Here is a 49160-nt window from a genome sequence, read left to right on the forward strand (position 1 = left end):
CGGAAGAGGTTTCCGTTACCTTTTCGTGATTCTTTGCTGACGCATCGATGACGCCCAGGCGACGGCCGGGTCAGCGCTCGCGGACGGGGGTGATCAGCACCCCGCCGAAGCGCGCCTCGGAGTACTCCCACTCGCGTCCGTCGACCCACACCCGTGCCGAGGCGCACGGGAGGGACTCGTGTTCGCCGTCCGGCCAGTGCAAGACGAACCCGCCGCCGAAGGAGGCGTTCGATCCGGTGACGCGGGCGCCGTCCGCATCCACCGCGCGCGCTTCGCACTCGTCGCAGAGATACGCGGGATACCGGTCGGACTGCGCGACCTGGGCGCCGCAGTTGGGGCACGGTTGCGTGCCGCGGGAACCGGGGAGGAAGGCACTCATGGCACGAGTGTAGGTCGGGTGCTCATGCCGCCGGCGGGAGCCAGATCGTGAGCCGCACGGCGTCGTCTGGCAGGTGCAGGATCTCGTAACTCCGCTCGACGACGACCCCGTCCATCCCGCGGATGCGGGTGGTCGCCCCCCGACGCCGCTCCACGATGTGCCCGCTCCACCACGCCGCGAACTGCGGGCTCTGGGCCCCGAGTTCGCGCACGAGATCGCTCAGCCGAGGATCGTCGAGGCGGTCGACGTTCGCCGCGCGGAGGTGCGCGACGGCGCCGCGGGCGAGCTCTTCCCAGTCGAGGAACGTCTCGCGGGCGCGCGGGTCGGTCAGCAGGTACCGGCAGGTGTTGCGCTGCTCCGGCGGAAGCTCGGCGAGCCCGGCGTACAGCGACATGCCTTCCTCGTTCGCCGCGACGACCGTGCTGAGTCTGTCGAGCACGTACGCGGGCTGCGGGCGCACCGCCGCGACGAGAGCCGACATCCGTGGGACGAGATCGGCGTCGGAGGTCGGCTCCGTCGGCGCCGCGTCCGCATCGCGAAGTCGCAGGAGATGCCGCGCTGCATCCGGTGAGAGCTCGAGCGCGTGGGCGAGGGCGGCGATCACGGCGTCGCTCGGGTGGGACTCCCGTCCTTGCTCCAGGCGGATGTAGTAGTCGACGCTGATCCCGGCGCGGGTCGCGACCTCTTCACGGCGTAGGCCCGGCGTCCGCCGGGCGCCGGGGGAGTCGTGTTCGGGTGCGAGCGCCCTGTCCTGACGGCGAGCGCGGAGGAAGTCGCCGAGTTCGTTCGAGATGACCGGCTCCTCTCGGCTGGGTGGGTGGATCGCTCCTATGAACAGTACGGTCTTCCGCGGCAGCGCCTCGAAGCCGGAATGTGGAGGCATGTCCACGTACACGCACGGTCACCACGAATCCGTCCTGCGATCGCACCGCTGGCGCACAGCCGAGAACTCCGCCGCCTACCTCCTGCCTTTCCTCGGCCATGACGACCGGCTGCTGGATGTGGGAGCTGGCCCCGGCACGATCACGGTCGATCTCGCGGAGCGCGTGGCCCACGTCACTGCCACCGAGATCGGAGAAGACGAGGCGGCATTGACGCGCGCGACGGTGGACGAGCGCGGAGTGTCGAACGTCGACGTGAGGATCGCCGACGTGCACGCCCTGCCGTTCGACGACGACTCGTTCGACGTGACGCACGCCCATCAGGTGCTCCAGCACATCGCGGATCCGGTGCAGGCGCTGCGGGAACTCGCGCGAGTCACCCGTTCCGGCGGGATCATCGCGGTGCGCGACGCCGACTTCGCCGGGTTCGCCTGGTGGCCGCAGCTACCTGAGCTGGACCGCTGGCTGGAGCTCTATCAGGCGACGGCGCGTGCCAACGGAGGCGAGCCGGACTGCGGGCGACGCCTGCTCTCCTGGGCGCGAGCGGCGGGGCTCACCGACATCAGCGCGTCGTCGAGCACGTGGTGCTACGCGAGCGCGGACGAGCGGATGTGGTGGGGCAATCTCTGGGCGGACCGCATCCGTCAGTCCGCGCTCGCGCGCCAGCTGGAGGCGAGACCGGACACCGACGCCGAAGAGCTCGATCGGATCGCCGCCGGGTGGCGGGAGTGGGCTGCATCCGAGGACGGCTGGTTCTCCCTGCTCCACGGGGAGATCATCTGTCGCGTGTCCTGACCGCAACGAGGCCGGTACGGTGACAGTTCCGAGTCCACCGATGCCGAAGGACGACATGAGCTCGCTGCTGGCGATCTTCGCGCTCGCGCGCGCCGCGCGATACGGCCAGAACGCGCACGCGCTCGTGGTGTCGCTCGCGGCGCTTCTGGTCGTCGTGCTCGGGCTGGTCTTCATGCTGCCTCGCTAGTTGTGACGGCTAGGCTTTCGCGAGCTACGGCGGAGGAGGCCACATGGCGGGCAAGACGATCGTGATCACCGGTGCGAGCGACGGCATCGGGCGAGAGGCGGCGCGGGTGCTGCACGCGCAGGGGCACACCGTCATCCCCGTCGGGCGCAATCCCGAGCGCACCGCGCAGATCGCCCGAGAGGTCGGATCGCGTGTGCACGTCGCGGACTTCGCTGACCTCGCCAGCGTCCGAGAGCTCGCAGACGATCTGCTCGCGCAGTACGACCGCATCGACGTGCTCGCCAACAACGCCGGCGGCATCTTCGGCAAGGTGCGCGAGAGCACGATCGACGGGCACGAGATGACCTTCCAAGTGAACTATCTCGCCCCGTTCCTCCTGACCCAGCTGCTCATGGAACGACTGATCGCCTCCACGGCCACGATCATCAACACCTCGAGCGTCGGCGCGCGTCTGTTCGGTCAGCTGGATATCGACGACCTCGACAACGAACGCTCCTTCAGCGCGACGCGCGCCTACGGTACCGCCAAGCTCGAGCAGATTCTGCACGTGAAGGAGCTCGATCGCCGCTATCGCTCGCAAGGCGTGGGTGCCGTCGCCTTCCACCCGGGCAACATCGCCACGAGCTTCTCGAACGCCCCCAGCTCACCCATGCGCCTGATCTACCAGACGCCCCTCAAGAAGCTCTTCCTCACGAGCATCCCGAAGGGTGCGGACACCCTCGTGTACCTCGCCGAGGGCGAGCCGGGCCGCGACTACGCGACGGGCGAGTACTACGTGAAGCGCAAGCCGGCGCGCACGCACGCGCAGGCGAGCGATGCCGCCCTGGCGCGCGAGCTCTGGGAGCGCAGCGAACGGATGCTGGGACTCTGAGGCATCGGCTCCGCTCTTGCCTTCGCAGACTACTTTGCAGTACAAAGTGAATATGACTTCTGCGAACGCTGCCTCCTCCGACGCCCCAGCCGTCATGCTCCAGGTGATCGAGCATGAGAAACGCGCGCTCGCGCGACAGCAGGCGCGGGGTGTGCCGTGGATCCTGCTTGCATGGGGCCTCGCGCTCCTGATCGGGTTCGGAGCGCTCTGGCTTGTGGAGCGTGCCGCGGTGCCCGCCCCCGTCTCCCTCATAGTCTGCGGTGTCGCGATGGCTGGAGCGCTGACCGTCAGCTCGATCTTCGGGGCGCGGATGGGGCGTGGTCTGCGACACCGTGGGCCGATCGAGTGGGTCGGCCCCGTCTTCGGTCTCACGTGGCCAGTCGGACTGCTCGGGATGTTCCTCGTCGGTCTCGGGCTCGTGCGCAACGGAATGGACCCTGCCCTACTGTGGGTCTTCCTTCCGGTGGCCGGCGTGCTCTTCGTCGGAGTCATGTACATGATCGCGGGTGGTATCTGGCCCAACTGGCCGACGATCGCGATGGGGGCTTGGCTCGTGCTCGTCGCCGTCGTCGCGCCGTTCACGGGTGCGTCTCTGCTCGTGCTCGCTGTCGCCGGCGGGGGAGGGTTCCTGCTGGCCGCCGTCTATGTCGCGCTGTGGATCGGACGTCGACCGGGTGCTTCGGTGGCGCAGTGATGGAGCTCGACCCTGTCATCCACGCCGCGGCTCGCTTGCGCATCACCGCCGCTCTGGCGGCTCTCGACCCCGGCACAAGCGTGTCGTTCCCGCGACTGCAGGAGCTGCTCGACATGACAGCCGGCAACCTCTCCACTCATGTGCGCAAGCTCGAGGAGGCCTCCTACCTCACGGTCGAGAAGACCCATCGGGGGCGGACGCCGGTCACTTACCTGTCTCTGACGAAAGAGGGACGCCGCGCGTTCGAGGATTACACGGAGGCTCTGCACAGCATCCTCGGTGCCTCATAGCGCGTGCGCGTTCAGCGCCCCGGCCCAGTCACCCTCGTGCTCTCGCACGTAGCGGGATGCGGCGAGCCAGTGATCGCCGTGGCCGGAGGTGTACATGGAGCCCCAGGGCTCACGACCCTCGGCATGGGAAGAACGCAGGAGTTCGTGCATCGCCTCCGTCCGTGCGGCCATGGTGGCGGGAAGCGCGGCACGCAGGTCGGCATCCGCGCCGTAGCCGTCGATGAAGGCGGCCAGATCCGCTGCGGCGTCGGCGGGGGAACGCCGCGGGTCGTTGAGCGTGAACGCCTGCGCGGCATACGAGAGATCCCAGAGCCGGGTGCTGGGAGCCGCCGCATCCCAGTCGATGAAGACCCATCTCTCGCCGGTCACGAGGTTCCACGGGGCGAGGTCGTTGTGGCAGACCAGATCGTCCCCGGGCGCCGGGATCGCGGAATCCCAGGTGGCGCCCGATGGGACCTCGAACCCCGCGCTCGCATCGTGGATGGCGCGCACGATCGCGCCCACGCGATGAAGCTCCGGCCGCGTCAGGCCCCTCTCCGCCAGCGCGCCGGGAACGAACTCCCACACCTGACGACCCTGCTCGTCGCGGCCGAGCGGGGCGGGCGCGTCGACGCCGGCCTCGCGCAGGGAGGTGACATACGCGTGCACGTGCGGAGACGCCGGCGTCCAAGCCTTGCGGACGGTGTTCCCCGCGCGGAAGACGGGACCCGCCGAGTTGCCTCCCGAAAGACCCTGCTCCTGCTGCATCCTTCGAGGCTATCGGCGAGAGGCGGCTCCCTGCGCGGGGGCGCTCGTCTCGCCCCCGCGCACTTCGTGGTGCCAGCTCTCGCCCTGCCGCTCGTACATGATGCGTGTGTGGCGTCGGTCGGGCGAGCCCTGCCAGAACTCGACATGCGTAGGCGCGAGCCACCAGAGCATCCAATCCGCGGACGTCAGTCCGACGCGTGCGGACTCCGGACGCGCCTCGAAGTCCCCGGCGATCTCACCAGCGGTGGCGGGCTGCATCCCGCCGCGCAGCCGTACCGCCCGGACGATCGGCTGCCACCAGAAGCTGAGCGAGGCCACCGGGCGCACGGCGAGCTGCTCGGCCTTCGCGGACGACCGCGGACCGGCGATCGCCCATCCGCGGGGGCCGGCGTCCTTGAGGATCAGCGCGCGGGCGTCCGGGAGTCCGTTCGCGTCGACGGTCGAGAGCGTGGTCACGTGCGGTTCGGCGACACCGGCGGCCGCCGCGCCCCTCAGCCACTGTTCGAACAGCACGTGGGGTTCGTCGGGCAGGTTCGCCGTGTCGAGATCCGGTGCCGACCCGGTGAGCGACGGCTGCGCCCGCAGCCACGCGGAGAAGGAGGAGGACGACACCCTCTCATCCTCCTCCTGCGCTCGCCGAGTGAGCATTGATTGAGCGAGCGAGCACCCGATCGGATGCTCGCTCGCTCAATGGATGCTCGTTCGCGCTCAGCCGTTGTCGCGGAGGGTCACGTCACCCGCGGAGACGCGGACCTCGACGGGGATGCGGGGGCCGCTGCCGGCGGAGAGCCGGTTGTCGACGCCGCCCGCCTCCACGTTGGAGCGGATGTCGTAGTTGCCGCGCGGCACGGTGACATCCGCGGATCCGGCGCTGACGCCGATGTCGATGCTGCGGGGAGCGCTGCCGGTCAACTCGGCGGTCAGGTCACCCGCCGAGAGCTCGAACTCGGCCTCGGTGACACCCGACAGGCGGATGTCGGAGCTTCCTGCGCTCATGGACGAGTCGATCGTGCGGGCCTCACCGGAGACGATGAGGCTGCCCGCGGAGAGGTGCGTCTCGAGGTCGCCGAAGGTGCCCGTGGCGCGAAGCTCTCCCGCGGAGAGTGTGAGCGACGCATCCACGCCCTCGAGCGACTGCGGGAGGGTCAGCAGGACCCGCGGCTGCTGGCCGATCCAGCCGATGCCGAAGAATCCATCGGGAGCGCTGATCCTCAGCTCGTCGCCGTCACGTTCCATCCGCCAGGCGGACCGGCCGGAGGTGACCTGGAGCGTGGCCTCGTCGACGTCGTCGAATCGCAGCTCGAACAGCGCCGCACTCGCATCCACGTCGACCTCGGTGACGCCGGCGGTCGACGCGGTGAGCGTCTGCGAGGAGGTCGGCAGCGAGGAGGTGACGGCGTTGGCGGCGCCCGAGACCACGGTCCCGCCCAGGATGACGGCGCCGATGACGATCGCGGTGATCGCGACGGCCTTGCCGGCGGGATGCCGGGGCGGCGTCGCCGTGCTGGAGGGTGCGGCCTCGTCGGGGGCCGCGGGGGGAGGGGTGAGCGTGCTCATCGTGTTGCTCCTGTCTGAGGTGTCTGAGGGCCGGCGTCGCCGGCGCCGTGCTCGACGTGCGCGAGGGCGGCGAGGACGCGGCGGTTGCCCGACTCGCCGGGCTCGAGCTCGAGCTTCTGGAAGATGGCGGTGATGTGCTTCTCGACCGAGGCCTCCGAGAGGAAGAGAGTCGCGGCGATCGACTGGTTCGACCGCCCCTCGGCGATGAGTGCCAGCACCGTCGACTCGCGCTCGGTGAGCCGCCGCATCCGCTCGTCGCGGGTGCGACGGTTCAGCAGCTGCGCGATGACCTCGGGATCGAGCACGGTCGCTCCGCCGCCGATGCGGCGCACGGTGTCGAGGAAGTCCGCCACATCCGCGACGCGATCCTTCAACAGATAGCCGAGCGCCCCGCCGTTCGCGGCGATCAGCTCGCTCGCGTACCGCTCCTCGACGTACTGCGAGAGCACCAGGACCGGCAGCTGCGGGTGCGCCGCGCGCAGGCGCAGCGCTGCACGGATGCCTTCGTCGGTGTAGGCCGGGGGCAGGCGCACATCGAGGATGCAGAGCTCCGGGTCGGTGGCGACGACGCTGTCATCGAGCTCGCTCGCGTCCGGGAGGGCGGCGACCACGTCGTGCCCGGCGTCTGCCAGGAGTCGGACGAGTCCTTCGCGCAGGAGGACCGAGTCCTCGCAGATCAGGATGCGCACGGCACACTCACCTCCAGAGCGGTCGGCCCGCCCTGCGGGCTGTCAAGGCGGACGTTGCCGCCGGCGGCGAGGATGCGGTTGGAGATCCCGTCGAGGCCGCCCCCGGGCAGCACCCGCGCTCCGCCGATGCCGTTGTCTTCGATGCGTGCCCAGAGTGTGCCGCCGTCGCGGACGCGCACGACCACGCGGCATTCGGCGGCGCGGGAGTGCTTGGCCGCGTTGGTGAGCGACTCGGCGATCGCGAAGTAGACCGCGGTCTCGGCCTCGCGCGAGCAGCGGCCGTCCAGGCGCACGTCCAGCGCCACCGGTACGTGCGAGCGGGCTGCGAGGGCCGACAGCGCCGCATCCAGTCCACGGTCGTCGAGGACGGAGGCGTGGATGCCGCGGGCCAGCTGACGCAGCTCGGTGATCGCCGCCTTCGTGGAGGTGTGCGCCTCCTCGAGCAGCGCCTTGGCCGTGGCCGGGTCGTCGTCGATCTTCTGCTGCGCGAGCCCCAGGGTCATGCCCACCGAGACGAGACGCGGTTGGACGCCGTCATGCAGATCCCGTTCGATGCGGGTGCGTTCGACATCGGCGGCGCGGATGGCGCCGGCCCGCTGTGCGTCGGAGGTGCGTGCGGCCTGCGCCAGCATGGCAGCCCGGGAGCGACCGAGGATGGCGCGGCTGATCACGCCGTGCAACACGCCGAGCCCGACGGTCGCGGCCAGGGCGAGCAGCGCCGCCAGAATGCCCACCACCGGTGCCCAGCCGGCGGGGACCATGCCCACGCCGATCCACACCTCGTCGACTCCCGACAGCGGCGCGAAGGCGACGCCGATCGCGCCGGTGACGATCGAGACGAGACTGATGACCGTGACGCCCATGACGGTGGCGATCGCCGTGTTGGCCAGCGCGCGCCACATCGAGGGATCGATGAACTGGTGCCAGAGCGAGAGCAGGTAGCCGCCGAAGCCCGGTCGGGGTCGGGGGCTGAAGCGCGGTGCCGGGAGGCCGAGTCCGTAGAGCCCGTCGATCCGCGCGATCTCCAGCCACCCGATCGCGTACATGACGTAGACGAGTCCGACGAGGACGACCAGGCCTACGCCGAGGGCGGGGACGAGCCCGACTCCGGTGCCGAGCAGGCCCAGCAGGGTGCTCAGGATGAAGGGGCCGATGAGGCCGAGCGCGGCGAGCTGGGCGACCGCCCCGGCGGTCTGCGCCGGGGCGAAGCGCCGCGCGGGTCGCACGGTGGGAGCTGCGGAAGTCATGTCTCCAACGTAGGGGCGCACCGCGCGGGCCACATCGGAGCAATCCCGACGACCGGGTTCGGGAAAACCCGAACCCTCGCGGATGTCGGCCCCCGCCGTCATGATGGAGCCACCATCCAGCGAAGCGGAGCCCGTCATGCTCGAACGTCCCGCCACGGCCGAGCCCACCCGCGCCTCGCGCATGCGCAGCTTCTATCAGGTACTGGCGAACACGCTCGTGGCCAACGTGACCACCAGCTACCTCTGGTTCGCGCTCACGTTCTGGGCGTATCTCGAGACGCGGAACGTGCTCGCGACCTCCATCATCGGCGGCAGCTACATGCTGCTGGTGGCCGTCTTCGGCATCGTCTTCGGAGCGATCGTCGACCACATGAAGAAGAAGGCCGTGATGGTGCTCTCCAGCCTCATCACCCTGGCCGCGTATCTGCTGGCGGGCGCCCTGTTTCTCGCGATCCCCGCATCCGCGCTCATCGACTGGGGCGGCCCCTGGTTCTGGCTGTTCGCGGGCGTGATCCTGATCGGCGGGGTCGTCGAGAACCTCCGCAACATCGCCCTGTCGACGACGGTCACCCTCCTCGTGCCCGCCGAGCGTCGCGACCGCGCGAACGGACTGGTGGGCACCGTCCAAGGCGTCGCGTTCATGGTCACGAGCGTGTTCTCAGGGCTGTCGGTGGGCTTGCTCGGGATGGGGCCGACGGTGTTCATCGCGATCGTCGCGACCGCCGTCGCCTTCGCTCACCTGCTGTTCGTGCCGATCCCCGAGCGGGGCGTGGCTCACGACCCGGACGCGCCGCCTCGCCGGCTCACCTTCCGCGGCGTGCTTCCCGCCATCCGTTCGGTGCCCGGGCTCATGCCGCTCCTGCTGTTCACGACGTTCAACAACCTCGTGGGCGGCGTCTTCATGGCGCTCATGGACCCGTACGGTCTGACGCTCTTCAGCGTCGAGGTGTGGGGCATCGTGCTCGGTATCACCAGCGTCGGCTTCATCATCGGCGGCGGTCTCGTCGCCAAGTTCGGTCTGGGCAAGAACCCGGTGCGAACGCTCCTGTGGGTGAACGTCGGCGTCTCGGTGCTGGGGCTCACCTTCGCCCTCCGCGAATGGTGGTGGTTGTACGCGGTGGGGATGCTGGTGTTCATGGCACTCATGCCGGTGGCAGAGGCCGCCGAGCAGACGATCATCCAGCGGGTGGTGCCCTACGAGACGCAGGGGCGCGTCTTCGGGTTTGCGGCGAGCATCGAGTCCGCGGCCGCTCCGATCTCCGCCTTCCTCATTGGCCCGCTCGCCGAGTTCTGGCTCATCCCGTACATGCGCACCGACGAGGGCCGCGACGGGTGGCGCTGGTTGCTGGGCGACGGTGAGGCGCGGGGGATCGCTCTCATGTTCGTGGCGGCGAGCCTGGTCATGCTGCTGATCGTCGTCGTCGCGTTCCTATCGCCGCAGTACCGGCGTCTGTCGCGCAGTTACGCCGAGACGCCGGCCCCGCTCGCCGACCAGGCTGCGGCGACCGCCTGAGCGCGGACGTCCCCACGGATCGGGGAGGATGGAGGGATGAGTGAGCCCGCATCCGACATCCGCCTGGTCGCCGTCGACATGGACGGGACGCTCCTCGACGGCGATGGCCGCGTCCCCGACGGGCTGTGGCCGATCCTCGAGCGGATGCGGCGCGTCGGAGCCCTCTTCGCGCCGGCCAGCGGCCGGCAGTATGCGACCCTGCGGCGGGAGTTCGAGGACCACGCCGAGGGGATGGTCTTCATCGCCGAGAACGGCACCTACGTCGTGCGCGACGGCGAGGAGCTGGCCTCCGATACCCTCGACCGCGATCTCGTGGCCGACGTCCTCCGACGTGCGCGGGGGATGGGCCAGGATGTTGGCGTCGTGCTCTGCGGCAAGCGTTCCGCGTACATCGAGCGCGACGACGATGCGTTCCGCGCGGAGGCGGAGAAGTACTACGCCCTGCTCGAGCGCGTGCCCGACCTCGAGCGGGTCGACGACGACATCCTGAAGATCGCCGTCTACGACTTCGGCGACGCCGAGACGGGCGCAGCTCCCGAGCTGTCGGACATCGCCCGCACCCACCAGGTCGTCGTCTCCGGGGCGCACTGGGTCGATGTCATGAACCGCGGTATCAACAAGGGGGTCGCGCTGCGGCGACTGCAGGACGTGCTGGGCGTCTCGGCCGAGCAGACGGCCGTGTTCGGCGACTACCTGAACGATCTCGAGATGATGGATGCGGCGTACCACTCGTACGCGATGGCCAACGCGCACCCGGATGTGGCGGCCCGCGCGCGCTTGCGTGCGCCCTCGCACCTGGAGCACGGCGTCATCCGGGTGCTGGAGGAGCTCTTTCCCGCCTGATGCCACCCCGCGATGAGGGCCCCGGGAGCGTGCGCTCCCGGGGCCCTCATCGCGGCGCGGTCAGGCGCCCTTGAAACTCTGCAACTGCGCGAGGAGGGCGGGCGCATTGCGGTCGAAGACGCGGCCGCCCACGAGCACCCCGACGATCGCGAACACGACGCCGAGAACGAGGCCCGCCGCGAGCGCCACGAATCCCCACATCGCGTCGCCCGTCACGCCGGCGAGGATCGCGGGGATCAGGGATGGCAGCGAGAGCACCGCGATGCCGATCCAGATCACGAACATGAGCAGCGCCGTCACGACGCTCGCTCCCGGAACGCGCTTGAACGGGCTGTCACCCGGGGCGGGTACGGGCTGCACGATGGAGGCGGAGCTGATCGCGCACACGCCGTATCCGGTCAGCAGGAGGCCGAGGCTGGCCCCGAGCACCGGGGTCAGCAACGACCACTCGGTGGACAGGCCCACCGTGATGATCGCGATCGCGATGGTCAGCGGCACCCCGAGACCCGCCGCGGCGAGGAGGCGGCCGGCGCGGTCCTGGCGGCCGCGCACGCCGGTGGCGAGCACCGTCGCGAAGGCGGTCCCGTCGTAGGACACATCCGCATAGGAGACGATGCTGAGCACGAAGGCGACGAGCACGGCGGAGTACGCGAACAGCGGGCTGCGCACGTCGCCGCCCGAGTAGAACAGCATGAGCACCGGGAAGATGGGCACCACCAGGAGCTGACGAAGGTAGCGCGGGTCGTGCAGCCAGTACGTCAGCGCACGAGCCCACGTCGCGCCCGTGCCGCCGGTGGGCATGCGCCCGAACCAGCCGATCTTGCCCGCCTTGACGGTCGCGGTGCGCGCCCGCGGCGGTGAGACCAGCGCCGCGGCAAGCGAACGTCGCCACAGCCACCAGAGGAGGACCAGGGTCGCGGCCCCGATCAACAGCTTCAGGATGCCCCCGAGGATGTCGCCCGAGGCGAGCGTCGCCGGCGCCGCCCACGCGGCGGCGATCGGGGTCCACGAGGCCGCGGAGATGATGCCGCCGATGCGGTCGGCGGGATCGCCCGCGGCGCTGACTCCCGCATCCAGCAGGTTCATGATGCCGATCGTGATGGGGCCGGCGAGCATGATGAGAAGGAACGCGAGACCGCCGAGGAGCTCTCGCGTGCGGCGGTTGCCGCCGGCGCTGCTGCTGAGCGCGGCGATGAGCCGCGACACGACGACGCACGTGAGGATGCCGAGCGGGATGCACACGAGCGCGGCGACGAGGGCGATCGGCCAGCGCCACAGGGCCAGAAAGAGGCCCAGTGCGCCCGCGATCGAGGCGATGCCGGGGATGCCGGTGAGTCCGGCGGCTGTGAGGGCGACCATCATCTTGTTGGTCGTCAGGGGGAACGGGGCGAGTTTGACGGGATCGAGCGTCGTGTCCACCCCGGCGATGAACAACGGACCGAGCGCCCACCCGAGCACGAGGATGCCGCCGCCCGCCGTGACGACCGTCGACACGACGTCGAGCCCGGCGAAGCCCGCCGCGAACAGTCCGATCCACACGCCGATCAGGAGCCCGACGGCCCACAGTCCGCCGAGGATGAACCCGACGAGTTGCCAGGGGTTGGCGGCGAGGGTGTTGCCGAGGACGCGGAAGCGCAGCTTCAGGAGAGTCGCAACCACTGCGGTCCCTCCGAGTGATGGCGGCCGCCGACCAGATCGACGAAACGGTCCTGCAGGCTCTGGCCCGCGCGCACCTCGTCGATCGTGCCCGCCGCGAGAACACGTCCGCTGGCGATGACCGCGACGTGGTCGCACATGCGTTGCACGAGGTCCATCGAGTGGCTCGAGACGATCACGGTGCCGCCGCTGCCCGCGTAGCTGCGTAAGACGTCCTCGATGTTCGCGGCGGAAACGGGGTCCACTGACTCGAACGGTTCATCGAGCACGAGGATGCGGGGCGCGTGCACCAGGGCGCACGCGAGCGCGACCTTCTTGGTCATGCCGGCGGAGTAGTCGACGACGGCGGTGCCGGCGGCTTCCGTGAGGTCCATGAGGGACAGCAGATCAGCGGTGCGAGCGGCCACCTCGTCGCGCGCCAGGCCGAACATCATCCCCGTGTAGGTGATGAGCTGCTCACCGGTGAGTCGGTCGAACAGACGCACGCCGTCGGCGAGGTTGCCGATCATCGCCTTCGCGGCGACCGGGTCGCGCCACACGTCGACCCCGTGCAGGACGGCGGTTCCCGCATCCGGTCGCAGCAGACCCGTGGCCATCGACAGCGTGGTCGTCTTTCCCGCTCCATTGGGGCCGACGAGCCCGTAGAAGGAGCCGGTGGGCACATCGAGATCGATGCCCGCGACGGCCACCTTGTCACCGAAGCGCTTGGTCAGGCCGCGAAGCTGCAGAGCAGGCCCGGATGCGGCGGGCGGATCGATCGGTGGCAGGGCAGGATCTGTGGTGGTCACGCGCCCCATCCTAGGAGTGCGCTATGCGCGCCCTCCACGGGTGGCGCGCTATTCGGCCTGCGTGCGGAGCCAGCCGCGGATGCGGGTGCGGGCGTTCGCATACGGGGAAGACGTGTTCAGCGAGATCATGCGCCCCATGGTCCACTTGCCGTACCAGCCGGCGCCGTACAGCTCTTCGTCGGTGTGGCGTTCGACGAGCTCGACGATGCGCCGGTTCGCGTCCTGCAGCTGGGCGCGCAACTCGACCTTGGTCGAAGGTACGGCCATGCCTCAGAGCTGGGCGCCGTCGTCGTCCCGGTCGTAGATGCCGACGTTGCGACCCCGCCACGACTCGTAGGCGATGAGCCATCCGATCGACACGATCAGAGCGAGCAGCAGGCCGATCCACACCGATCCCAGGGCGATGCCGACAATGACCCCCGCAGCGAACAGGGCCAGCGTGCCGAGGATCCACATGGTGCGACCGCGGGGCCAGCCCGTGCGCGAGTTCGTCATGGCCCCAGCGTAGGGGTTGCACGCTTCAGCGCGAGCGGTGATCCTCGGGCGCCAGACGCGCACCGCGGCGCTGCTCGTGGACGCCGCTGGCTGCCAGCAGCCGGATCACCCGCTGTCGCTGTCCCGCCCACGGGGCGAGCAACTCGAGCATGGCGTCGTCGTCGACACGGTGGCCGATGAGGGCATGCCCGACCTCGTGCGCGAGATGGTAGTCGCCGATGCTCACCGCGTCCGCATCGCCCCACGCGCGGATGCGCGTCTCGGCCGACGTCCAGGGGCCGATGCCCGCAAGGCTCGTCAGGATGCGGTCGCGCTCGGTGTTGTCGGAGGCCTCCGCCATGGCGCGCACGATGCTGTCGCCATGGGACGCCGCCTTGACGACGGTGCGTGACTGCGGTGGTTCGAGTCCTGCGCGGTGCCACGCCCAAGAGGGGATGCGTCGCCATTCGTCGATGGTGGGGGGTGCGAACATCGGGCGCGGGGTGGGGCCGGGCGCGCGCTCGCCGAACCAGGTGACGATGCGTCGCCAGGCGCCGAATGCCTGCAGGCCCGTGACCTTCTGCTCGAAGATCGCGCTCGCGAGGGCGTCGAAGGCGAGGTCGGTGCGGCCCAGGCGTAGCCCCGGGTGGCGGTGGTGCGTCGCGGCGATGAGCGGATGGTGGGATGCGTCGAAGTCGCCGCGGTCGTCATCCGCGCCGCAGAGGGCGGGTGCCTGGTCGAGTGCCCAGCTGGCGCCGGGGCCCCAAGCCGCTAGGCGGATCCCGACGCCGCTCGCGCGAAGAGCGAGGGTGGCGATCCCCTCGGGGGTCCTGCTCGCGCGCCAGACGACGTGGCCGTCCACGACGAGGGTGGGGTCGTGCGCCCCGCGCCGCTGGAAGACGACGGTTCGATGGAGATCCACCTCGTCGCGAGGGCGGTAGACGCTTTCGCGAGGTCGCGAATGCGTCGGCGCAGCGGACCGAGGCGGGCGTCGCCCGATCGTCGAGGCGCCCGCATCCATGTGCACACCCTACGTCGGCCCGCCGACAGCGGACCGACCGACTCAGAACCGGTCGGGGGAGGGGGTGCCGTGGCCGTAGCGGATGGCGACGTCGGCGTGCCGGTCGAAGCGGTAGCCGACTCCGCGCACCGTGCGCACGATGTCCTCGAAGCGCCCCAGCTTGGCGCGCAGGCGACGCACGTGCACGTCGATCGTGCGCTCGCCCGGCGCGTCCGCGTCGCCCTGCTGCCAGAGGGAGCCGACCAGCTCGGCGCGCTCGATCGTGCGTCCCTCGCGCAGCACGAGGTACTGCAGCAGCTCGAACTCCTTGAACGTGAAGGCGGCGGACTCGCCGTCGATCAACACGCGCTTGCGGGAGATGTCGACGACGACGCCGGCCTCGGCGCGCTCCTCGACCTCGATCTCGGGCTTCGTGCGGGCCACCGCCGAGGGCTCGTGCAGTGCCAGGCGCACGACGTCGACGTCACGGCCGCCGGCGCCGACGGGGGCGAGGGCGACGGTCGCGTAGGTCTCTGCGGCGGGAGCGAGATCGTGCAGTGTGCGGCGAAGGGCCTCGACGATCGTTCCGAGAGAGACGCCGGAGGCGGCAGCCTTCGCCTCGTCGAAGCCGACGTAGAGCGCGAAGCCGCGCGGCGCGGTGCCGGCGGGAAGACTGCGCTCGGCGGCGGGCGCCGCAGCGGGAGCTGCGGGAGCGTCGGTGACCAGACGCAGGGCGGGGCGGGCGGAGGTGCGGTTATCGAGAGCAACGGGAGTGGACATGTGCGGATTCCTTGCCGGAAGAGGAACCGGGACTCGTGCCCGATTCAGGTGTTGTCAGTCGCGGCCCAGGGTCAGGGCCGGGTGCGCAGCATCACAGAGCGGATGCAGAGGACGCGCGGCGCTTCAGATGCGCGGCGGCGTCGGACGGGGTGACCGAGTCAGCGGCACATTCGACAACACATGACAATGCGGCCGGCCATCATGGAGCCGGCAGTCCCGTTCGCCTCCCAGGCGGACAGAGAACGTGCATTGTCAGTCATGTGGCCGATTATGACGTGCCGGGCGTGTCTGCGTCAAACGCGCGATGGGACCCCTGATTTGTTGTTTTCTCCGCGAAACGTGTTGCGCTGGCATCCGATCGTGTTCTACAGTCCTGGACGAAGCAGCGTCGAAGCGCTTCGACCAACCCGGCGAAGAGGATGAGATGGTCACGATCAACGAGGTGGCGCAGGCCGCCGGCGTGTCGATCTCGACCGTGTCCTATGCGCTCAGTGGCAAGCGGCCCGTGGCCGTGGACACTCGTCGGCGTATCGAGAAGGCGGTCGCGGAGCTCGGCTACAGCCCGAACGCCGGCGCGCGCATGCTCGCCGGGAGGCGCACGCAGATCTTCGCGCTCACCGAGCCGCTACGCATCGACACGCACGCGCCGACGCACATGGCGTTCGTGCTGGCCACAGCGGTCGCGGCTCGGCGCAACGACTACGACATCCTGCTGCTGACCGACGAGGACGCGCAGGCGGGGATGCGGCGGGTGGCCGCCAGTGGCCTGGTCGACGCGATCCTGGTGCTCGACGTCGCCCCCGACGATGCCCGAGTGGCGCTGTCCCGAGAGATCGCCCTGCCGAGCATCTTCATCGGAGTGCCGAACGACCGGGACGGTCTCGTGTGCGTCGACCTCGACTTCGAGCGCGCTGCCGCCCTCGCCGCCGACCGGCTCATCGATCTGGGCCATCGTTCGATCGGCATGCTGGGCCATCCCGAGATCTCCTACGAGCGCTCGAACTTCCCGCCGCGCGTGCGTGTCGGCTTCGAGCGCGCGGCAGAACGCCGCGGCGTGCCCACAGGGTTCCGCTACGCCGGGCAGTCGCGGCCCACGACCGCGACCATCCGCGACGGAGTCCGGGGCCTGCTGGCCGAGGGGGTGAGCGCGATCGTGCTGCACTGCGCGGAGGACGTCCACCAGGGCGTGCTCGACGCGCTCGCGGATGCGGGGCTCAGCGTTCCGGGGGACATCTCGATCGTCTCCGTCGGCTCCTCCTTCGACACCGCCGCCCTCAGCACGCCGCTCGACTCGATTCCTCTCGTTCCCGCCGAAAGCTGCGAGCTCGCCGTCGAGCTCGCCGTCGCCGCTCTGGCCGGATCCGCTCCGGAACCGGGCGTGCACCTCATCGCCCCCCACTACCTCGACGTCGGCTCCGTCGCCGCCCGGTCGAGATGACCCTCCTTCCCCCGTCCCTTCTCCTGCGCGTTATCGAAGCGCTTCGATAACGCGCTTCGCCCGTCCCGCAACACCCGACCACTGACGGTCACCATGAAAGGAGTGCCGAAGATGGCACGCATCACATCACGCACCACACACCGCTCCCTCATCCTGCTCGGCGGCGTCGCCGTGGCCGCCCTCGCCCTGAGCGCGTGCTCGGGCGGCGGCGGCAGCCCGGAGGACTCCAACACCCTGACGCTCTGGCACTACGAGGGCGAAGACAGCGCCATGGGCAAGGCGTGGGACGAGGCGATCAAGGTCTTCGAGGAGGAGACCGGTGCGAAGGTGGACTTCGAGGCCAAGGGCTTCGAGCAGATCCGCTCCACCGCCAGCCAGGTCCTGAACTCCGACGAGGCGCCGGACATCATGGAGTACAACAAGGGCAACGCGACGGCGGGCCTGTTGGCCAGCCAGGGTCTGCTCACCGACATCACCTCGGCGGTCGAGGAGAACGGCTGGGCCGACAAGCTCGCTCCGTCGCTGCAGACGACCGCCCGCTACAGCGAGGACGGCGTCATGGGTGGAGACGCCTGGTACGGCATCCCCAACTACGGCGAGTTCGTCACGGTCTACTACAACAAGCAGGCCTTCGCGGATGCGGGCCTCGAAGTGCCGACGACCTACGACGAGTTCGTGAAGGTGCTCGACGCGTTCGTCGCCAAGGGCATCACACCGCTCGCCGAGGCGGGTGCGGAGTACCCGCTCGGCCAGCTCTGGTATCAGCTGGCACTGAGCAAGGCAGACCGCTCGTGGGTCGACGACTACCAGCTCTACAAGAACCCGGTGGACTGGAACGACGAGCCCATCACCTACGCGACCGACACCCTCAAGGAGTACGTCGACGCCGGCTACATCTCCCCGGACGTGGCGGGCATGAAGGCGGAGGATGCGGGCACCGCGTTCATCGCCGGCAACTACCCGATCTTCGTGTCGGGCAGCTGGTGGTACGGCCGCTTCACCGAGGAGATCAGCGGGTACGACTGGGGCATCTTCAACTTCCCCGGCAGCAAGCTGAGCCTCGGCTCCTCGGGCAACCTGTGGGTCGTTCCGGAGAACGCGAAGAACAAGGACCTGGCCTACAAGTTCATCGACATCACGCTGCGCCCCGAGATCCAGGCGATCATCGGCAACAACGGCGGCGTTCCGGTGGCGGCGAACGAGTCCGACATCACGGATGAGAAGAGCAAGGAGCTCATCACCGCGTTCAACTCGATCCTCGACTCCGACGGCCTCTCGTTCTACCCGGACTGGCCCACGCCGACGTTCTACGACACCCTCGTCGCCCAGCTGCAGAACCTCGCCAACGGCAGCTCGACGCCCGAGCAGGTGCAGACCGGACTCGGCGACGAGTACGAGTCGTACGTCTCGAGTCTGCGCGGCTGATCCCCGGTGGCGGAGGGGTGCCCGCCCCTCCGCCACCCCCATTCCTTCGACCAAGTGAGGAGACGGTCATGTCCGCCGTCCCGTTCGTGCGGCCGCCCAGAGCGCGGCGTGCCAAGCCCCTTCCCGAGGAGCCGCTGATCCCGCAGCGCGGGCGCGGATCCGCCGGCTACTGGCTCTACCTCATCCCCGGCCTGATCCTGCTGAGCGTCGTGATCCTGATCCCGCTCGTGTGGAACGTCTACCTCTCCTTCACGAGCTGGCGCGGTATCAAGCCGCCGGAGTGGATCGGTGTCGAGAACTGGGTGCGCCTGTTCGGCGACACGAAGTTCTGGACGTCTTTCGGCAACAGCATCTGGATGATCGTCGCCATGGTGATCCTGCCCACGGTGCTCGGCCTCATCATCGCCGCCCTCCTGTTCGACGTCGTCGGGCGCAAGTACGGCGGGCGGCTCGCGAGCTTCCTGCGCGCGACGTACTACCTGCCGCAGATCCTTCCTGCGGCCATCGCCGGCATCGTCATCGGCTGGGTGCTGCGCCCCGACGACGGCGCCCTGAACACGATCCTCGAGAGCATCGGTCTCGGATCCCTCGCGCACAACTGGCTCGGCAGCCCCGACACCGCCCTCGGCGCGATCATGGTCGTGCTCGTCTGGGTGCAGCTCGGCTATCCGATCGTCGTCTTCATGGCGGCGCTGCAGCGCGTCGACCCCGAACTCTACGAAGCCGCCGAACTCGACGGCGCGAACTGGTTCCAGCGCTTCCGCTCGATCACGATGAGCATCATCCGCCCGGAGATCTTCGTCGTCACCCTCACCTGCACGATCGCGGCCCTCAAGGTGTTCGGCCCCGTGTACGTGCTGACCCGCGGGGGCCCCGGGACGTCGACCATCGTGCCCGCCTACTACGCCTACAGCGAGTTCTTCCAGGCCCAGCAGGTCGGGTACGGCGCCACCATCGCCACCGCACTCACCATCGTCATCGCGATCGTCGCCGTGCTCTTCATCCGTGCGCAGAACGCGGTGGAGCGCAACGAAAGGGAGGGCCGCTGATGGCCGCCACCATGGCTGTGACCACCACCAAGGACGGGCGGCGCCCGTCGCCGCGCGTGCCGCGGCGCGGTCGCGGGGGCATGACCCGCCCGCGCGGCATCGACTGGCTGATGCTCGCCTTCGTCATCGTCGGTGCGATCGTCGTGATCGCGCCGTTCTACCTGATCCTCGTGAACTCGTTCAAGTCGCCCGCCGACTACTCGAACGGGGGACCTCTCGCCCTCCCCAGCCAGATCGACGTCACGGGTCTCGCCGCGTTCTGGGAGCGTGTCAACTTCCCCGAGAAGGTGTGGAACTCGTTCTTCATCTCCGGAATGGTGGCGCTGCTGGCGGTGCTCATCTCGGTGCTGAACGCGTTCGCGATCGGCATCGGACGGGTGCGGGGGCGCAGCTGGATCGTGCTGCTGTTCCTGCTGGCGAACCTCCTGCCGCAGGAGGCGCTGCTGTACCCGCTCTACTACCTCTCCAAGGCGGTCGGGCTCTACAACAACGTGTGGTCGGTGATCATCATCTTCACGGTGATCCAGGCCGCCTTCGGTACATACCTGCTCGCCTCGGTCTACGGCACCTTCCCGAAGGAGGTCCTGGAGGCCGCGGCGATGGACGGAGCCAGCCGCTGGCAGATCCTGTGGCGCGTCGTCTTCCCGATCAGCCGCCCGACACTGTCGGTGCTCGTCATCTTCTTCTTCATCTGGACGTGGAACGAGTTCCTCATCCCGCTGACGTTCCTGGTGTCGAACGCCAACCAGACCGTGCCGGTCGCGATCAGCGTCCTGCAGGGCGACCGACTCATGGACGTCACCACGACCAGCGCCTCCGCCCTGCTGGGGCTCATCCCCACCCTTCTCTTCTTCCTCATCTTCCAGCGCACCCTCACGCGCGGCATCACCGCAGGAGCAGTCAAGTAATGAAGTTCACCGATGGTTTCTGGCAGCTGCGTCCCGGGGTCACCGCGCTGTATGCGCAGGAGGCGTACGACATCTGGGAGACCGACACGCTCGACGGTCCGGGGCTGGTGATCACCGCACCGACCAAGGTCATCGAGCGCCGGGGCGACACCCTGAACCGGGCGACGCTGACGGTGACGCTCTCCTCGCCCGCCGAGGGTGTGGTGCGCGTGCGCATCGTCCACCACGACGGCGGCACCGCGCCGCTCTCGTTCGGTGTCGCATCCGCGCCCGGCGCCACCGAGGTCGCGGCGGATGCGGCGGGCGCGCACCTGCGCACCGGATCGCTCACCGCGCGCATCGCCGCGGGGGCACCGTGGTCGCTGGAGTTCTTCTCCGGCGAGAGGCGGCTCACCGGCAGCGGACACAAGGCGCAGGGCTACATCACCCTCGCCCACGACGCCCAGGTCGACCCCGGCATCGTCGACAACGCCCGGGCGGGCGGCAGCGGCGTCCGCGCGCACACGTTCGTCCACGAGCAGCTCGACCTCGGAGTCGGAGAGCTGATCTACGGGCTCGGCGAGCGCTTCGGCCCCGTCATCAAGAACGGGCAGAGCGTCGAGATCTGGAACGCCGACGGCGGCACCTCCAGTGAGCAGGCCTACAAGAACGTCCCGTTCTACGTGTCGAGCCGTGGCTACGGCGTGCTGGTCAACGATCCCGGACACGTCTCCTACGAGATCGGCTCCGAGACCGTCGAGCGGGTGCAGTTCTCCGTGCCCGGCGAGGTGCTCGAGTACTTCGTGATCGACGGCCCGACCCCCAAGGACGTGCTGACCCGCTACACCGCGCTCACGGGCCGTCCGCCGATCGTGCCCGCCTGGTCGTACGGTCTGTGGCTGTCGACCAGCTTCACGACCGACTACGACGAGGCGACCATCACCTCCTTCATCGACGAGATGGCCGCGCGCCAGCTGCCGGTGTCGGTCTTCCACTTCGACTGCTTCTGGATGCGCGAGTTCAACTGGTCCGACTTCGAGTGGGACCCGCGGGTGTTCCCCGATCCCGACGGGATGCTGCGGCGACTGCACGAGCGCGACCTCCGCGTGTGCGTGTGGATCAACCCCTACATCGCCCAGCGCTCGCCGCTGTTCGCCGAGGCGGCGGCACAGGGGTTCCTCGTGCGCCGCCCGGACGGTTCGGTCTGGCAGTGGGATCTCTGGCAGGCGGGCATGGGGCTCGTGGACTTCACGAACCCCGACGCGACCCGCTGGTACCAGGACAAGCTCCGCGCTCTCGTCGCCCAGGGCGTGGACTGCTTCAAGACCGACTTCGGCGAGCGCATCCCGCTCGAGGTCGTCTACGCCGACGGCAGCGCTCCCGACCGGATGCACAATCTCTACACGCACCTGTACAACAAAGCCGTGCACGAGGTGCTCGTCGAGGCGCGCGGAGCGGACGACGCGGTGCTGTTCGCGCGGTCGGCGACGGTCGGCGGGCAGAGCATGCCCGTGCACTGGGGCGGGGACAGCACGTCGACCTTCGTATCGATGGCGGAGACGCTCCGCGGCGGCCTCTCGCTCGCGTGGAGCGGGTTCGCCCACTGGAGCCACGACATCGGCGGATTCGAGGGCACCCCCGATCCCGAGGTCTTCAAGCGCTGGACCGCCTTCGGTCTGCTGAGCTCCCACAGCCGCTTCCACGGCTCGGAGTCGTACCGCGTGCCGTGGAACTTCGACGACGAGGCCGTCGAGGTCACCCGCATCTTCACCCAGCTGAAGATGCGGCTCATGCCGTACCTGTTCCAGCGCGGCGTGGAGGCCGCATCCGATGGCGTGCCGCTGCTTCGCCCGATGGCGATGGAGTTTCCCGACGACCCGACCTGCGCCCACCTCGATCGGCAGTACATGCTCGGCGGCGACCTGCTCGTTGCGCCGGTGTTCTCGGCGGACGGCGAGGTGGAGTTCTATCTGCCGGAGGGTGAGTGGACTCACCTGTTGACCGGGGAGCGCGCCGACGGCGGGTGGCGCCGCGACCGTCACGGCGTCGATTCGCTGCCGCTGTACGTGCGCCCGGGCGCCGTCCTGCCGTGGGGCGCCCGCGACGACCGGCCTGACTACGATTACCTGGAAGGGCTGACGCTGCGGGTGTTCCCCGGCGGAGAAGGCATCGCCGAGGTGATCGTGACCACGCCCGACGGACGCAGCGAAACGTTGCGCGCAGACCTTGCGGAGGTGACCCGATGAGCACCGGTAACGCGGATTTCCGAGACAGCGGGCTGGTGTTCCCTCCCGGATTCACGTTCGGGTCGGCGACGGCGTCGTATCAGGTGGAGGGGGCGGCCGCGGAAGACGGTCGCGGGTCTTCGATCTGGGACACCTTCAGCCACACGCCCGGACGGGTCTGGAACGGCGATACGGGCGACGTGGCGTGCGACCACTACCACCGTTGGGAGAGCGACCTCGACCTGATGGCCGAGCTGGGACTGGACGCCTACCGGTTCTCGATCGCGTGGCCGCGGATCATGCCCACCGGCACGGGCGAGGTCAACCGCGCCGGCATTGACTTCTATTCGCGCCTCGTCGACGGGCTGCTCGAGCGCGGTATCCGTCCCGTGGCGACCCTCTACCACTGGGATCTTCCTCAGCCGTTGGAGGATGCGGGCGGGTGGCCCGTGCGGGCGACCGCGGATGCCTTCGAGCGCTACGCCGAGGTCATGGGTGCAGCGCTCGGCGACCGGGTGCACACCTGGACGACGCTGAACGAGCCGTGGTGCTCGGCCTACCTCGGCTACGGCCAGGGTGGTCACGCCCCCGGCCGCCACGAGCCCGCGGCGGCGCTCGCGGCCGTGCACCATCTGAACCTCGCGCACGGCCGCGCCGTCCAGGCGCTGCGGGCGACATCGACGGGAGACCCGCAGTACTCCGTCACCCTGAACTTCCACGTTCTGCGCGGCGTGGGGGAGAACGCGGGCGAGGCGATGCGTCGGATCGATGCGCTCGCGAACCGCGCGTTCACGCATCCGATGCTGAAGGGCGCGTACCCCGCCGATCTGCTTGCGGACACCGCATCCATCACGGACTGGTCGTTCGTCGAGGACGGCGACCTGGCTCAGATCAACCAGCCGATCGACGTGCTCGGCGTCAACTACTACTCGACGGCGACCGTTCGCCTCTGGGACGGCTCCTCGCCCCGCCAGCAGAACGACGGGCACAAGGCGAGCGCCGGAGGCACCGCCTGGCCCGGCAGCGACCAGCTCGTCGAGTTCGTCGAGCAGCCGGGGCCGTACACCGAGATGGGCTGGAACATCGCGCCGGAAGGACTCGAAGAGCTGCTGCTGGCGCTGCGCGACGAGTTCCCCGCGCAGCCGCTCATGATCACGGAGAACGGCGCCGCCTTCGCAGACGATGTCGCCCCGGACGGCGCGGTGCACGACGCCGAGCGCGTCGACTACCTGCAGCGCCACCTCACGGCCGCGCACCGTGCGCTGGAGCAGGGCGTGGATCTGCGCGGATACTTCGTGTGGTCGCTGCTGGACAACTTCGAGTGGGGCTACGGCTACGCCAAGCGCTTCGGCGTGGTGCGGGTCGACTTCGACACCCTCGAGCGCACCGTCAAGGACTCCGGACTCTGGTACCGGCGTCTCGCGCGCACCCGCGCGATCCCGGCCGCCGACGAGCTCGGTTGAGACGGCCTCGGTAGCCCCGCCGACGGCGTAGCCTGGCGGGGTGACCGAGTTCCGCTTCGAAGACCAGACGGATGCGTCCCGTTACGCGCTGTACCTCGGCGACGACCTCGTGAGCGTCCTGGACTACCGCGACGACGGACGAAGCGTCTCGATGACGCGCGCCTTCACCGTGCCCAGCTTCCGCGGCCACGGTTACGCGGGCGAGATCGTCGAGCGGGCGGTGAGCCTGCTCGAGAAGGCGGGCGATCGTCAGATCGTGCCGATGTGCTGGTACGTCGCCGACTGGTTCGCCGCTCATCCCGAGCGTGCGGGCATCCTGCAGCAGCGCGTCTGACCGCTCTACCGTCGCCGTCCACGGGCGTCAATCCCCTGAACCTGCGCCTGCGCGTTCCGGGATGCTGAGACCCGAGGAAAGGGAGTGCGGCATGGACGATCGTGATCTGCCCGAGGGCGTGATCAACGCCGACCCGCCCGGCGGCTGGGAGGGCACCTCCGACGAGGAGGCCGCAGAGCAGAACGAGCGCGCCGAGGCGTCGCCCGAACTGGTGGAGTCCGACGAGCCGTCGCAGGGCGCCGACCCCGACCTGACGAGCGGAGACAGCGAATGAGCACCGGATCGTTCCCCGAGGGCACGCAGGACGAGCCCGTCATGGACCAGCACCTCGCCACGCGACAGGACAAGGTCGACGGGATCATCGCCCAGACGCGTGTCGATGTCAGGGGTCTGCCTCTCGAACGCGTCGCGGAGGTGCTGCGTCAGCGGTTCGCGGACGCAGCCATCGAGACCGATGACGACGAGCTCACGCGCCTCGCGGAGCAGGTCAACGCCTGATCCTCACGCGGCGGGCGTTCCCGGCATCTCGGCCACGACCGTCGCGAGGTCGTCCCCGAACGTGTAGCCGCCGTACGCCGTGCCGCCGCGAAGCACCGCGGGTAGCCACCGGCGAGCGTCGTCCCACATCCGGTCGTACGGCACCTGGTCGAGGCCGAACCAGGCCGGCACGATCTCGTCCGTCTCGACGGGCTCCGCCACCGTTGCTCGGTAGACGAAGACGTGCGAGCGCTGCGACCAGCTGTCGCGTGAGGGGAATCGGTAGACGAGTCGGCCCACCGGCTCCAGGAGCGCGGGGTCAATCTCGAGCCCTGTCTCTTCCCGCACCTCCCGCACGGCCGCGTCGACGACGCTCTCGCCCGGTTCGGTGTTGCCGCCGATGCCCACGACACGACCCAGTCCCGTGCCCGTGCGCTTGTAGCCGAGCAGCACCTGCGCATCCTGCGCATGACCGCGCAGGATGTAGACGACGCAGACGTCGCGGATGGCCATGTCCGTCACCTTACGGCGGCAATGTTTCGGAACTGTGGCGAGCATCCGACGCCGTGTCCGAGGCCGACCGTACCGTGAACACATGCGGATCCTGCACACCTCCGACTGGCACATCGGGCGTACCTTCCACGGCTACACCACGATCGACGCCCTGCGCGGTGTGCTGGCCGAGATGGTGTCGATCGTGCGAGACGAATCGGTCGACCTCGTCATCGTGGCCGGCGATGTCTTCGACTCGGCAGCCCCTGCGCCCGAGTGCTACACGGTGCTGACAGACGCCCTCGTCGGGCTGCGCGAGGCCGGGGCGCAGGTGATCGTCACCAGCGGCAACCACGACTCGGCCGCACGCCTCGGGTTCCAGGCCCGGCTGCTGCGCGACGGCATCCACGTTCTCACCGATCCCACCCGCCTCGCCGCGCCCATCACGGTGCACGACGCGCACGGCCCCGTGCACGTCTACGGCATCCCCTACCTCGCCCCCGCGCAGGTACGTCATCTGTGGCCGGAGGCCGAGCTGCGCACCCAGGCGCAGACCCTTCAGCACGCGATGGATCTGGTGCGCGCCGACCGCGGTGAGCGCGGGGGCCGCTCCGTCGTCATCTCACACTGCTTCGCGGCGGGGATCGAGGCAACGCCGGGGCTCGAACGCGAGATCCGGCAGGGCTCCCTCGATGTCGTGCCGCTGTCGGTGTTCGACGGGCCCGACTACGTCGCGCTCGGCCACATCCACGGGCGTCAGCAGCTCAGCGACCGGGTGCGCTACGCCGGGGCGCCGCTGCACTACGGCTTCGGCGAGAAGGGGCGCCGCCGGGGCGTCTGGATCGTCGACCTCGACGAGACGGGGCTCGCGTCGGTCGCCTGGCGCGATGTGAGCATCCCGCGCCGTCTCGAGGTGCTGCGTGCGCCGCTCGACGACCTGCTCACCGATCCGCGCTTCGCCGACGCCGAGTCGTCATGGGTGAGCGCCGAGTACACCGACGCGCTGCCGCAGCGCGACGTCATGCGTCGGCTGCAGCAGCGGTTCCCGTTCTGCGCGAACGTGGCGCACGTCCCCGACCGCGCGGATGTCGGAGTTCTCGCCAGCTACGCGCAGCGCGTCCGTCAGGCACGCAGCGACCGCGAGCTCATCGACGCGTTCCTCGGGCACGTCCGCGAGGGCGAAGCCGCATCGCCCGCCGAAGCGGAGCTGCTGCGCACCACGCTCGCCGAGAAGCAGGACGCCCTCGCCGAGGCCGGGGCGTGAGGCTTCACCGGCTCGAACTGGCGGGTTTCGGTCCGTTCCGCGATCGGCAGATCGTCGACTTCGACGCGTTCGCCGACGACGGCATCTTCCTCATCACCGGCCGCACGGGCGCCGGGAAGTCGAGCGTTCTCGACGGTGTCGCATTCGCGCTCTACGGCAACGTCCCGCGTTACGACGGTCCCGACAAGCGTCTGCGCAGCGACCATGCGTCGCCCGACGACCCCACCGAGGTGAGCCTCGAGTTCACGGTGGGCGAGGTGCGCTGGAGGGTCGTCCGCTCGCCCGAGTATGCGCGCCCGAAGCTGCGCGGCGGCGGGATGACGACAGAGCCCGCGCGCGCCGAGCTGTTCGAACTCGTCGACGAGGCCTGGATCGGTCGCGCCTCCCGACCGCGGGATGTCGCCGAGATCCTCGATCGGGTGCTGGGGCTCAATCTGCAGCAGTTCCAACAGGTCATCCTGCTCGCGCAGAACAAGTTCTCCCGTTTCCTGCTGGCACGAAACGACGAGCGCCAGGCACTGCTGCGCACCCTGTTCGGCACTCGACGCTACGAGGACTACGCCCGCGAGCTCGACGACCGGCGGCGCGAGACGCAGCAGAAGCTGAGTGAGCGAGGCGTGCACGCCGAGGCGCTGCTGACCGAAGCCGAACTGCTGATCGACGACGAGACCGAGCTTCCCGCATCCGACGATCTCGCCGCGCGGCGAGAGGCGGTGCGCACCGCGGCAGAGCGGGCGCGCTACCGGGTCGAAACGGCAGAGATCGCGCGGGCGAAGGCCGACGAGGTGTGGACCGCGGCCGCCGCCGACCTCGCGCTGCGCGAGCGCCAGCTTCAGGCGCAACGCGCCCGCGACGAGGCGGATGCCCGGCTCGCGGCGCTCGAGTCCGAGGCCGACAGCGTCGCGCAAGCACGCCTCGAACGTGATCGCGCGGTCGCCGCCGAGGCGCTGCGCGGTGCCATCGAACGTGCCGCCCGGACGGGCCTCGCCGCCCGGGCCGCCGAGACCGAGGCCGCGGCAGCCGATGAAGAGTGGCTCGCTGCCGGTGAGGACCCGGACGCGGATCTCGACACGGCCGAGGAAGAGCTGACGGGCGAGCTCGCCCGGGTCGACGCCGCGGCCGAGAACGAGCGTCAACTCGAGAGGCTGGATGCGGAGCTCGTGCTCGCACACGGTGCCCTCGCGGATGCCGGGGAGGCGCTGCGACGCCTGACCGCCGAGACGACCGAAGCGCCGGTCCGCCGCGAGGCTCTGCTCGCCGCCCGCGCCGAAGCCGCCGCCCAGGCAAGCCGGATCGTCGAGGGGGAGAGGGCCGTCGAGGCCGCTCGGCTCCGGCAGGAGGCGGGCAAGCGGGCATCGGATGCGGACGCACGACTCACCGCCGCCGAGGCCGCCTACACCGCCGCGCTCGACGCGTCGGCTGCGGCATCCGCGGCGCTCGCGCGCCTGATGCGTCGACGCGTCGCGGAGCGTGCGGGCGAACTCGCGGCGGCACTGGTGCCAGGCGAGCCCTGTGCCGTCTGCGGTTCGACCGAGCACCCGCATCCCGCGCCGCGCGCCCACGACGCCGTGACCGACGAGACGATCGCCGAAGCCGAAGCGACTGTCGTGCGAGCGCGCGCAGAGGAGACACGTGCGGCGGACGAGGCCCGTGGTCTGCGCGACGAGCTCACCGACGCTCGCTCCGTGGCGGGAGGCGCCGACGCCGAAGAGCTCGACCGGGCGCTCGCCGACGCGCAGGAGGCGTTGCAGCGGGCCCGTGACGCCGAGGCGCGTCTCGATGTGATCGAACGCGACCTCGCACTGATCGACACGCAGCAGGTCGAACTCGCCGCGGCGGTCGAGAGCGCGACGGCCGAGGAACGGGAAGCAGCGACGCGCGTCACCGCGCTGGCGGCGCGCCGGGAGGAGATCGCGCAGACCGTCGAGCGCGCGCGCGAGGAGTTCGAGAGCGTGGCCGACCGCCGCGCGGCGCTCATCGCACGACGAGAGCGCGCACGTCGTCGGCGCAGCGCGCGGGCGGCGCTCGGCATCGCCCAGGAAGCGGCGGATGTCGCGGTGGCCGAGGTCGCCGAGGGAGCCGAGCGGGCAGGATTCGCCGACCCGTTGGACGCTGCCGATGCCCTGCGCTCGCGCACCGACACGGCGGCGCTCGTCGACCGGGTCCAGACGCACGAGCGCGATCTCGCGCTGGTACGAGCGCGCCTGCTCGAACTGCAGCTCGAGCTGGCCGGCGTGCCGGAGGCGCCCGTCGAGGTCGGTCTGGCGCGGCAGAAGGCCGACGAGGCGGACCGGGCGCGCGGGCACGCGATCGCGGAACTCAGCCGGGCCCAATCGACGGCGGATCGGCTGTCCGATCTCGTCGTGCGCATCGACGACGCCTACGCGTCGGTGGCCGAACTCGCCCACGAGACGGCAGTGGTCACGCGTCTGGCCGACACCCTGCTCGGGCGCGCACCGAACACGCGGCGCATGACCCTCGAGACGTTCGTGCTGGCCGCTGAGCTGGAGGAGATCGTGATCGCGGCCAACGTACGACTGGCTGAGATGTCGGCGGGCCGGTACAGCCTCCACCACTCGGATGCGCTGGCCGCTCGCGGCGCCGCATCCGGACTCGGGATCGAGGTCATGGACGCGTTCACCGGCCAGCTGCGCCCGCCGCAGTCGCTCTCGGGCGGCGAGACGTTCCTCGCATCGCTGTCACTCGCGTTGGGGTTGGCCGAGGTCGTCACCGCTCGCGCCGGCGGGATGCGGCTCGACACGCTCTTCATCGACGAGGGGTTCGGGTCGCTCGACGCCGAGACGCTCGAACTCGCGATGAGCGTCCTCGACGAGCTCCGCGCGGGGGGTCGGACGGTGGGAGTGATCAGCCACGTCGAGGCGATGAAGGACCAGTTGCCCGCTCAGCTGACGATCGAGGCGACGCCGCAGGGACCGAGCGTCATCCGGCAGTGATGACGACGATCGACGAATCGTCGTGCGACGCAAGCCGGGACCCCGAGTCGGCACGCGCGCCTAAGGTGGAGGGGTGAGCAAGAACACCCTGTGGACGGTGCTGGCCGTCATCGCATCGATCGTGATCGGCTGGTTCCTCGTCAACCTGCTCTTCTCGGTGATCGCCTTCGTCTTCAAGCTCGTCATCGTCGCCGCCGTCGCGCTCGTCGTCTTCCTCGTGCTGCGCTCGGCCCTCAGCCGCAGCGGGGACTGAGCGTGGCGGCCGACGGCGCATCCGAGGCGCACCCGGTCACGACCGACATCCCGCTGAGCTCCGCCGCGCGCTGGCGCGCCTTCTGGGTGTGCGTCGCCGTCGCCGGTCTCACGATCCTCGATCTGTCCAAGGTCAATGTGGCGTTGCCCTCGATCGAGACGGCCTTCTCCGCCGGCGCGACCGAGCTGCAGCTCATCGTCTCCGGCTACGTGCTCACCTTCGGGCTGTTCCTCGTGCCGATGGGACGCATCGGCGACCAGCGCTCCCGCCGTGCCCTGTTCCTGATCGGGCTCACGCTGTTCACCGCCATGAGCGTGGTCTGCGCGCTCGCGCCGAACTCCACGGTGCTCCTGGTTGCACGCCTCCTGCAGGGCGCGGCCGCCGGCATCCAGATGCCGCAGGTGCTCGGTCTCATCCAGCAGCTCTTCCAGGGCAAGGAGCGCGGCCGCGCGTTCGGGCTGTTCGGCGCCACGATCGGTGTGGCGACCGCGTTCGGACCGACGCTCGGCGGTCTGCTCATCGCCGTGGGCGGCGCTCAGGACGGGTGGCGGTGGATCTTCTGGATGAACCTGCCGCTCGGGCTGATCGCCATCCTGCTGGCGGCGCTCCTCCTCCCGGCCACCCGCACCCGCTCGCACCGCAAGCTCGCCCTCGACCCGGTCGGCGTGCTCCTGTTCGCCCTCACGGTGATCTCGCTCATGTGGCCGTTCCTGTTCACCACGGGGGCGCCCGGGGACGACCCGCGACGGTGGTGGCTGCTCGTGCTGTTCGTGCTCTTCGCCGCCGCGTTCGTGGCGTGGGAGCAGCGCTACACCCGCATCGGCAAGCAGCCGCTCATCCCGCTGAAGCTCTTCCGGATCGGCTCGTACCGCAACGGCACGCTCCTGCAGACGACGTACTTCGCCGCCGTGCCGTCGATGTTCCTCATGACCACGCTCTATCTGCAGAGCGGTCTGCACATCGAACCCGTCTTCGCGGGAATGGTCACGATCGGATTCGCGCTCGCGAGCGCCGTCTCCTCCTACATCGGAGGGTCGCTCGTCGTGCGGTTCGGCAGGCCCGTCGTCGTCGTGGGGCTCGGCGTGATGCTGGCCTGCGTCGCGGGCCTGGTCGCCACCGCGCTCTACGTGCCCGACGCCGTCACGCCGTTCGTCATGGCCGGCGCGATGCTTCTCGGAGGCATCGGCGGCGGCCTCGTGGTCTCGCCCAACCAGACCCTCACCCTCGCCGATATCCCCGTGCGCGAGGGCGGGCTCGCGGGCTCGGTCGGCCAGCTCGGCCAGCGGATCGGCACGGCGGTGGGCACGGCGGTGGCGCTCGCGCTCTTCTACGCGACGGTCTATCGCGAAGACGGCGCCACCGCGGACGACGCGGTGGTGTTCCACGACGCGTACGGATTCGGGATGGTGACTGTCGCGCTGTTCCTCGCGGTGGCGTTCGTCATCGCCGTGGCAGACCTCGGCGCCAGGCGTCGCTCCCAGAAGGTGGCCGACGCCGCATCCTGATCCGGGATCAGACCCCGTAGTCGGAGCGGATGCGCTCGCGCAGGGTGTGGCTGCAGGCGGTCACGGCCGCGTCCCAGTCGGTCATCGCATCGTCCTGGGCATTGTCGGAGACCGCCTTGAGCACACGGATCGCCACACCGAACTCGGCGGCGACCCAGAAGTACGCGTACGTCTCCATGTCGACGAGGCCGGCGCCCAGCGACCGGATGAGCTTCACGGTCTCGGCGTCGTCGACGAACGAATCGCCCGTCGCGATGACGACACCCTCACGATCGTGACCGACCCTCGCGGGGAGCGAGAGGTGCTGACCGACGACGCCGTCGGGGTCTGTCACGTCGTGCTGGATCGCGCCGGCGATCTCGTGCAGGTCGCCCTGCAGCAGCGGATCGATGCAGCCGGCGGTGCCGACGACGACGATCTCCTCGTAGTCGGCGGCGCTGAGCGCGCGCGTGAGGTTGACGGCGGCCGGCAGCTTGCCGGGCCCGGTGATGAGCCGGTCGAAGCCCTCGAGCTCTGCGGGGAAGGCGACGACTTCGCTCTCGAGCGCCGCGACGAGCAGGCGCATCAGTTGCCGCCTCCGCTGACGATGCCGATGATCCCCGAGATGAGGAAGAAGAGGCCGACGCCGGCGACGGCGATCCAGATGCCGATGCGGGTGGCGGAGGGCTTGCCCTGGTCGTCGCTGGGACCGGAACCGAAAAGACTCACCCTGCGAGCGTAGACGAGCCCGCGACGATCGTGGTCGTCGCGGGCTCGTCCGGCGTGCTCAGGAGGCGGGTTACCAGGCGGAGAGGCGGTCGAGCTCCGCGATCTGCTCGCTGGTCAGCACGACGCCGACGCTCGTGAGCAGGTCGGGGACCTGCGATGCGCGGGAGGCGCTCGCGATGGGGGCCACGACAGTGGGCCGCTGGCGGAGCCAGGCCAATGCCGTCGCTGCGATCGACGCGCCGTGCTCGGCGCCGATGCGCTCGAGGGCGTCGATGATCGCGAGCCCCTGCGGCGTCGCGTACTTGGCGGCGCCCTCCGCGCGCGGGGAACCCGCACCCGCCGCATCCGCCGACCGGTACTTGCCCGTCAGGAATCCCGAGGCCAGTCCGTAGTAGGGCACGAGCGCGAGGTCGAACTCCTCGGCGACGGGGATGATGTGCTCCTCCACGTCGTTGCGGTGCACGAGGTTGTAGTGCGGCTGCACGGCGATCGGGAGCGGCCCGCCGGCCGCCTGCGCGAGCTCGATCCACTCGCGGATGCGGTCGCCCGAGTAGTTGGAGACGGCGGTGTAGCGGATGAGGCCGTCGTTGACCAGGTCGGTGAACGCGGCGACGGTCTCCTCGAGAGGCGTCCCCGGATCGTCGAAGTGGGCGTAGTAGAGGTCGATCGTGTCGACGCCGAGTCGCTTCAGCGACGCCTCCGCGGCCGCACGGATGTTCTTCGCGGACAGGCCGCGGAACTCCGGGTGCTGGCTCACCTTGGTAGCGATGACGATGTCGCGGGGCTTGCGCGCGGCCAACCACTCGCCGATGAGCGTCTCGCTCTCACCTCCGCTGTTGCCCGGCACCCACGCGCTGTAGGCGTCGGCGGTGTCGATGAAGTTGCCGCCGCCGTCGTGGAACGTGTCGAGGATCTCGAAGGAGGCGTCGCGGTCGGCCGTCCAGCCGAACACATTGCCGCCGAGAGAGAGGCCGAAGACGTCGAGGTCGCTGCGTCCGATGCGGGTCATGATGTCCTTTCGTCGCTGCTGCGCACGTCCAGTGTGCGCGCACTCCCTATGGACAAGACGGGGATACCGCCGTCCATTCCCATTACTTCCGGGATCGGCCGATCGCCGCGTGGCGGGCCCGGGCTAGGGTCGAAGACAGGGCGCAGACGGCTGTGCCCGCGATCTCGGGAGGCAGCGATGGAATCGGTCGTTCTCGACACCCCGGCGGGAATCGACGCTCGACTCGGGTGGGACCCCTCGGTCACCGCGCACGACCGCAAACGTCTGCTCGCCCGGGCGATCATCGGTGCGCGACTCGGCGTCGACCCGGCCTCCGTGCGCATCGAACGCGAAGCGCCCACGACGTTCGGCCACCACACGCGCCTGATCGCCTCGCTCGACGGCGAGGAGCTCGACCTGGTCGTGACGGTCGCCGAGTACCGCGCGGCCAACGTCGTCGCGGTCAGTGAACCCGGCGTCCGCGTGGGCATCGACCTGCGCGACCTGCACCCCGACACGCACACCCGCGCCGTGATGCGGGCGCAGAGCCAGATGTGGGAGGGCGCGACCGATCTCGACCTGCTCACCCACTGGAGCCGCGCGCAGGCGGTGCTGGCCGCGGACGGGCGCGGGCCGCGCCTGTCGGCCACTGCCGTGAAGCTCGACCAGGGCGGCCACCGCGGGTGGGTGCGGGATCGGCCGACGAGCTACACGATCCAGGATCTGTCCCGGAATGCCTTCGTGATCACGCTCGCCTGGGCTCCCGAAGAGGACTGATCCGCCTCAGGCCTCGAGGGCCGCGTCCAGCTCGTTGAGCCACGTGGCGGCGTTCCCGTCGCTCGGTGCCCGCCAGTCCCCGCGCGGCGACAGCGATCCCGCAGGGGAGACTTTCGGGCCGTTGGGGATCGCGGTGCGCTTGAACTGCGCGAAGCCGAAGTAGCGCGTGAGGAAGACCCGCAGCCACTGCACGATCGTCTCGCGGTCGTAGGCGTAGCGCTCGTCGTCGGGGAAGCCCGCCGGCCAGAGCCCGGCCTCCGCGTCGGCGAAGGCGACTTCGGCGAGATACGCGATCTTGGACGGCCGCATCCCGAACCGCAGGATGTGGAACAGCGTGAAGTCGTGGAGGGCGTACGGGCCGATGGTGTCCTCGGTCGACTGCACCTTGCCGTCCTCGCCGGCGGGGACGAGCTCAGGGCTGATCTCGGTGTCCAGGACCGCCTGCAGCACGGTGGCCGTGCGCTCGTCGATCCCGACGCCGTCGGCGATGACCCAGCGGATGAGGTGCTGAATGAGCGTCTTGGGGACGCCGGCGTTGACGGCGTAGTGGCTCATCTGATCGCCGACGCCGTACGTGGCCCAGCCGAGCGCCAGCTCGGACAGGTCCGAGGTTCCGATCACGATGCCGCCGTGGCGGTTCGCGAGCCGGAACAGCAGGTCGGTGCGGACCCCCGCCTGGACGTTCTCGTAGGTGACGTCGTAGAGAGGCTCGCCGTCCGCGGCCGGGTGGCCGATCCCGCGCAGGATCTCGGTGGCGGCGGGACGGATGTCGATCGTCTCGATCGTTGCACCGATCGCCTCGGCGAGCTCGATCGCGTTCGACTTGGTGCCGTCGCCGGTTGCGAAGCCGGGCATCGTGTACGCGAGGATCTCGCTGCGCGGGCGCCCCATCCGATCCATCGCGCGGGCGACGACCAGGAGCGCGTGGGTGGAGTCGAGCCCTCCCGAGACGCCGATGACGGGGCGCGGGGAGCCGATCGCCCGCATCCGCTGCTCGAGTCCGGAGACCTGGATGCTGAAGGCCTCGTAGCAGTCCTGCGCGAGGCGCGCGGGGTCGGCCGGCACGAACGGGAACCGTGCGACGGGCCGACGCAGCCCCGTGAGGTCGGCGGGCGGGTCCAGGCGGAAGTGGATCGTGCGGAATGCTCCCACGCGCTCGGCGAGGGAGCGGCGGTTGTCGTCGAAGGTGCCCTGGCGCAGGCGGTCCTGGCGCAGGCGGTCCAGATCGACGTCGGCGACGCTGCGGCGCGCCGCGTCCGGGAACCGATCCGTCTCGACGAGCAGCTGGCCGCCCTCGTAGATCATGGTCTGGCCGTCCCAGGAGACATCGTTCGTCGACTCGCCCTGACCCGCCGCGGCGTAGGCGTAGGCGGCAAGGCAACGCAGCGACTGGGACTGCGAGAGCAGCTTGCGGTCGTCGGCACGGGCGATCGTGATCGGGCTGCCGCTGAGGTTCAGCAGCACCGTGGCACCCGCGAGGGCGGCCTCGGACGAAGGCGGCACGGGAACCCACATGTCCTCGCAGACCTCGGCGTGCACGACGAGCCCGTCGACATCCAGCGCCTCGAACAGCAGGTCGGGCCCGAAGGGTGCGTAGCGATCGCCGACGCGGATGTCGCCACCGCGCTGGTCGTCGCCTGGGGCGTACCAGCGGCGCTCGTAGAACTCGCGGTAGGTCGGCAGCATCGACTTCGGGGCGACGCCGAGGATCTCGCCGCGGTGGATGACGACCGCGCAGTTGTACAGCCGGTTGCCGTGGACGAGCGGTGCGCCGACGACCAGGACGGGGCGCAGATCCACGGATGCGGCCACGAGCCGCTCGATGGCCACCACCACAGCATCCAGCAGCGGGTCCTGCAGGACGAGATCCTCGATCGCGTAGCCGCTCAGGCTCAGCTCGGGAAAGAGTGCGACCGCGACGCCGTCGTCGTGGCAGGCACGTGCCTGGGCGAGCACGGCCTCCGCGTTCGTCGCGGGATCGGCCACGCTGACCGGGATCGTGACGGCGGCGACGCGGGCGAAGCCGTGGCGGTAGGGGTTCGTGAAGGGCAGGTGCGTGCTCACGGGTCCAGTCTGGCACCCGTGCGGGGGCGCGGAACGGGGTTGCGTCACCGGGAGGCGCTGTCGGGGGCCGCAACTAGGGTCGATGAAGGAAAGGGAGCGAATGCGATACATCGAGCCTGCGGGGTCCGACAGTGGGCGCGTGGTGTGGAGCGCGAGCGACCTCAAGGCCGCGGCGGAGTGCGAGTTCGCGTGGTTACGCCAGCTCGATGCGCGGCTGGGTCGCATCCCCGCCGTCATCGAACCCGAAGACCTCATGCTCGAGCGGGCCGCGCGACTCGGCACGCGGCACGAGCTGGCCGTGCTGCAGCGCTATCGCGACGAGTTCGGCGATGCGGTCGTCGAGATCCCCGAGACGCGTTCGGGCGATGAGGCGGCGATGACGGACGCGGTCGCCGCGACCGTCTCCGCCCTCGCCGATCCGGGCGCCCACGTCGTCTACCAGGCGGCGTTCCGAACCGACGAGTTCGTCGGCTTCGCCGACTTCCTGGTGCGCACAGACGACGGCGCGTGGATCGTGCAGGACACCAAACTCGCCCGCCACGCGCGCGTGACGGCCTTGATGCAGCTGGCGGCATACGTCGATCAGCTGGATGCGGCGGGCGTGGCCCGTGCCGATCGCGTGGAGCTGCTGCTGGGCGACGGCTCGGTCAGCACCCATCGGGTGCGCGACCTCATGCCGGTGTACCGGCAGCGTCGTGCACGACTGCGTGCGCTGATCGCCGACCGCGACCTCGCCGCGGGTGCCGCCGACGCGCCGCTCGCGTGGGGAGACACCCGCGGGGCGCTGCGTGTCGTGGCGTGCGGGCGCTGTGCGACGTGCGAGACGGAGGTGGCAGCGCACCGCGACCTGCTGCTCGTCGCCGGGATGCGCCCCGTGCAGCGTGAGCGTCTGCGCGCCGCCGGCATCACGACGATCGACGAGCTGGCGGCAGCGGCGGGGGCGCCGGAGCGCATGAGCGACGAGGTCTTCACGTCGCTGCGGACGCAGGCCCGCCTCCAGTTGGAGAGTCCGGCGGGCGTTCCCGGACCCGACGGCACGGTGCCGGTCGACGCCGTGCCCCGCTACGAGGTCGTGCTGCCGCAGGCGCTCGCCGCCTTGCCGCGACGCGATGCGGGCGATCTTTTCTTCGATTTCGAGGGCGACCCGCTGTACACCGAGGGCGGCGGCGACTGGGGGATCGACTACCTCTTCGGATGGATCGATCCCGAGCAGCAGTACTCGGCGCTGTGGGCGCATTCGTTCGCCGACGAGAAGGCGGCGCTCGAGACGTTCATCGACTTCGTCGATCTGCGTCGGCGCGCCCATCCGGGCATGCACATCTACCACTACGCGCCCTACGAGCCGACGCACCTGCTGGCGATGGCCGCGCGCCACGGCACCCGCGAGGCCGAGGTCGATCGTCTGTTGCGCGACGGCGTCTTCGTCGACCTGTATCCGATCGTCCGCCGGGCGCTGCGGGTCGGGTCCCGGTCGTACTCCATCAAGAAGCTCGAGCCGCTGTACATGGGGGCCCAGCGCCGTACGAGCGGCGTGCAGCGCGGCGACGACTCGATCGTGCGATACGTCGAGGCGCGCACGCTGCTCGAGGCGGGGCAGGACGACCAGGCTCAGGCCGTGCTCGACGATCTGGCCGAGTACAACCGCGACGACTGCGTCTCGACGCTGCGCCTGCGCGACTGGCTCGTCGACCGTGCACGCGAGGCCCGGCTCTTCCCGTCGGCCGATCCCGTCGTGGGCGAGGCCGTCTACGAGCCGTCCTTCCGCTCCGTCGCTCTTCAGCGCCGTGCGGCCGTCACCGACGACGAAGCGGATGCGGCCGCCCTCCGCCTCGGCGCCGCGGCGATCGACTACTACCCGCGCGAGGCGAAGACCTTCTGGGCCTCGCACTTCCTCCGGCTCCGCGAGCCGGTGTCGCTGTGGGAGGACACCCGCGACGTCGTCGTGCTCGACGGTACGCGCACGCGTGTCGTCGACGACTGGCAGCCGGGTCAGGGGCGTCAGCGTGCGCTGCGTCGCCGCCTCGAGCTCCGGGGGGATCCCGCGCCGGGCACTCGGCTGAGCGTCGGCACCCAGCCCTTCCTCGTGTACGCGACCCCGGCGCCCTTCGGCGAGGCTTCCCCGCGGTGGATCCATGCGGCGCGTGCGGTGCGCATCGTCGAGGCGCTCGATGACGGCGCCGTCGTGGAAGAGCTCGCCGCCGACGGCGAGACCTGGTCGGATCTGCCGATCGCCCTCGCGCCCGCGGCTCCCCCCGCAGCAGGCAATCAGCAGGCGGCGATCGACGCCTGGGCGGACGCGCTGATCGACGCCGATCCGCACTTCCCGCTGGACGCGGCCACCGACATCCTGCGTCGCGTCGCTCCGCGTACCACGACGGACGCGCTCACACCCTCGGCCGGCGACGACGTCGCCGCCATCGTCCGCAGCGTCGTCGACCTCGATGACAGCTATCTGGCGGTGCAGGGCCCTCCCGGTACGGGCAAGACCTACGTCGGCTCCCACGTGGTCGCACGCCTCGTGGCCGAGCGCGGCTTCCGGGTGGGTGTCGTCGCGCAGTCGCACGCCGTCGTGGAACACATGCTGGATCGGATCGTTTCCGCGGGGCTCCCCGCGAACCTCGTTGGCAAGGCGCTGAAAGATCCGAGCCAGGCGGATGCCGTGTCGTTCACGGTGTTCGAGAAGAATGCACTTGCGGCGTTCACCGCGGACCGGCCGGGCGGCTTCGTCGTCGGTGGAACCGCGTGGGACTTCAGCCACGCCGGCCGCGTTCCGCGCCGCAGTCTCGATCTGCTCGTCATCGACGAGGCCGGCCAGTTCTCCCTCGCCTCCACGATCGCCGTGTCGCGGGCAGCGCGCCGTCTGCTGCTGCTGGGCGACCCGCAGCAGCTGCCGCAGGTCAGCCAGGGCACGCATCCCGAGCCCGTCGACGAGTCGGCGCTGGGGTGGGTCATGGATGGGCAGGCGGTACTGCCCGCATCCCACGGCTACTTCCTCTCGCACACATGGCGGATGCACCCGGCGCTCGCGAGTGCCGTGTCGGAGCTCTCCTACGACGGCGAGCTCGCCTCCGCCCCGGTGACGGCCACTCGCTCGCTCGACGGCGTCGAGCCGGGCGTGCACCCGGTGCCGGTGGTGCACACGGGCAACGCGGTCGCCTCTCCCGAGGAGGCTGCGGAGGTCGTGCGCATCGTCCGCGACTCGATCGGCCGCACCTGGACGTGCGATGACGACGGCCAGGCGGTCGCGCGGCCGCTCACCGCCGCAGACATCATCGTCGTGACGCCCTATAACGGTCAGCAGGTCGAGGTGGAGAGCGCGCTGGAGGCGGCGGGGCTCACCGGCATCCGGGTGGGGACCGTGGACAAGTTCCAGGGGCAGGAGGCGGTCGTCGCGATCGTGTCGCTCGCCGCGTCCTCGGGCCGCGAGGCCCCGCGCGGGCTCGAGTTCCTGCTGCTGCAGAACCGACTGAATGTCGCCGCGTCCCGGGCGCAGTTCGCCGCATACGTCGTCTTCTCACCCGATCTGCTCGACGACCTGCCGCGTACCCCCGAGGGCGTGGCGCGGCTGAGCGCGTTCGCCCGGCTGGTCGGCGAGGACGAGCGGTCACCGGCCCCGGCGACAGGGATGCGAACCGGTCACCCGAGAGAGGTATGATCGCCCGGGCCCGCTGAGCGGGCGGAGCGCGCGCACGTCCCGCGCACGAGAGAGAGCTCACCCGAGAAGACCGAGAGGCGGTGATGGCCATGGCCGGCGATAGTTCGTGCGCCACGGCGCACACCGCCGCGTCCCTCCGGTAGAGACGGGATCCGGTGGCCGCGCCCTGGCGGAGAGCGCAACCACATCCTCTGGCGCCGTGTCGCGCCCGCAACACCGGAGAACCTCATGACCCTGATCGACAACGCCATCTACGTCCAGGGACACCGCGTGGAGACCCCGCGCAGCCTCGACGAGACATACGAACTCCTCGACGCCCACGACGGCTTCGCCTGGATCGGGATGTATCGGCCCGGGCCGGCAGAACTCGCGAGCGTCGCGGGCGAGTTCGGTCTGCACCCTCTGGCCGTCGAGGACGCCCTCCAGGGGCACCAGCGCTCCAAGGTGGAACGGTACGGCGACACCCTGTTCGTGGTGCTGCGTCCGGCCCACTACGACGACGAGCTCGAGCACGTCGACTTCGGCGAGCTTCACCTGTTCGTGGGCCCCCGCTTCGTGGTGACCATCCGTCACGCGGAGTCGCCGAACCTCGCGGCCGTCCGGCAGCGGCTCGAGCACCAGCCGGAGCTGCTGGAGCTGGGTCCGGAGGCCGTGCTCTACGCGATCCTCGACCGTGTGGTCGACGAGTACGAGCCCGTCGTCGCCGGTATCGAGAACGACATCGACGAGATCGAGGATCAGCTCTTCGGTGACAGCGACGACGACGCGCTCTCACGCCGCATCTACGAGCTCTTCGGTGAGGTCATCAGCTTCGGGCGTGCCGTGCAGCCGATGGCCGGGATGCTGGAGTGGCTGCGTCGCGGCTACGAGAAGTACGACGTCGACCTCGAGGTGCAGCGCAACCTCCGTGACGTGCTCGACCACGTCATCCGCATCGCGGACCGCATCGACGGGTTCCGTGCGCTGCTCGACAAGGCGCTGACGGTGCACTCCGCTCTCGTCGCCCGCCGGCAGACCGAGGCCAACCTCGCGCAGAACGACGAGATCAAGAAGATCTCGTCGTGGGCGGCGATCATCTTCGCGCCCGGACTCATCGCGGGTATCTACGGCATGAACTTCGAGAACATGCCCGAGCTGCACTGGGAGTACGGCTACCCCCTCGCCGTCGGCGGCATGGGGGTGTTCGCGGTCGCCCTGTGGGTGATCTTCCGGAAGAAGAAGTGGCTCTGAGCGGGGGTCAGACCGTGCCGTACAGGCGGTCGCCGGCGTCGCCGAGACCGGGCACGATGTAGCCCTTCTCGTTCAGGCGTTCGTCGAGAGCGCCGAGCACGAGGGTGACGTCGCGATCGCCGACGAGCTCCTCGATCTTGGCGACGCCCTCCGGCGCGCCGAGGATGCAGATCGCGGTGACGTCCTGCGCGCCGCGGGCGAAGAGGAAGTCGATCGCCGCGCCCAGCGATCCGCCGGTGGCGAGCATCGGGTCGAGCACGAAGCACTGGCGGTCGCTGAGGTCGTCGGGCAGACGCTCCGCGTACGTGTACGGCTGCAGGGTCTCCTCGTTGCGCGCCATGCCGAGGAAGCCGATCTCGGCCGTGGGCAGCAGCTTCACCATGCCGTCGAGCATGCCGAGACCGGCGCGCAGGATCGGGACGACCAGGGGGCGCGGTTCGGAGATCCGCACGCCCGTCGTCGAGGTGACCGGCGTCTCGATCTCGAGCTCTTCGACCCGCACGTTGCGCGTCGCCTCGTATGCGAGCAGGGTCAGCAGCTCTTCCGTGAGCTGACGGAACACCGGGGAGGGGGTGTTCTTGTCGCGCAGCACCGTGAGCTTGTGCGTGATGAGCGGGTGGTCGGCGACGTGCAGGCGCATGGGTCCAGATTACGTCACGCGGATGCGGGCCGCGGAGCTAGTCTGGCCGGGTGAATCTGCCCACCCGACCCGCGGACGAGGCCGCCATGGCGCGTGCGCTGGAGCTGGCGCAGCACGCCTCGGCGGACGGTGACGTCCCCGTCGGCGCAGTGGTTCTCGATGCCGATGGTCGCACGATCGCCGAGGGACGCAACGAGCGCGAGCTGACGGGGGACCCCACGGGCCACGCCGAGGTCGTCGCGTTGCGGCGGGCGGCCGCATCCACGGGGTCCTGGAACCTCAGCGGCTGCACGCTCGTGGTGACGCTCGAGCCATGCGTCATGTGCGCGGGCGCGATCCTGCAGGCACGCATCGACCGCGTCGTGTTCGCCGCGTGGGACGACAAAGCGGGAGCCGCGGGATCCATGTACGACCTGCTGCGCGATCGCCGGCTGCCCTATCGCGTCGAGGTCATCGGCGGAGTGGCCGAGCAGGCGGCATCCGCGCAGTTGCAGGCGTTCTTCACAGCCCGCCGCTGAAGCGATCTCGCACCGCACTACGGCAGGTGGGGGAGCGCCTCGGTGCCGAGCAGCTCGAGGTGCTCGAGGTCGCGCATGTCCATGAGCTGGAAGTAGACGCGATCGGCGCCGAGGGCCTGCAGCCGCTCGACCCGCTCGAGCACGGCGGCCGGCTCGCCGATGATGTTGGCTCCGTTGTCGAAGCTCGCCGCATCCGTCCCGATGGCGGCCGCGCGTCGTTCACGCTCGGCGGCGGTGCGTCCGACGATGGTCGGCAGTGCCACCGAGAGCTTGAGGCTCCCGGGATCGCGTCCGATGCTCTCGCAGGCGACTCGCACGGTGCGGAACTTCTCCGCGATCACCTCATCGGTCGCGAACCCGATGTTGAACTCGCTCGCGAAGCGCGCCGCGATGGCAGGCGTGCGCCGCGGCCCGCCGCCGCCCACGATGACCGGCACGCGCTCCTGCACCGGCTTCGGGAGCGCCGGGCTCTCATCGAGCCGGTAGTGCTCGCCGTGGAAGGAGAACGTCTCGCCGACAGGGGTCTGCCACATCCCGGTGAGGATCTCCAACTGCTCCTCGAGCAGCCCGAAGCGCTTCTCGGGGAACGGGATGCCGTACGCGGCATGCTCCTGGGCGAACCAGCCGGTTCCGAGTCCCAGCTCCGCCCGGCCGTCGCTCATGTCGTCGACCTGCGCGACCTGGACGGCGAGGACGCCCGGCACGCGGTAGGTGACGGAAGACACGAGCGTGCCGAGCCGGATGCGGGAGGTCTCGCGCGCCAGACCCGCGAGGGTCGTCCAAGCGTCCGTGGGCCCGGGCAGCGGATCGCCGGGGGCCATCCGCAGATAGTGGTCGGAGCGGAAGAACCCGTCGAAGCCGAGCGCTTCCGCGCGCTGCGCGAATGCCAGCTGGTCGCGGTAGCCGAACCCCTCTTGCGGTTCCGTGAAGACGCAATACTCCATGGAGTCAGTCTGCCCCGTGACGGTTCTCAGTCCGAGGACTTCAGCACGATCGTCTCGGTGGGAGGAGCCGGATTCGGGGCGTGCCCGATGTATCCGATGACCTCCAACAGCGCCTGCCGCACAGCGGCGGGACGCTCGAGGTGAACGAGGTGGCCGGCGCCCTCGACGATGAGCTCGCGCACGTCCGCCCCGGTCGCGGCGTCCGCATCCAGCACGGCACGCGTCTGCGAGACCATCGGCTGGGACGGCGCCTCATCCGCACCCGGCCAGTCGGGCAGGATGCCGAGCGAGCCGAGGTGGGCCGGGTCCAGGAACGAGGCGTCCGAGACGATCGCATCGAGTTCGCCGTGGATCCACAGGACCGGGGTGCGCGCACCGAGGTGCGCGAGCGCGGACTGGTCGAAGTGGGTGGGGGCGAGTGCGTTGAGCACCCCCAGATCGCCGGGGGCTGCTCCGGGCCAGTTCGGGCTCGTCACGGTATCGCCCGGGTAGTTGCCGCCGGCGGTGGAGGTGGAGAGCATCGCGTCGACCCAGACGTCTTCGCGCGCGCTCCGATACGCCTCCGAGACGAACTCGGCGCGGAAGACGCTCCGCGGCGACGCGGGCGATTCGTCGCTCTTGTCGCGGGCGGTCAGCCGACGCACGAACTCCGCGTTCGCGGTCGCGGCCCCGGTTCCGGCGCCGTCGTCGGTGAGGCGGGTGCCATCGAGGCGGGTGCCGCCCAGGCCGTAGGGGGAGAAGGGGGCCTGCAGCGTCAGCGACAGGACGCCGTGGCCGTCGAGTGCGTACTGCGCCGCGATCGATGCGCCGAGGTCGGTGCCGACGAGGTGCGCCGCACGGATCTCGAGGGCGTCCAGGACGGCGCGCAGGTCGTCGGCGAAATCGCCGAGTCCGCGGGTGGCATCGACCGGCAGGGACTCCGTGCCGCCGAATCCGCGCAGATCGATCGCCACGACGCGCAGGTCGCTCGGGAGCTCCTCCATGAACTCCTGCCAGATCAGCGACGACGACAGCAGCCCGTGCAGGAGCACCACAGTGCGCTCGGCGGGGGTGTCGCTACGGTCGCCGTCGCGCAGCAGGACGCGCGCGGAGATACGTGCAGTGTCCACCTGTCGGGCGGTGATGCCGTCGAACAGGGGGCTGGTGGGTTCGATCATGGACGCCTCCAGGAGGGGGCACATCGCGGCCCCGGCCGTTCCGATGATAGTCGGGGCACCTGAAGTCGCCCCGGGTCGTAGGGTGGAAAAATGAGTCAGCTCCCCCCTCTCGCGATCCTCGGCGCCGGCTCCATGGGCGGCGCGATCGCCCAGGGAGTCGCAGCCTCCGGGCGTGCCGGCGAGGTCGTCGTCACCAATCGCAGCCGCGCCAAGGCCGACCTGCTGACACACCCCGGCATCCGCTCGCTCGCGCTCGAGCACGACGCGGCCGCGAACGTGGCCGCGGCCGCATCCGCCGAGGTCGTACTGATCGGCGTCAAGCCCGGCATGGTCCCGGATCTGCTCGCCGAGATCGGCCCGCACCTGCGCCCGGGCACGATCGTGGTGAGCCTCGCGGCGGGCGTGACGATCGCCACGTTCGAGCGGATTCTCGGTCCGGATGCGGTCGTCGTCCGCTCCATGCCCAACACGCCGGCCGTGGTCGGCAAGGCCGTCACGGGTGTCGCTGCAGGCTCGCTCGCGGACGAGCGCGTGATGGGCGTCGTGCGGGCGGTGTTCGAGACCGTGGGCGCCGTCGTGGAGGTGGCGGAGGAGCAGATCGACGCCTTGTCGACCATCTCCGGCTCCGGGCCCGCCTACGTGTTCCTGCTCATCGAGAAGCTCACCGAGGCCGCGGTGGAGAAGGGCTTCGACGCCGCGACGGCGCGGCTGATGGCGGAGCACACCTTCATCGGCGCCGCGGCGCTGCTCGATGCCACCGGCGAAGACCCGGCGGAGCTGCGTCGGCGTGTCACGAGCCCGAAGGGCACGACAGAACGTGCGGTCGCGGTGCTGCAGGACGCCCACCTCGAACGGGTGTTCGCCGAGGCGACCGATGCCGCCCTCGAGCGCGCGAAGGAGCTCGCCGCCGGCGGTTGAGGCTCAGCGGTCGAGGGAGGCGAAGCGCTCGATGTCGCTGTTGGTTCCCGAGACGATGATGAGGTCGTGGTTGGTGACGACCGTGTTCGCCTCGGCGTAGCGGAACGGCTTGCCGGGGCTCTTCACGCCGACGACCGTCACCTTGTACTTGGTGCGAACGCCCGACTCGTTGAGACCGACGCCGCGGATGAAGCGCGGCGGGTACATCTTCGCGAGCACGAAGTCGTCGTCGAAGCGGATGAAGTCCAGCATCCGACCGCTCACGAGGTGCGCGACCCGCTCGCCGGCCTCGCGCTCGGGGTAGATGACGTGGTTGGCGCCGACGCGGGCAAGGATCTTGCCGTGAGACTGCGAGACGGCCTTCGCCCAGATCTGCGGGACCTTCAGGTCGACGAGGTTCGCGGTGATGAGCACGGACGCCTCGATGGACGAGCCGACGGCCACGACCGCTACCTGGAAGTCCGCGGCCCCCACCTGCGTGAGCGCCTCGATGTTGCGGGCATCCGCCTGCACCGTGTGGGTGACCCGCTCCGACCACTTCTGCACCAGATCGAGGTTGTCGTCGATCGCCAGCACCTCGCGATCCAGGCGGTCGAGCTCGCCCGCACAGGCGGCGCCGAAGCGACCGAGGCCGATCACGAGCACAGGGGCGTCGTTGCGGAGCTTCTCAACCATGGGCAACAGATTACGGCGATCGCTCCGCTCCCATCGACCGTGATCTCGATTCAGATCGCCCCGGGCCGGATGACACCTCGCTCGTAGGCGTAGACGATCAGCTCGCTCCGCGAGGTCAGCCCGAGCTTTGAGAGTGCGGCGCTGAGGTGCGACTTCACCGTGGCTTCGGAGACCACGAGCTGTGCGGCCACGGCACTGTTGGAGAGCCCGCGGGCGACCAGGCGGAACACCTCGCGCTCGCGCGCCGAGAGACCTTCGAGGCCCTCGTGGCGAATGTCGCCAGCCGCGGGTTGCGGCACCGACGCGCGTCTGTCGCGGCGGCGTCCCGCACGCCAGAGCGCCGCGGTCGCGGCGAGGACCAGTGCGGACCACCAACCCATGTGCTGCGCCGCCTCTACTGAGGGCCAGGACTTGCCGTGGATCGTCCCCTCCACGCCGGAGAACGACAGTGCGGGCACGGTCAGGAGCGCGACGACGACGAGAGCTCCGGTGAGCAGGGCGCCCAGGAGCAGGCGGCGTCGTTCGACGATGCGTGACGCCACCACGTATGTGACGGGAAGCAGCAGCAGGTACGCCGTCCATCCCGTCTGGCTGAAGCGTGCCGGCCAGAAGAAGAGCTGGGCGGCGAGGATGAGGCTGATCAGCGTCAGGCTCCACGCCGGGCGCCACCGGGTCAGCGCGAGCGCGAGGGCGAGGCCGATCGCGCACAGCAGTGCGTACGGGCTCGTTGTGAACGTCTCATCGCGCATCGGAACGGCAGAGGTGAGAAGCCGGGGGCTCTCCACTGCGAGCCACGCGCCGAACGCCACGGCGGCGACGATCGGCATGAGCAGGTGCGCAAGCAGCTTCGTCATGCCCTCACGGTAGGCGACGGCGCGCGCGTGAAGACGGCGATCGGGGCGGTTTCGATCCTTCGTCGGGGCGGTTCATCCGAAATGATGAGCCGCGCCGTTCAGCCGACGATGGGGCGCTCGACCGGCAGTGAATAGAGCTGGGAGCGGGAGGATGCGGCCACCGCGGCCGCCAGGGTCACGGTGCCGACACGACCCATGAACATCGTGGCCGCCAGGACGTATACCGCCGGGTCCGGCAGGTCGCTGGTGAGTCCCGTCGACAGCCCGACCGTAGCGAAGCCGGACACGACATCGAACAGGACCTTGTCCACATCCGCCTTCGTGATCTGCGCGATGGTGACCGTGGAGATCGCGACGATCGTCGCGCCCCACGCCACGACCGAGAGAGCGACGCGCTGCACGTCGCTCGGGATGCGGCGGCCGAACGCCTGCACCGACGGGCGTCCCTTGGCCTCCGACCAGACGCTGAGCGCGAGCACCGCGAGCGTCGTGACCTTGATGCCGCCCGCCGTCGACGCCGACCCGCCGCCCACGAACATGAGCATGGAGCCGACCAGCAGCGAGGAGCCGTGCAGATCGCCGATCTCGACCACGGAGAAGCCGCCTGAGCGGGTCATCGCCGACAGGAAGAAGGACTGGAAAGTCGTATCCCACGCATCCATCCCGCCGAAGGTCAGGGGGTTGTCGTATTCCAGACTCACGAAGACGACGGCGCCGGCGAAGAAGAGGATGACGGTCGTGATGAGGGTGAGCTTCGTGTGCAGCGACCAGTGGCGCACGTGCCACTGGTGCCGCCACAGGGTGAAGATCACCGGGAAGCCGATGGACCCGAGGAACACGCCGATCATCAGCACCGTCATGAACAGGTAGTCGTGCGAGAACGGTGCGAGACCGTCGGCGTTGGGGGTGAAGCCGGTGTTCGTGAACGACATCGCGGCGAAGTAGGGCGCCTCCCACAGCGCCGTGATCGGGTCCACTCCGCCGGCGAGCAGCGACGGGTACAGCAGGACGGCGAGCCCCGCCTCGATGACGAGCGTGGAGAGGGCGACGGTGCGAAGAAGCGCACCGACCTCGCCGAGGCGCACGGTCTGTCCCTCGTTGACGGGGCCGCCGTGCACGCGCATGGGATTGCTGTCGCCGGCAGCGATGAGCTTCGCGCGCAGTCCCAGCCTGCGCGAGATGATGAGCCCGAGGATCGAGGCGAGGGTCAGCACACCCAGCGCACCGACGTTGACGCCGATGTAGATGACGACCTGCCCCAGCGGTGACCAATGCGATCCCATGTTGACCGTCGACAGACCCGTGACGCAGATCGTGGACACGGCGGTGAACAGGGCGTCCGCGAGCGGGGTGACCCGGCCGTCCGCCGCCATCGCGGGCAGCGACAGGAGCGCCGTGAACAGCAGGATGAGGGCGGAGAAGATCAGAACCGCGAAGCGCGCCGGCGACGAGGTCGTGAAGGTCTTGGCCGCGTCGCTGATGCGCTCCCACAGGGCGCTGAGCCGACGCCGCGTCGCAGAGCTCGCCGAGTCGGACGTCATCCGTGGGACCCTTCGGAGATGCGGAGCGGTCAGCGACCGGAACGCGTGTCATGGTACTCCGCTCGGAGCCCGACTAACCTAAGGCGCATGGCGGACATCTTCGGCGTGATCGCGGACGCGACCCGGCGCGACATCCTGCGTCTTCTGCTGGATCGTTCGGCATCCGGCGAAGACGGCACGAGCGTCTCGCACATCGTGAGCGAGCTGGGGGTTAGCCAGCCGACGGTGTCGAAGCACCTCAAGGTGCTCCGTGAGAGCGACCTCGTCTCGGTGCGCGAAGAGGGACAGCACCGCTACTACAGCTTGTCGCGCGAACCTCTCGACGAGATCGACGCGTGGCTCATGCCCTTCCTCACGGAGGACGAGGATGCCACGGCCGCGTTCGTCTCGACGCTGCCGGAGCCGGCCGCGAACGCGGCTGCAGCCGTCGGTCGCGCGGCCGCATCCGTCAACCGCGCGGTGGCGGCCGCGTTCGGCAAGCGCGGTCGCTGAGCTCAGGACCCGCTGCCGGAATCCTCGTCGGGGCTCGTCGAGTCCTCGTCCGGTCGGGTCGGCATCGTGCCGTCCTGCTGAGGGCCACCCGGACCGCCTTGACCGAACTCCGGGCGCTCGCCGTCGCCCGCCGATCCGCCCGGACCGAACCCGCCGTCCTGGAACTGAGAAGTCGAAGCGGTCCCCGACAGCGCCCAACCGGTCGCGATCCCACCGCCGAAGCTGGCGCCGAGGGCAAGCACGGCGCCGGCGGCGATGGCGCCGATCACGAGACCGCGCGGCCGCCGGGGCTGCGCCCGAGTCGGCGTTGCCTCCGGCGCCGTAGGGGGCATGTGGGAGGCGGCGGCATCCGCGGCGGCCATCGTGGGAGGCGCGGGTGCGGCTACCGGTACGGCCGGGGAAGGGGTCGTGGGGGTGGGGTCGTCCGTGGTCATGAGAAGAGGTTCTCGTGCACGATGAGGCGTTCCGTCGGTGCCGACTATGTCGTCGCTATGCGCGTCACACGCGTCACCCCGGTTTACACGCGTCTCTGTATCGCCCTAGAGTGTGCTGAACCGCGGGGGAGGATGGGACATGGCTGAGCTGCCCGATGTGCGCTTTCTCACCGTCGCCGAAGTCGCGCAGATCATGCGCGTATCGAAGATGACGGTGTACCGCCTCGTGCACGCGGGTGAACTGCCCGCGGTGCGCTTCGGGCGCAGCTATCGGGTGCCCGAATCCGCCGTCTCAGAGGCCGTGCAGCGGCCGATCGCCGACGTCGGCTAGACTTATCCGAGGCATTTTTTCGGTGCCTCGTTCCCGGGAGCAGGTCATCCTGCGCCCAGACCGCCAACCAGTGAGGT

52 protein-coding genes are annotated in these 49160 nt (G+C 69.9%); 27 read left to right on the plus strand and 25 right to left on the minus strand.

What is annotated here, in order from left to right; all coding sequences use genetic code 11:
• Positions 1 to 70: 70 nt before the first annotated feature.
• Both KYX17_RS31110 and KYX17_RS31115 read right to left on the minus strand, forming a co-directional pair.
• On the minus strand, positions 71 to 379 hold the full coding sequence (locus tag KYX17_RS31110; protein WP_243233563.1) for a hypothetical protein: 309 nt from the start codon (positions 377 to 379) through the stop codon (positions 71 to 73).
• Between the two features lie 22 nt (positions 380 to 401).
• Positions 402 to 1262 carry a helix-turn-helix domain-containing protein gene (locus tag KYX17_RS31115; protein WP_243233653.1) on the minus strand — a complete coding sequence of 287 codons (861 nt, stop codon included), beginning with the start codon at positions 1260 to 1262 and terminating at the stop codon, positions 402 to 404.
• On the opposite strand from KYX17_RS31115, the gene KYX17_RS31120 reads away from it, so the two are divergent.
• Genes KYX17_RS31120 through KYX17_RS31140 form a run of 5 tightly spaced genes read left to right on the plus strand, consistent with a single transcriptional unit; the run spans position 1261 to position 4097 of the window.
• On the plus strand, positions 1261 to 2055 hold the full coding sequence (locus KYX17_RS31120; RefSeq protein ID WP_243233565.1) for a class I SAM-dependent methyltransferase: 795 nt from the start codon (positions 1261 to 1263) through the stop codon (positions 2053 to 2055). The two genes, KYX17_RS31115 and KYX17_RS31120, sit on opposite strands and share 2 nt — an antisense overlap.
• A gap of 40 nt (positions 2056 to 2095) precedes the next feature.
• Positions 2096 to 2242: a hypothetical protein gene (locus KYX17_RS31125; protein WP_243233566.1), complete on the plus strand. Its 147-nt coding sequence runs from the start codon at positions 2096 to 2098 to the stop codon at positions 2240 to 2242.
• Between the two features lie 43 nt (positions 2243 to 2285).
• Positions 2286 to 3113 (plus strand): SDR family NAD(P)-dependent oxidoreductase, encoded by an 828-nt coding sequence (locus KYX17_RS31130; RefSeq protein WP_243233567.1) that lies wholly within the window; start codon positions 2286 to 2288, stop codon positions 3111 to 3113.
• Positions 3114 to 3165: 52 nt separating this feature from the next.
• Positions 3166 to 3807 carry a hypothetical protein gene (locus KYX17_RS31135; protein WP_243233569.1) on the plus strand — a complete coding sequence of 214 codons (642 nt, stop codon included), beginning with the start codon at positions 3166 to 3168 and terminating at the stop codon, positions 3805 to 3807.
• On the plus strand, positions 3807 to 4097 hold the full coding sequence (locus KYX17_RS31140) for a transcriptional regulator (RefSeq protein WP_243233654.1): 291 nt from the start codon (positions 3807 to 3809) through the stop codon (positions 4095 to 4097). Before KYX17_RS31135 ends, KYX17_RS31140 begins: the two co-directional genes overlap by 1 nt.
• Here KYX17_RS31140 and KYX17_RS31145 read toward each other — a convergent pair.
• The 5 genes from KYX17_RS31145 to KYX17_RS31165 all read right to left on the minus strand — a co-directional run bounded on the left by KYX17_RS31145 (position 4092) and on the right by KYX17_RS31165 (position 8337).
• Positions 4092 to 4844, minus strand: a complete 753-nt coding sequence (locus KYX17_RS31145) for a phosphotransferase (protein WP_243233571.1) — start codon at positions 4842 to 4844, stop codon at positions 4092 to 4094. The genes KYX17_RS31140 and KYX17_RS31145 overlap by 6 nt on opposite strands.
• A 9-nt stretch (positions 4845 to 4853) precedes the next feature.
• Positions 4854 to 5456: a pyridoxal 5'-phosphate synthase gene (locus KYX17_RS31150; protein ID WP_243233574.1), complete on the minus strand. Its 603-nt coding sequence runs from the start codon at positions 5454 to 5456 to the stop codon at positions 4854 to 4856.
• A gap of 96 nt (positions 5457 to 5552) precedes the next feature.
• Complete coding sequence (locus tag KYX17_RS31155) at positions 5553 to 6401, minus strand: hypothetical protein (protein ID WP_243233576.1); 849 nt, start codon at positions 6399 to 6401, stop codon at positions 5553 to 5555.
• A complete protein-coding gene (locus KYX17_RS31160; RefSeq protein ID WP_243233578.1) occupies positions 6398 to 7090 on the minus strand; it encodes a response regulator transcription factor in 693 nt (230 codons plus the stop codon). The genes KYX17_RS31155 and KYX17_RS31160 overlap by 4 nt, the downstream gene beginning before the upstream one ends.
• The gene (locus KYX17_RS31165) at positions 7078 to 8337 is read right to left on the minus strand and encodes a histidine kinase (RefSeq protein WP_243233580.1); all 1260 of its coding nucleotides are present in this window, start codon (positions 8335 to 8337) and stop codon (positions 7078 to 7080) included. The genes KYX17_RS31160 and KYX17_RS31165 overlap by 13 nt, the downstream gene beginning before the upstream one ends.
• A gap of 136 nt (positions 8338 to 8473) precedes the next feature.
• On the opposite strand from KYX17_RS31165, the gene KYX17_RS31170 reads away from it, so the two are divergent.
• Together KYX17_RS31170 and KYX17_RS31175 are read left to right on the plus strand one after the other, a co-directional pair.
• Positions 8474 to 9850, plus strand: coding sequence for an MFS transporter (locus tag KYX17_RS31170; RefSeq protein WP_283818265.1), 1377 nt, complete (start codon positions 8474 to 8476; stop codon positions 9848 to 9850).
• 36 nt (positions 9851 to 9886) lie between these two features.
• Positions 9887 to 10693 carry a Cof-type HAD-IIB family hydrolase gene (locus KYX17_RS31175; RefSeq protein ID WP_243233582.1) on the plus strand — a complete coding sequence of 269 codons (807 nt, stop codon included), beginning with the start codon at positions 9887 to 9889 and terminating at the stop codon, positions 10691 to 10693.
• A gap of 60 nt (positions 10694 to 10753) precedes the next feature.
• On the opposite strand, the gene KYX17_RS31180 is transcribed toward KYX17_RS31175, so the two are convergent.
• From KYX17_RS31180 to KYX17_RS31205, 6 genes are read right to left on the minus strand one after another with little or no spacing between them, the layout of a single operon-like run.
• Positions 10754 to 12352: a hypothetical protein gene (locus tag KYX17_RS31180; protein WP_243233586.1), complete on the minus strand. Its 1599-nt coding sequence runs from the start codon at positions 12350 to 12352 to the stop codon at positions 10754 to 10756.
• Complete coding sequence (locus KYX17_RS31185) at positions 12334 to 13146, minus strand: ABC transporter ATP-binding protein (protein ID WP_374209011.1); 813 nt, start codon at positions 13144 to 13146, stop codon at positions 12334 to 12336. Before KYX17_RS31185 ends, KYX17_RS31180 begins: the two co-directional genes overlap by 19 nt.
• A gap of 39 nt (positions 13147 to 13185) precedes the next feature.
• Complete coding sequence (locus KYX17_RS31190) at positions 13186 to 13404, minus strand: ClbS/DfsB family four-helix bundle protein (RefSeq protein ID WP_243233589.1); 219 nt, start codon at positions 13402 to 13404, stop codon at positions 13186 to 13188.
• Positions 13405 to 13407: 3 nt separating this feature from the next.
• Complete coding sequence (locus tag KYX17_RS31195) at positions 13408 to 13632, minus strand: hypothetical protein (protein ID WP_243233590.1); 225 nt, start codon at positions 13630 to 13632, stop codon at positions 13408 to 13410.
• Between the two features lie 25 nt (positions 13633 to 13657).
• Entirely contained in the window at positions 13658 to 14632 is a 975-nt protein-coding gene (locus tag KYX17_RS31200; protein ID WP_249224560.1) for a DNA-3-methyladenine glycosylase 2 family protein, read from the minus strand.
• Positions 14633 to 14674: 42 nt separating this feature from the next.
• Complete coding sequence (locus tag KYX17_RS31205) at positions 14675 to 15391, minus strand: winged helix-turn-helix domain-containing protein (protein WP_243233595.1); 717 nt, start codon at positions 15389 to 15391, stop codon at positions 14675 to 14677.
• A 424-nt stretch (positions 15392 to 15815) separates the two neighbouring features.
• Here KYX17_RS31205 and KYX17_RS31210 point away from each other — a divergent pair, with 424 nt between their 5' ends.
• The 9 genes from KYX17_RS31210 (at position 15816) to KYX17_RS31250 (ending at position 24710) form a co-directional block, all read left to right on the plus strand.
• Positions 15816 to 16829 carry a LacI family DNA-binding transcriptional regulator gene (locus tag KYX17_RS31210; protein WP_243233596.1) on the plus strand — a complete coding sequence of 338 codons (1014 nt, stop codon included), beginning with the start codon at positions 15816 to 15818 and terminating at the stop codon, positions 16827 to 16829.
• A 111-nt stretch (positions 16830 to 16940) separates the two neighbouring features.
• On the plus strand, positions 16941 to 18254 hold the full coding sequence (locus KYX17_RS31215; RefSeq protein WP_243233600.1) for an ABC transporter substrate-binding protein: 1314 nt from the start codon (positions 16941 to 16943) through the stop codon (positions 18252 to 18254).
• A gap of 68 nt (positions 18255 to 18322) precedes the next feature.
• Positions 18323 to 19303 (plus strand): carbohydrate ABC transporter permease, encoded by a 981-nt coding sequence (locus tag KYX17_RS31220; RefSeq protein ID WP_243233602.1) that lies wholly within the window; start codon positions 18323 to 18325, stop codon positions 19301 to 19303.
• Complete coding sequence (locus KYX17_RS31225) at positions 19303 to 20211, plus strand: carbohydrate ABC transporter permease (protein ID WP_243233604.1); 909 nt, start codon at positions 19303 to 19305, stop codon at positions 20209 to 20211. Before KYX17_RS31220 ends, KYX17_RS31225 begins: the two co-directional genes overlap by 1 nt.
• Positions 20211 to 22436 (plus strand): alpha-xylosidase, encoded by a 2226-nt coding sequence (gene yicI, locus KYX17_RS31230; RefSeq protein WP_243233611.1) that lies wholly within the window; start codon positions 20211 to 20213, stop codon positions 22434 to 22436. Before KYX17_RS31225 ends, yicI begins: the two co-directional genes overlap by 1 nt.
• A complete protein-coding gene (locus KYX17_RS31235; RefSeq protein ID WP_243233615.1) occupies positions 22433 to 23878 on the plus strand; it encodes a glycoside hydrolase family 1 protein in 1446 nt (481 codons plus the stop codon). Before yicI ends, KYX17_RS31235 begins: the two co-directional genes overlap by 4 nt.
• Positions 23879 to 23918: 40 nt before the next feature.
• Complete coding sequence (locus KYX17_RS31240; protein ID WP_243233616.1) at positions 23919 to 24212, plus strand: GNAT family N-acetyltransferase; 294 nt, start codon at positions 23919 to 23921, stop codon at positions 24210 to 24212.
• Positions 24213 to 24303: 91 nt separating this feature from the next.
• Positions 24304 to 24486 (plus strand): hypothetical protein, encoded by a 183-nt coding sequence (locus KYX17_RS31245; protein WP_243233617.1) that lies wholly within the window; start codon positions 24304 to 24306, stop codon positions 24484 to 24486.
• Positions 24483 to 24710 (plus strand): hypothetical protein, encoded by a 228-nt coding sequence (locus KYX17_RS31250; protein ID WP_243233618.1) that lies wholly within the window; start codon positions 24483 to 24485, stop codon positions 24708 to 24710. The genes KYX17_RS31245 and KYX17_RS31250 overlap by 4 nt, the downstream gene beginning before the upstream one ends.
• A gap of 3 nt (positions 24711 to 24713) precedes the next feature.
• Here the strand turns inward: KYX17_RS31250 and KYX17_RS31255 are convergent, their stop codons facing one another.
• On the minus strand, positions 24714 to 25202 hold the full coding sequence (locus KYX17_RS31255) for an 8-oxo-dGTP diphosphatase (RefSeq protein WP_243233619.1): 489 nt from the start codon (positions 25200 to 25202) through the stop codon (positions 24714 to 24716).
• An 82-nt stretch (positions 25203 to 25284) separates the two neighbouring features.
• On the opposite strand from KYX17_RS31255, the gene KYX17_RS31260 reads away from it, so the two are divergent.
• The 4 genes from KYX17_RS31260 (at position 25285) to KYX17_RS31275 (ending at position 31157) form a co-directional block, all read left to right on the plus strand.
• Positions 25285 to 26445, plus strand: a complete 1161-nt coding sequence (locus KYX17_RS31260; protein ID WP_243233620.1) for an exonuclease SbcCD subunit D — start codon at positions 25285 to 25287, stop codon at positions 26443 to 26445.
• Positions 26442 to 29399 (plus strand): AAA family ATPase, encoded by a 2958-nt coding sequence (locus KYX17_RS32415; protein ID WP_243233622.1) that lies wholly within the window; start codon positions 26442 to 26444, stop codon positions 29397 to 29399. Before KYX17_RS31260 ends, KYX17_RS32415 begins: the two co-directional genes overlap by 4 nt.
• Before the next feature lie 73 nt (positions 29400 to 29472).
• A complete protein-coding gene (locus tag KYX17_RS31270; RefSeq protein WP_243233624.1) occupies positions 29473 to 29652 on the plus strand; it encodes a hypothetical protein in 180 nt (59 codons plus the stop codon).
• A gap of 2 nt (positions 29653 to 29654) precedes the next feature.
• On the plus strand, positions 29655 to 31157 hold the full coding sequence (locus tag KYX17_RS31275; RefSeq protein WP_374209012.1) for an MFS transporter: 1503 nt from the start codon (positions 29655 to 29657) through the stop codon (positions 31155 to 31157).
• A 7-nt stretch (positions 31158 to 31164) separates the two neighbouring features.
• On the opposite strand, the gene KYX17_RS31280 is transcribed toward KYX17_RS31275, so the two are convergent.
• From KYX17_RS31280 to KYX17_RS31290, 3 genes are all read right to left on the minus strand, one after another.
• Positions 31165 to 31722, minus strand: coding sequence for a nucleoside phosphorylase (locus tag KYX17_RS31280; protein WP_243233626.1), 558 nt, complete (start codon positions 31720 to 31722; stop codon positions 31165 to 31167).
• On the minus strand, positions 31722 to 31865 hold the full coding sequence (locus KYX17_RS31285; protein WP_161594077.1) for a hypothetical protein: 144 nt from the start codon (positions 31863 to 31865) through the stop codon (positions 31722 to 31724). Before KYX17_RS31285 ends, KYX17_RS31280 begins: the two co-directional genes overlap by 1 nt.
• A gap of 70 nt (positions 31866 to 31935) precedes the next feature.
• Complete coding sequence (locus KYX17_RS31290; RefSeq protein ID WP_243233629.1) at positions 31936 to 32874, minus strand: aldo/keto reductase; 939 nt, start codon at positions 32872 to 32874, stop codon at positions 31936 to 31938.
• Between the two features lie 177 nt (positions 32875 to 33051).
• On the opposite strand from KYX17_RS31290, the gene KYX17_RS31295 reads away from it, so the two are divergent.
• Entirely contained in the window at positions 33052 to 33630 is a 579-nt protein-coding gene (locus tag KYX17_RS31295) for a hypothetical protein (protein ID WP_243233630.1), read from the plus strand.
• Between the two features lie 6 nt (positions 33631 to 33636).
• On the opposite strand, the gene KYX17_RS31300 is transcribed toward KYX17_RS31295, so the two are convergent.
• The gene (locus KYX17_RS31300; protein ID WP_243233633.1) at positions 33637 to 35694 is read right to left on the minus strand and encodes an NAD(+) synthase; all 2058 of its coding nucleotides are present in this window, start codon (positions 35692 to 35694) and stop codon (positions 33637 to 33639) included.
• A gap of 100 nt (positions 35695 to 35794) precedes the next feature.
• Here KYX17_RS31300 and KYX17_RS31305 point away from each other — a divergent pair, with 100 nt between their 5' ends.
• Positions 35795 to 39349: a bifunctional RecB family nuclease/DEAD/DEAH box helicase gene (locus KYX17_RS31305; RefSeq protein WP_243233634.1), complete on the plus strand. Its 3555-nt coding sequence runs from the start codon at positions 35795 to 35797 to the stop codon at positions 39347 to 39349.
• 228 nt (positions 39350 to 39577) lie between these two features.
• Positions 39578 to 40579, plus strand: a complete 1002-nt coding sequence (locus tag KYX17_RS31310; RefSeq protein WP_243233635.1) for a magnesium and cobalt transport protein CorA — start codon at positions 39578 to 39580, stop codon at positions 40577 to 40579.
• A gap of 7 nt (positions 40580 to 40586) precedes the next feature.
• On the opposite strand, the gene upp is transcribed toward KYX17_RS31310, so the two are convergent.
• On the minus strand, positions 40587 to 41219 hold the full coding sequence (upp, locus tag KYX17_RS31315) for a uracil phosphoribosyltransferase (protein ID WP_137417940.1): 633 nt from the start codon (positions 41217 to 41219) through the stop codon (positions 40587 to 40589).
• 50 nt (positions 41220 to 41269) lie between these two features.
• Between upp and tadA the strand changes: the two genes are divergently transcribed.
• A complete protein-coding gene (tadA, locus tag KYX17_RS31320) occupies positions 41270 to 41737 on the plus strand; it encodes a tRNA adenosine(34) deaminase TadA (protein ID WP_308220996.1) in 468 nt (155 codons plus the stop codon).
• 17 nt (positions 41738 to 41754) lie between these two features.
• On the opposite strand, the gene KYX17_RS31325 is transcribed toward tadA, so the two are convergent.
• Together KYX17_RS31325 and KYX17_RS31330 are read right to left on the minus strand one after the other, a co-directional pair.
• Positions 41755 to 42681 carry an LLM class F420-dependent oxidoreductase gene (locus tag KYX17_RS31325; protein ID WP_243233636.1) on the minus strand — a complete coding sequence of 309 codons (927 nt, stop codon included), beginning with the start codon at positions 42679 to 42681 and terminating at the stop codon, positions 41755 to 41757.
• Positions 42682 to 42707: 26 nt separating this feature from the next.
• The gene (locus KYX17_RS31330; protein ID WP_243233641.1) at positions 42708 to 43838 is read right to left on the minus strand and encodes an alpha/beta hydrolase; all 1131 of its coding nucleotides are present in this window, start codon (positions 43836 to 43838) and stop codon (positions 42708 to 42710) included.
• A gap of 90 nt (positions 43839 to 43928) precedes the next feature.
• Between KYX17_RS31330 and proC the strand changes: the two genes are divergently transcribed.
• Complete coding sequence (gene proC / locus KYX17_RS31335; protein ID WP_243233643.1) at positions 43929 to 44756, plus strand: pyrroline-5-carboxylate reductase; 828 nt, start codon at positions 43929 to 43931, stop codon at positions 44754 to 44756.
• Positions 44757 to 44759: 3 nt separating this feature from the next.
• Here proC and KYX17_RS31340 read toward each other — a convergent pair whose 3' ends face one another.
• The 3 genes from KYX17_RS31340 to KYX17_RS31350 all read right to left on the minus strand — a co-directional run bounded on the left by KYX17_RS31340 (position 44760) and on the right by KYX17_RS31350 (position 47826).
• Positions 44760 to 45431 carry a TrkA family potassium uptake protein gene (locus KYX17_RS31340; protein ID WP_137417935.1) on the minus strand — a complete coding sequence of 224 codons (672 nt, stop codon included), beginning with the start codon at positions 45429 to 45431 and terminating at the stop codon, positions 44760 to 44762.
• Positions 45432 to 45481: 50 nt separating this feature from the next.
• On the minus strand, positions 45482 to 46285 hold the full coding sequence (locus KYX17_RS31345; protein WP_243233645.1) for a response regulator transcription factor: 804 nt from the start codon (positions 46283 to 46285) through the stop codon (positions 45482 to 45484).
• A 98-nt stretch (positions 46286 to 46383) separates the two neighbouring features.
• Positions 46384 to 47826 (minus strand): TrkH family potassium uptake protein, encoded by a 1443-nt coding sequence (locus tag KYX17_RS31350; protein WP_243233647.1) that lies wholly within the window; start codon positions 47824 to 47826, stop codon positions 46384 to 46386.
• A gap of 87 nt (positions 47827 to 47913) precedes the next feature.
• Here KYX17_RS31350 and KYX17_RS31355 point away from each other — a divergent pair, with 87 nt between their 5' ends.
• Positions 47914 to 48318 (plus strand): helix-turn-helix transcriptional regulator, encoded by a 405-nt coding sequence (locus tag KYX17_RS31355; protein WP_243233648.1) that lies wholly within the window; start codon positions 47914 to 47916, stop codon positions 48316 to 48318.
• 2 nt (positions 48319 to 48320) lie between these two features.
• Here the strand turns inward: KYX17_RS31355 and KYX17_RS31360 are convergent, their stop codons facing one another.
• Complete coding sequence (locus KYX17_RS31360; protein WP_243233649.1) at positions 48321 to 48752, minus strand: hypothetical protein; 432 nt, start codon at positions 48750 to 48752, stop codon at positions 48321 to 48323.
• A gap of 139 nt (positions 48753 to 48891) precedes the next feature.
• On the opposite strand from KYX17_RS31360, the gene KYX17_RS31365 reads away from it, so the two are divergent.
• On the plus strand, positions 48892 to 49083 hold the full coding sequence (locus KYX17_RS31365; protein ID WP_243233651.1) for a helix-turn-helix domain-containing protein: 192 nt from the start codon (positions 48892 to 48894) through the stop codon (positions 49081 to 49083).
• Positions 49084 to 49160: the final 77 nt, after the last annotated feature.

The sequence above is a fragment of the Microbacterium sp. CIAB417 genome, assembly GCF_022788845.1.

Bases quoted from the DNA above. Each gene is read 5' to 3' on its own strand.
- KYX17_RS31260 (WP_243233620.1), top strand. From the start codon at position 25,285: ATGCGGATCCTGCACACCTCCGACTGGCACATCGGGCGTACCTTCCAC.
- KYX17_RS31360 (WP_243233649.1), bottom strand. From the start codon at position 48,752: ATGACCACGGACGACCCCACCCCCACGACCCCTTCCCCGGCCGTACCG.
- KYX17_RS31235 (WP_243233615.1), top strand. From the start codon at position 22,433: ATGAGCACCGGTAACGCGGATTTCCGAGACAGCGGGCTGGTGTTCCCT.
- KYX17_RS31210 (WP_243233596.1), top strand. From the start codon at position 15,816: ATGGTCACGATCAACGAGGTGGCGCAGGCCGCCGGCGTGTCGATCTCG.
- KYX17_RS31170 (WP_283818265.1), top strand. From the start codon at position 8,474: ATGCTCGAACGTCCCGCCACGGCCGAGCCCACCCGCGCCTCGCGCATG.
- KYX17_RS31255 (WP_243233619.1), bottom strand. From the start codon at position 25,202: ATGGCCATCCGCGACGTCTGCGTCGTCTACATCCTGCGCGGTCATGCG.
- KYX17_RS31135 (WP_243233569.1), top strand. From the start codon at position 3,166: ATGACTTCTGCGAACGCTGCCTCCTCCGACGCCCCAGCCGTCATGCTC.
- KYX17_RS31130 (WP_243233567.1), top strand. From the start codon at position 2,286: ATGGCGGGCAAGACGATCGTGATCACCGGTGCGAGCGACGGCATCGGG.
- proC (WP_243233643.1), top strand. From the start codon at position 43,929: ATGAGTCAGCTCCCCCCTCTCGCGATCCTCGGCGCCGGCTCCATGGGC.
- KYX17_RS31195 (WP_243233590.1), bottom strand. From the start codon at position 13,632: ATGACGAACTCGCGCACGGGCTGGCCCCGCGGTCGCACCATGTGGATC.
- KYX17_RS31310 (WP_243233635.1), top strand. From the start codon at position 39,578: ATGACCCTGATCGACAACGCCATCTACGTCCAGGGACACCGCGTGGAG.
- yicI (WP_243233611.1), top strand. From the start codon at position 20,211: ATGAAGTTCACCGATGGTTTCTGGCAGCTGCGTCCCGGGGTCACCGCG.
- KYX17_RS31355 (WP_243233648.1), top strand. From the start codon at position 47,914: ATGGCGGACATCTTCGGCGTGATCGCGGACGCGACCCGGCGCGACATC.
- KYX17_RS31120 (WP_243233565.1), top strand. From the start codon at position 1,261: ATGTCCACGTACACGCACGGTCACCACGAATCCGTCCTGCGATCGCAC.
- KYX17_RS31145 (WP_243233571.1), bottom strand. From the start codon at position 4,844: ATGCAGCAGGAGCAGGGTCTTTCGGGAGGCAACTCGGCGGGTCCCGTC.
- KYX17_RS31280 (WP_243233626.1), bottom strand. From the start codon at position 31,722: ATGCGCCTGCTCGTCGCGGCGCTCGAGAGCGAAGTCGTCGCCTTCCCC.
- KYX17_RS31115 (WP_243233653.1), bottom strand. From the start codon at position 1,262: ATGCCTCCACATTCCGGCTTCGAGGCGCTGCCGCGGAAGACCGTACTG.
- KYX17_RS31330 (WP_243233641.1), bottom strand. From the start codon at position 43,838: ATGATCGAACCCACCAGCCCCCTGTTCGACGGCATCACCGCCCGACAG.
- KYX17_RS31175 (WP_243233582.1), top strand. From the start codon at position 9,887: ATGAGTGAGCCCGCATCCGACATCCGCCTGGTCGCCGTCGACATGGAC.
- KYX17_RS31295 (WP_243233630.1), top strand. From the start codon at position 33,052: ATGGAATCGGTCGTTCTCGACACCCCGGCGGGAATCGACGCTCGACTC.
- KYX17_RS31140 (WP_243233654.1), top strand. From the start codon at position 3,807: ATGGAGCTCGACCCTGTCATCCACGCCGCGGCTCGCTTGCGCATCACC.
- KYX17_RS31165 (WP_243233580.1), bottom strand. From the start codon at position 8,337: ATGACTTCCGCAGCTCCCACCGTGCGACCCGCGCGGCGCTTCGCCCCG.
- KYX17_RS31365 (WP_243233651.1), top strand. From the start codon at position 48,892: ATGGCTGAGCTGCCCGATGTGCGCTTTCTCACCGTCGCCGAAGTCGCG.
- KYX17_RS31110 (WP_243233563.1), bottom strand. From the start codon at position 379: ATGAGTGCCTTCCTCCCCGGTTCCCGCGGCACGCAACCGTGCCCCAAC.
- KYX17_RS31325 (WP_243233636.1), bottom strand. From the start codon at position 42,681: ATGGAGTATTGCGTCTTCACGGAACCGCAAGAGGGGTTCGGCTACCGC.
- KYX17_RS31125 (WP_243233566.1), top strand. From the start codon at position 2,096: ATGCCGAAGGACGACATGAGCTCGCTGCTGGCGATCTTCGCGCTCGCG.
- KYX17_RS31225 (WP_243233604.1), top strand. From the start codon at position 19,303: ATGGCCGCCACCATGGCTGTGACCACCACCAAGGACGGGCGGCGCCCG.
- KYX17_RS31340 (WP_137417935.1), bottom strand. From the start codon at position 45,431: ATGGTTGAGAAGCTCCGCAACGACGCCCCTGTGCTCGTGATCGGCCTC.
- KYX17_RS31290 (WP_243233629.1), bottom strand. From the start codon at position 32,874: ATGACCCGCATCGGACGCAGCGACCTCGACGTCTTCGGCCTCTCTCTC.
- KYX17_RS31350 (WP_243233647.1), bottom strand. From the start codon at position 47,826: ATGACGTCCGACTCGGCGAGCTCTGCGACGCGGCGTCGGCTCAGCGCC.
- KYX17_RS31250 (WP_243233618.1), top strand. From the start codon at position 24,483: ATGAGCACCGGATCGTTCCCCGAGGGCACGCAGGACGAGCCCGTCATG.
- KYX17_RS31220 (WP_243233602.1), top strand. From the start codon at position 18,323: ATGTCCGCCGTCCCGTTCGTGCGGCCGCCCAGAGCGCGGCGTGCCAAG.
- KYX17_RS31215 (WP_243233600.1), top strand. From the start codon at position 16,941: ATGGCACGCATCACATCACGCACCACACACCGCTCCCTCATCCTGCTC.
- KYX17_RS31155 (WP_243233576.1), bottom strand. From the start codon at position 6,401: ATGAGCACGCTCACCCCTCCCCCCGCGGCCCCCGACGAGGCCGCACCC.
- KYX17_RS31305 (WP_243233634.1), top strand. From the start codon at position 35,795: ATGCGATACATCGAGCCTGCGGGGTCCGACAGTGGGCGCGTGGTGTGG.
- KYX17_RS31205 (WP_243233595.1), bottom strand. From the start codon at position 15,391: ATGTCCACTCCCGTTGCTCTCGATAACCGCACCTCCGCCCGCCCCGCC.
- KYX17_RS31345 (WP_243233645.1), bottom strand. From the start codon at position 46,285: ATGACGAAGCTGCTTGCGCACCTGCTCATGCCGATCGTCGCCGCCGTG.
- KYX17_RS31245 (WP_243233617.1), top strand. From the start codon at position 24,304: ATGGACGATCGTGATCTGCCCGAGGGCGTGATCAACGCCGACCCGCCC.
- upp (WP_137417940.1), bottom strand. From the start codon at position 41,219: ATGCGCCTGCACGTCGCCGACCACCCGCTCATCACGCACAAGCTCACG.
- KYX17_RS31200 (WP_249224560.1), bottom strand. From the start codon at position 14,632: ATGGATGCGGGCGCCTCGACGATCGGGCGACGCCCGCCTCGGTCCGCT.
- KYX17_RS31190 (WP_243233589.1), bottom strand. From the start codon at position 13,404: ATGGCCGTACCTTCGACCAAGGTCGAGTTGCGCGCCCAGCTGCAGGAC.
- KYX17_RS31185 (WP_374209011.1), bottom strand. From the start codon at position 13,146: ATGGGGCGCGTGACCACCACAGATCCTGCCCTGCCACCGATCGATCCG.